This window comes from Streptomyces sp. NPDC050549 (genome assembly GCF_040655035.1).
In the GTDB taxonomy this organism is placed as follows: domain Bacteria; phylum Actinomycetota; class Actinomycetes; order Streptomycetales; family Streptomycetaceae; genus Streptomyces.
The window spans coordinates 1-57671 of the sequence record NZ_JBFAJD010000047.1 but is presented as its reverse complement, the minus strand read 5'-3'; the positions used below and the strand labels follow the sequence as shown (position 1 = coordinate 57671).

General features: G+C 70.7%; 50 protein-coding genes and 5 pseudogenes (1 of these 55 running past the window's edge). 39 read left to right on the top strand and 16 right to left on the bottom strand.

Annotated features, from left to right (window positions below; genetic code table 11):
- A protein-coding gene (locus tag AB0I51_RS41625; RefSeq protein ID WP_362983588.1) for an ABC transporter ATP-binding protein crosses the window boundary here: on the top strand, positions 1-1507 show its 3' portion. Its footprint begins 308 nt before the window's first position; only the last 1507 of its 1815 coding nucleotides appear in the window; the start codon falls outside the window, past its left edge; the stop codon is at positions 1505-1507.
- 24 nt (positions 1508-1531) lie between these two features.
- On the opposite strand, the gene AB0I51_RS41620 is transcribed toward AB0I51_RS41625, so the two are convergent.
- Complete coding sequence (locus AB0I51_RS41620) at positions 1532-1948, bottom strand: plastocyanin/azurin family copper-binding protein (protein WP_362983587.1); 417 nt, start codon at positions 1946-1948, stop codon at positions 1532-1534.
- Positions 1949-2079: 131 nt separating this feature from the next.
- Complete coding sequence (locus AB0I51_RS41615; protein ID WP_362983586.1) at positions 2080-2814, bottom strand: TetR/AcrR family transcriptional regulator C-terminal domain-containing protein; 735 nt, start codon at positions 2812-2814, stop codon at positions 2080-2082.
- Between the two features lie 170 nt (positions 2815-2984).
- Between AB0I51_RS41615 and AB0I51_RS41610 the strand changes: the two are divergent.
- The 3 genes and pseudogenes from AB0I51_RS41610 to AB0I51_RS41600 all read left to right on the top strand — a co-directional run.
- Positions 2985-3425: pseudogene (locus AB0I51_RS41610) on the top strand (aminotransferase class I/II-fold pyridoxal phosphate-dependent enzyme); the annotation flags it as partial.
- 113 nt (positions 3426-3538) lie between these two features.
- Positions 3539-3805 (top strand): DegT/DnrJ/EryC1/StrS family aminotransferase, encoded by a 267-nt coding sequence (locus tag AB0I51_RS41605; protein WP_362983585.1) that lies wholly within the window; start codon positions 3539-3541, stop codon positions 3803-3805.
- Positions 3802-4092 (top strand): annotated as a pseudogene (locus tag AB0I51_RS41600) (DegT/DnrJ/EryC1/StrS family aminotransferase); the annotation flags it as partial. The gene AB0I51_RS41605 and the pseudogene AB0I51_RS41600, both read left to right, overlap by 4 nt.
- Before the next feature lie 60 nt (positions 4093-4152).
- Here AB0I51_RS41600 and AB0I51_RS41595 read toward each other — a convergent pair.
- Positions 4153-4401: pseudogene (locus AB0I51_RS41595) on the bottom strand (NAD-dependent epimerase/dehydratase family protein); the annotation flags it as partial.
- A 251-nt stretch (positions 4402-4652) separates the two neighbouring features.
- Between AB0I51_RS41595 and AB0I51_RS41590 the strand changes: the two are divergent.
- From AB0I51_RS41590 to AB0I51_RS41510, 17 genes are all read left to right on the top strand, one after another.
- Positions 4653-6002: an extracellular solute-binding protein gene (locus AB0I51_RS41590; protein ID WP_362983584.1), complete on the top strand. Its 1350-nt coding sequence runs from the start codon at positions 4653-4655 to the stop codon at positions 6000-6002.
- A complete protein-coding gene (locus AB0I51_RS41585; protein ID WP_362983583.1) occupies positions 5999-7000 on the top strand; it encodes a sugar ABC transporter permease in 1002 nt (333 codons plus the stop codon). The genes AB0I51_RS41590 and AB0I51_RS41585 overlap by 4 nt, the downstream gene beginning before the upstream one ends.
- Positions 6997-7860, top strand: coding sequence for a carbohydrate ABC transporter permease (locus tag AB0I51_RS41580; RefSeq protein WP_362983582.1), 864 nt, complete (start codon positions 6997-6999; stop codon positions 7858-7860). Before AB0I51_RS41585 ends, AB0I51_RS41580 begins: the two co-directional genes overlap by 4 nt.
- 32 nt (positions 7861-7892) lie before the next feature.
- Complete coding sequence (locus tag AB0I51_RS41575) at positions 7893-9422, top strand: glycosyl hydrolase family 28 protein (RefSeq protein ID WP_362983581.1); 1530 nt, start codon at positions 7893-7895, stop codon at positions 9420-9422.
- A 203-nt stretch (positions 9423-9625) separates the two neighbouring features.
- The gene (locus AB0I51_RS41570) at positions 9626-12871 is read left to right on the top strand and encodes an alginate lyase family protein (RefSeq protein WP_362983603.1); all 3246 of its coding nucleotides are present in this window, start codon (positions 9626-9628) and stop codon (positions 12869-12871) included.
- Positions 12872-12898: 27 nt separating this feature from the next.
- Positions 12899-14149, top strand: a complete 1251-nt coding sequence (locus tag AB0I51_RS41565) for an alginate lyase family protein (protein WP_362983580.1) — start codon at positions 12899-12901, stop codon at positions 14147-14149.
- Between the two features lie 116 nt (positions 14150-14265).
- The gene (locus AB0I51_RS41560; RefSeq protein WP_362983579.1) at positions 14266-14379 is read left to right on the top strand and encodes a putative leader peptide; all 114 of its coding nucleotides are present in this window, start codon (positions 14266-14268) and stop codon (positions 14377-14379) included.
- 66 nt (positions 14380-14445) lie between these two features.
- Complete coding sequence (locus AB0I51_RS41555) at positions 14446-15330, top strand: glutathione S-transferase C-terminal domain-containing protein (RefSeq protein WP_362983578.1); 885 nt, start codon at positions 14446-14448, stop codon at positions 15328-15330.
- 118 nt (positions 15331-15448) lie between these two features.
- Complete coding sequence (locus tag AB0I51_RS41550; RefSeq protein ID WP_362983577.1) at positions 15449-15598, top strand: hypothetical protein; 150 nt, start codon at positions 15449-15451, stop codon at positions 15596-15598.
- Positions 15599-15735: 137 nt separating this feature from the next.
- A complete protein-coding gene (locus AB0I51_RS41545) occupies positions 15736-16719 on the top strand; it encodes an amino acid ABC transporter permease (protein ID WP_362983576.1) in 984 nt (327 codons plus the stop codon).
- Positions 16716-17552, top strand: coding sequence for an amino acid ABC transporter ATP-binding protein (locus AB0I51_RS41540; protein WP_362983575.1), 837 nt, complete (start codon positions 16716-16718; stop codon positions 17550-17552). The genes AB0I51_RS41545 and AB0I51_RS41540 overlap by 4 nt, the downstream gene beginning before the upstream one ends.
- A 58-nt stretch (positions 17553-17610) precedes the next feature.
- Positions 17611-18639, top strand: a complete 1029-nt coding sequence (locus tag AB0I51_RS41535; RefSeq protein ID WP_362983574.1) for an ABC transporter substrate-binding protein — start codon at positions 17611-17613, stop codon at positions 18637-18639.
- Between the two features lie 80 nt (positions 18640-18719).
- Positions 18720-19457 carry a GNAT family N-acetyltransferase gene (locus tag AB0I51_RS41530; protein WP_362983573.1) on the top strand — a complete coding sequence of 246 codons (738 nt, stop codon included), beginning with the start codon at positions 18720-18722 and terminating at the stop codon, positions 19455-19457.
- Positions 19458-19474: 17 nt separating this feature from the next.
- A complete protein-coding gene (locus tag AB0I51_RS41525; RefSeq protein WP_362983572.1) occupies positions 19475-19594 on the top strand; it encodes a putative leader peptide in 120 nt (39 codons plus the stop codon).
- A 76-nt stretch (positions 19595-19670) separates the two neighbouring features.
- Entirely contained in the window at positions 19671-20927 is a 1257-nt protein-coding gene (locus AB0I51_RS41520; protein WP_362983571.1) for an LLM class flavin-dependent oxidoreductase, read from the top strand.
- Positions 20928-20946: 19 nt separating this feature from the next.
- On the top strand, positions 20947-22320 hold the full coding sequence (locus tag AB0I51_RS41515) for an NtaA/DmoA family FMN-dependent monooxygenase (RefSeq protein ID WP_362983570.1): 1374 nt from the start codon (positions 20947-20949) through the stop codon (positions 22318-22320).
- On the top strand, positions 22317-23345 hold the full coding sequence (locus AB0I51_RS41510; RefSeq protein ID WP_362983569.1) for an MsnO8 family LLM class oxidoreductase: 1029 nt from the start codon (positions 22317-22319) through the stop codon (positions 23343-23345). The genes AB0I51_RS41515 and AB0I51_RS41510 overlap by 4 nt, the downstream gene beginning before the upstream one ends.
- On the opposite strand, the gene AB0I51_RS41505 is transcribed toward AB0I51_RS41510, so the two are convergent.
- A complete protein-coding gene (locus AB0I51_RS41505) occupies positions 23324-23698 on the bottom strand; it encodes a hypothetical protein (RefSeq protein WP_362983568.1) in 375 nt (124 codons plus the stop codon). The genes AB0I51_RS41510 and AB0I51_RS41505 overlap by 22 nt on opposite strands.
- Before the next feature lie 37 nt (positions 23699-23735).
- On the opposite strand from AB0I51_RS41505, the gene AB0I51_RS41500 reads away from it, so the two are divergent.
- Complete coding sequence (locus AB0I51_RS41500; RefSeq protein ID WP_362983602.1) at positions 23736-24197, top strand: GNAT family N-acetyltransferase; 462 nt, start codon at positions 23736-23738, stop codon at positions 24195-24197.
- Here AB0I51_RS41500 and AB0I51_RS41495 read toward each other — a convergent pair.
- On the bottom strand, positions 24194-24733 hold the full coding sequence (locus AB0I51_RS41495; RefSeq protein ID WP_362983567.1) for a phosphotransferase: 540 nt from the start codon (positions 24731-24733) through the stop codon (positions 24194-24196). The genes AB0I51_RS41500 and AB0I51_RS41495 overlap by 4 nt on opposite strands.
- Positions 24734-25144: an ABC transporter permease subunit gene (locus tag AB0I51_RS41490; RefSeq protein WP_362983601.1), complete on the bottom strand. Its 411-nt coding sequence runs from the start codon at positions 25142-25144 to the stop codon at positions 24734-24736.
- Here AB0I51_RS41490 and AB0I51_RS41485 point away from each other — a divergent pair.
- On the top strand, positions 25089-25577 hold the full coding sequence (locus tag AB0I51_RS41485; protein ID WP_362983566.1) for a rhodanese-like domain-containing protein: 489 nt from the start codon (positions 25089-25091) through the stop codon (positions 25575-25577). The genes AB0I51_RS41490 and AB0I51_RS41485 overlap by 56 nt on opposite strands.
- Positions 25578-25693: 116 nt before the next feature.
- On the opposite strand, the gene AB0I51_RS41480 is transcribed toward AB0I51_RS41485, so the two are convergent.
- Positions 25694-26791, bottom strand: a complete 1098-nt coding sequence (locus AB0I51_RS41480) for a M12 family metallopeptidase (protein WP_362983565.1) — start codon at positions 26789-26791, stop codon at positions 25694-25696.
- Positions 26792-26888: 97 nt separating this feature from the next.
- On the opposite strand from AB0I51_RS41480, the gene AB0I51_RS41475 reads away from it, so the two are divergent.
- On the top strand, positions 26889-28766 hold the full coding sequence (locus tag AB0I51_RS41475; RefSeq protein ID WP_362983564.1) for a LuxR C-terminal-related transcriptional regulator: 1878 nt from the start codon (positions 26889-26891) through the stop codon (positions 28764-28766).
- Between the two features lie 24 nt (positions 28767-28790).
- On the opposite strand, the gene AB0I51_RS41470 is transcribed toward AB0I51_RS41475, so the two are convergent.
- Complete coding sequence (locus AB0I51_RS41470) at positions 28791-31394, bottom strand: CHAT domain-containing tetratricopeptide repeat protein (protein ID WP_362983563.1); 2604 nt, start codon at positions 31392-31394, stop codon at positions 28791-28793.
- A gap of 109 nt (positions 31395-31503) precedes the next feature.
- On the opposite strand from AB0I51_RS41470, the gene AB0I51_RS41465 reads away from it, so the two are divergent.
- Genes AB0I51_RS41465 through AB0I51_RS41455 form a run of 3 tightly spaced genes read left to right on the top strand, consistent with a single transcriptional unit; the run spans position 31504 to position 34123 of the window.
- Entirely contained in the window at positions 31504-32940 is a 1437-nt protein-coding gene (locus tag AB0I51_RS41465) for a S8/S53 family peptidase (protein ID WP_362983562.1), read from the top strand.
- A complete protein-coding gene (locus tag AB0I51_RS41460) occupies positions 32937-33575 on the top strand; it encodes a sigma-70 family RNA polymerase sigma factor (protein WP_362983561.1) in 639 nt (212 codons plus the stop codon). Before AB0I51_RS41465 ends, AB0I51_RS41460 begins: the two co-directional genes overlap by 4 nt.
- Positions 33572-34123, top strand: coding sequence for a hypothetical protein (locus tag AB0I51_RS41455; protein WP_362983560.1), 552 nt, complete (start codon positions 33572-33574; stop codon positions 34121-34123). The genes AB0I51_RS41460 and AB0I51_RS41455 overlap by 4 nt, the downstream gene beginning before the upstream one ends.
- A 54-nt stretch (positions 34124-34177) precedes the next feature.
- Here the strand turns inward: AB0I51_RS41455 and AB0I51_RS41450 are convergent, their stop codons facing one another.
- Positions 34178-35404: a cytochrome P450 gene (locus tag AB0I51_RS41450; RefSeq protein ID WP_362983559.1), complete on the bottom strand. Its 1227-nt coding sequence runs from the start codon at positions 35402-35404 to the stop codon at positions 34178-34180.
- 57 nt (positions 35405-35461) lie between these two features.
- On the bottom strand, positions 35462-36274 hold the full coding sequence (locus tag AB0I51_RS41445) for an N-formylglutamate amidohydrolase (RefSeq protein ID WP_362983558.1): 813 nt from the start codon (positions 36272-36274) through the stop codon (positions 35462-35464).
- 58 nt (positions 36275-36332) lie between these two features.
- Here AB0I51_RS41445 and AB0I51_RS41440 point away from each other — a divergent pair.
- Positions 36333-36503, top strand: a pseudogene (locus AB0I51_RS41440) (DUF5713 family protein); the annotation flags it as partial.
- A 99-nt stretch (positions 36504-36602) separates the two neighbouring features.
- Here the strand turns inward: AB0I51_RS41440 and AB0I51_RS41435 are convergent.
- Positions 36603-38822 carry an NADP-dependent isocitrate dehydrogenase gene (locus tag AB0I51_RS41435; protein ID WP_362983557.1) on the bottom strand — a complete coding sequence of 740 codons (2220 nt, stop codon included), beginning with the start codon at positions 38820-38822 and terminating at the stop codon, positions 36603-36605.
- A gap of 210 nt (positions 38823-39032) precedes the next feature.
- Here AB0I51_RS41435 and AB0I51_RS41430 point away from each other — a divergent pair, with 210 nt between their 5' ends.
- Complete coding sequence (locus tag AB0I51_RS41430; protein ID WP_362983556.1) at positions 39033-40604, top strand: M1 family metallopeptidase; 1572 nt, start codon at positions 39033-39035, stop codon at positions 40602-40604.
- 18 nt (positions 40605-40622) lie between these two features.
- On the opposite strand, the gene AB0I51_RS41425 is transcribed toward AB0I51_RS41430, so the two are convergent.
- Positions 40623-41720: a mechanosensitive ion channel family protein gene (locus tag AB0I51_RS41425; protein WP_362983555.1), complete on the bottom strand. Its 1098-nt coding sequence runs from the start codon at positions 41718-41720 to the stop codon at positions 40623-40625.
- Positions 41721-42107: 387 nt separating this feature from the next.
- Between AB0I51_RS41425 and AB0I51_RS41420 the strand changes: the two genes are divergently transcribed.
- The 5 genes and pseudogenes from AB0I51_RS41420 (at position 42108) to AB0I51_RS41400 (ending at position 47161) form a co-directional block, all read left to right on the top strand.
- Positions 42108-43547 (top strand): FGGY family carbohydrate kinase, encoded by a 1440-nt coding sequence (locus tag AB0I51_RS41420; RefSeq protein WP_362983554.1) that lies wholly within the window; start codon positions 42108-42110, stop codon positions 43545-43547.
- Entirely contained in the window at positions 43544-44947 is a 1404-nt protein-coding gene (locus tag AB0I51_RS41415) for an FAD-dependent oxidoreductase (RefSeq protein ID WP_362983553.1), read from the top strand. The genes AB0I51_RS41420 and AB0I51_RS41415 overlap by 4 nt, the downstream gene beginning before the upstream one ends.
- Positions 44944-45891 (top strand): annotated as a pseudogene (locus tag AB0I51_RS41410) (FAD-dependent oxidoreductase); the annotation flags it as partial. The gene AB0I51_RS41415 and the pseudogene AB0I51_RS41410, both read left to right, overlap by 4 nt.
- Positions 45892-45992: 101 nt before the next feature.
- Positions 45993-46922 carry a low temperature requirement protein A gene (locus tag AB0I51_RS41405; RefSeq protein ID WP_362983552.1) on the top strand — a complete coding sequence of 310 codons (930 nt, stop codon included), beginning with the start codon at positions 45993-45995 and terminating at the stop codon, positions 46920-46922.
- On the top strand, positions 46856-47161 hold the full coding sequence (locus tag AB0I51_RS41400; RefSeq protein WP_362983551.1) for a hypothetical protein: 306 nt from the start codon (positions 46856-46858) through the stop codon (positions 47159-47161). The genes AB0I51_RS41405 and AB0I51_RS41400 overlap by 67 nt, the downstream gene beginning before the upstream one ends.
- A gap of 248 nt (positions 47162-47409) precedes the next feature.
- Here the strand turns inward: AB0I51_RS41400 and AB0I51_RS41395 are convergent, their stop codons facing one another.
- Positions 47410-48342, bottom strand: a complete 933-nt coding sequence (locus AB0I51_RS41395) for a lysylphosphatidylglycerol synthase transmembrane domain-containing protein (protein ID WP_362983550.1) — start codon at positions 48340-48342, stop codon at positions 47410-47412.
- 138 nt (positions 48343-48480) lie between these two features.
- Here AB0I51_RS41395 and AB0I51_RS41390 point away from each other — a divergent pair, with 138 nt between their 5' ends.
- Complete coding sequence (locus AB0I51_RS41390; protein ID WP_362983600.1) at positions 48481-50355, top strand: ABC transporter ATP-binding protein; 1875 nt, start codon at positions 48481-48483, stop codon at positions 50353-50355.
- 7 nt (positions 50356-50362) lie between these two features.
- Here the strand turns inward: AB0I51_RS41390 and AB0I51_RS41385 are convergent, their stop codons facing one another.
- Positions 50363-51814: a cytosine permease gene (locus AB0I51_RS41385; protein WP_362983549.1), complete on the bottom strand. Its 1452-nt coding sequence runs from the start codon at positions 51812-51814 to the stop codon at positions 50363-50365.
- Positions 51815-52557: 743 nt separating this feature from the next.
- Between AB0I51_RS41385 and AB0I51_RS41380 the strand changes: the two genes are divergently transcribed.
- Both AB0I51_RS41380 and AB0I51_RS41375 read left to right on the top strand, forming a co-directional pair.
- Entirely contained in the window at positions 52558-52710 is a 153-nt protein-coding gene (locus AB0I51_RS41380; RefSeq protein ID WP_362983548.1) for a hypothetical protein, read from the top strand.
- A gap of 72 nt (positions 52711-52782) precedes the next feature.
- On the top strand, positions 52783-53457 hold the full coding sequence (locus tag AB0I51_RS41375) for a hypothetical protein (protein WP_362983547.1): 675 nt from the start codon (positions 52783-52785) through the stop codon (positions 53455-53457).
- Here the strand turns inward: AB0I51_RS41375 and AB0I51_RS41370 are convergent.
- The gene (locus AB0I51_RS41370; protein WP_362983546.1) at positions 53417-53806 is read right to left on the bottom strand and encodes a metalloregulator ArsR/SmtB family transcription factor; all 390 of its coding nucleotides are present in this window, start codon (positions 53804-53806) and stop codon (positions 53417-53419) included. The two genes, AB0I51_RS41375 and AB0I51_RS41370, sit on opposite strands and share 41 nt — an antisense overlap.
- 134 nt (positions 53807-53940) lie before the next feature.
- On the opposite strand from AB0I51_RS41370, the gene AB0I51_RS41365 reads away from it, so the two are divergent.
- Together AB0I51_RS41365 and AB0I51_RS41360 are read left to right on the top strand one after the other, a co-directional pair.
- Entirely contained in the window at positions 53941-55920 is a 1980-nt protein-coding gene (locus tag AB0I51_RS41365; RefSeq protein ID WP_362983545.1) for a heavy metal translocating P-type ATPase, read from the top strand.
- 44 nt (positions 55921-55964) lie between these two features.
- Positions 55965-56318 carry a (2Fe-2S) ferredoxin domain-containing protein gene (locus AB0I51_RS41360; RefSeq protein WP_362983599.1) on the top strand — a complete coding sequence of 118 codons (354 nt, stop codon included), beginning with the start codon at positions 55965-55967 and terminating at the stop codon, positions 56316-56318.
- A gap of 82 nt (positions 56319-56400) precedes the next feature.
- Here the strand turns inward: AB0I51_RS41360 and AB0I51_RS41355 are convergent, their stop codons facing one another.
- Positions 56401-57171 (bottom strand): MFS transporter, encoded by a 771-nt coding sequence (locus AB0I51_RS41355; protein WP_362983544.1) that lies wholly within the window; start codon positions 57169-57171, stop codon positions 56401-56403.
- Between the last annotated feature and the right edge of the window lie 500 nt (positions 57172-57671).

The window sequence follows — 57671 nt, the reverse complement described above, 5'->3', positions numbered from 1 at the left end:
CGCGCTCGGCATCGAGCACCTGTATGTGATCGGCATGGACGAACTGTTCGCCAAGGACGCCGCGTTCTTCCACGAGAACTTCGCCGGGTCCCTGACCAAGCGGGTGCTGAGCTTCGCCTCCCGCTTCGAGGAGTTCGTCGACACGATGACCTTCCAGGTCGTCGGCAGCCTGGTGCCGCTGCTGTTCGGCTCGGTCGTGCTGTGGCGCTACCAACCGCTGCTCGTCGTGGGGCTGTTGGTGATGATCGCGCTCACCGCCCTGGTCGTGGCGCCCCTCATCCGGCGCCGCCAGGCACTCGTCGACCAGCGCGAGGAGGCGATCGCCCGGGTCTCCGGCCATGTCGCCGACAGCCTGATGAACATGGACACGGTCCGCGCGTTCGCAGCCGAGGAACGCGAGGCCGCCGAACACCGCTCCCGTGTCGCCCAGTCGCGCCGGCTGACCCTGCGCTCCTGGGACTACGGCAACCTGCGCATCGACACCCTCGTCGCGCCGCTCTCCGTGTTCACCAACGCGCTTGGCCTGCTGCTCGCGGTGGCGCTCGGCGGGGGCGAGCACGGCGTCGAGGCGGTCGTGGTCGCCTTCACGTACTACTCCAACGCGACCCGGATCATGTTCGAGTTCAACCAGATCTACCGGCGCCTGGAGAGTTCGATGACCGAGGCCGCCCAGTTCACCGAACTGCTGCTGGCCTCGCCCACCGTGCTCGACCCGGACACGCCGGAACCGCTGCTCTCCCGTGCCGCCGACGTCCGCTTCGAGAACGTGACCTTCGCCCACGCGGGCGCGGACACCCTCTTCGACGGGCTCGACCTGACGGTGCCCAGCGGCACCAAGATCGGGCTCGTGGGCCGGTCCGGCGGCGGCAAGACCACGCTCAGCCGACTGCTGCTGCGCATGACGGACATCGACTCCGGCCGCATCCTGATCGGCGGTCAGGACATCAGCAGGCTGCGCCAGGCCGACCTGCGCAGCCTGATCGCCTACGTCCCGCAGGACCCGGCGATGTTCCACCGCACCCTGCGCGAGAACATCGCGTTCGCCCGGCCCGACGCCACCGACGCGGAGGTCCGCCGGGCGGCCGGGGCGGCGCACGTCACCGAGTTCGCCGACGCGCTGCCGGAAGGCTTCGACACGATGGTGGGGGAGCGCGGCATCAAGCTCTCCGGCGGACAGCGCCAGCGCGTCGCCCTGGCCCGCGCGATCCTGCGCGACGCGCCGATCCTGTTGCTCGACGAGGCCACCAGCGCCCTCGACTCCGAGAGTGAGGTCCTCGTCCAGGAGGCGCTGTGGCGGCTCATGCAGGGGCGGACCGCACTCGTGGTCGCACACCGGCTGAGCACGGTCGCCGGCATGGACCGGCTCGTCGTCCTCGACCGCGGCCGGATCGTCGAGCAGGGCACGCACCAGGAACTGTTGGCGGCCGAGGGCACCTACGCGAAGCTGTGGCAGCACCAGTCGGGCGGCTTCCTCGACGAGAGCGCCGAGCAGGCCGACCTGTACTGAACCGGCTCGGCGGGCAGGGCCGGTTCAGTGGACCTGGATGTGCTGATCCATGCCCAGCCCCTTGTGACCGTCGACGGGGCAGTACAGCTCGTAGGTGCCCTTCTTGAGGGTCACCGTCAGCGCCGCCTGCTGGCCACCGCCGAGGTTCTTGGTCTTGACGTCGGACACGCCCGGGCCGTCGATCTCCAGGGCGTGTGTGACCTTGCCGGCGTTGTCCGCGGTGAAGGTGTACGTGCCGGGAGCGAAGGAGCTCTGGGACAGCTTCAGAGCGTATTCGCTCTCGGTGACCGTCACCTGGGTGCCGGACGCGGTCTTCGTGGTGCTCGCGCTCGCTGAGCCGCCGGACTGACTGCTGCCCCCACTGGAGCAGCCGGCCAGGACAAGTGCGGCGGAGAACGCCAGAGCCGTCGTAGTGAGTGCAACTCGTGCCGAGATCGCCATGTGGCTCATCTCCTTCGGACCTCTCGGGAGTCGTCGGGCTTGTCCGCGTCTGTCGCGAGAGGTCCTCTATGAGGGATACGGATGTGTGGCGCGGCCTGTTCAGGGCGCAGGCCGCGGCTGTGTGCTCCTCGCTACGTCCCGGCGAACCGGTCGAGAAGAGCCTCCAGTCCAACCTTCAGGCCCTCCGGTCCACCCCGCTCGGCGAGTCCGGCGGCGGTCTCCCGCAGCCGGGGCAGTTCCTGCGGTGGCATGCGGTGCAGGCCGAGACGGAACGAGGGATCCTGCTCCTCCGGGCTGTCGACCATGGCCTGCAGCTCCATCGACACATAGCCGAGCACCCACGCGGTGAAGGCGCGGAAGACGCCTGCGGACCGGGTCTCGCCGAAGCCGGCGTCCCGCAGCAGGGCGATCACCCGCTCGTGCTGCCGCAGCACGGCCAGTGGCCGCCGGGCCAGCGGAACGGCCAGCATGCGGGTGGCGAGCAGCGGCACCACCTGGGGATGGGTCATGCACACGTCGTACGTCGCCAGCGCGATCCGGTGCAGCTCGGCGCGCCATTTCGGCGCCTCGGCACCGGTGGCGAGGCGCTCCTGCAGCTCCAGGTGGAGCGCTTCGACCAAACCGTCCAGCAGGGCGTCCTTGCTCGCCGCATACCGGTACAGCGCCATCGCCTCGACACCGAGCTCGGCACCCAGCCGCCGCATGCTCAGCGCCGACAGGCCTTCCCGGTCGACCAGTTCCAGGGCGCTGGCCAGTACCCGTTCCCGGCTCAGCCGGCCGTACCGGCCGCGGTCGCCGGCCCGGCGCGCCGGACCCGCCCCGGCCGGGTCGTCCCTGTTCTGTGCGCCCGCCCGCTCCTTGGGCATGCCTCGCCTCCACCTGGTGGGCCGTACCGCTACCACTCGTGTTGACTCTATGCACCTACGGGAGCAAGGTGTACGTATATGGCGTAAATATACGCCATTCGGACGTTCGGCAGTGTGGACTGCCCCGCACGTCGTCACGCCCCCAGCAGCGCGGAACCGGGGAGCGAGTCATGACAGTCCACCGGATGAGGCCCCGGCAGGAACCGGTCGGTCACACCCGGCTCGGCGTCGACGGAATGTCCCTGGCCGCCGCGGACGCCGGAGAGCCGGACGTGCCCTTCGCCAAGACCCGGATCAGCCCGGAGGCCCGACGGGCGGCGCAGCATGTGCTCGCCTCCGGCTGGGTGACCACGGGCCCGGAGACGGAACTCTTCGAGCACGAGTTCGCGGCGTACGTCGGCGCCGGGCACGCGGTCGCGGTGAGTTCGTGCACGGCGGCCCTGGAACTCGCGCTGCGCGCACTGCGACTGCCGCCCGGCGGGGCGGTCCTCGTCCCGGACGTGACGTTCTGCGGCGCTGCCCAGGCGGTGCTGCACGCCGGGCTGCGGCCCGTCCTGGTCGACGTCGATCCGCGCACCGCCATGGTCTCCCCGGCCACCGTCGCCCGGGCGGCGCGGGCCTGCGGCTGCCCGCACGCGCTGATGGTCCTCCACTACGCCGGCGCCCCGGCGCCCCGGCGCCCGTCGTCGAACTCGCGGCCGCCGCGCGGCTGCCCCTGGAGTACGTGGTCGAGGACGCCGCCCATGCCCTCGGCGCCTCGGTGGGCGACCGGCCCGTCGGAAGCCTGTCGAGGGCGACCTGCTTCAGCTTCTACGCCACCAAGAACCTGCCCGTCGGCGAGGGCGGCATGGTCACCACCGACGACGCCCTGCTGGCCGCCCGGATCCGCCGCACGAGACTCCACGGCATGTCCACGGACGCCTGGCGCCGCAACCTGCCGGGCGGCCACTGGCGCTACACCGTCGAGGACGCCGGCCCAAGGCCAACATGACCGATGTGCAGGCCGCGATCGGCCGGGCCCAGCTGAGTCACCTCGACGACTGGCAGCGGCGGCGGCGCGCGCTGGCGGAGCGGTACGACACGGCACTCGCGACCGTCCCCGGACTGGAACCGCCGGACGCCGCCACCGTCGGACGGCACGCACGGCACCTGTACGTCGTACGGGTGCTGAAGGAGTACGGGACCGGCCGGGACGAGCTGATCGACCGGCTGGGGGAACGCGGCATCGGTACCTCCGTGCACTTCGTCCCCCTGCACCGGATGCCGTACTTCCGGCGGGTCGCGGTCATTCCGCCGGACGGGCTCCCGGGAGCCGACGCGCTCTTCCCCCAACTGCTGCAGGACGGCGTCGACGGGATGGCGGTCGAAGACGGCCGAGAGGGCGGGTCGGTCACGGACGTCCAGTTCGTAGACGGCACCGGCGAAGCGGCCGGCGATCCGTTCGACCCGGGCGAAGGCCTGCGGCGTGCTGGTTGAGTAGTCGTCGACCACGATCAACTCATAGCCGTGGTCGAGCAGTTCGACACAGGCATGACTCCCGATGAAACCGGCTCCGCCGGTGACGAGGATGGTCGACGGCGGGCTCATCGGTCCGGCTCCTCACTGCCAGACATCGTACGTTTACGACGTATACAAGACACTTTGAACCCATTCGCGACGGGAGTCAAGCGGCGACAGCCCTCTGACAACCGGTTTCTGGCGAAGGACGTTACGTTGCCGTGTCCGTGAGCTTGCCCAGTCTTTTCGAAAGTTCGCCCAAGGTCTTGACGCCGTTTCCGAGCCGGATGAAGCTCTGCCCCAACGCGTGACAACCGGTTTCTATTGGAGGTGGTGCGGTCATGCACCCACGTGCTGGCGCCCCCCTGAGCCGCCGACGATTTCTCGCCCTCGCGGCAACCGGTGCCGCGGCCGGCGCGGCGGCTCTGAACGGCTGCGCCCTCCAGGTCTCGACCGGGGTGGGCGGAGCGGGCGAGACCATCACGGTGATGGCGAAGGCCGACGACCTGGGCCCCGACCTGGTCAAGCAGGCCCAGAAGGACACCGGCATCGCCATCAAGCGGGTGGACTACGACATCACCAAGCTGATCGCGATGCTCACCAGCGGCAACCCGCCGGACCTGGTGCGCGGGGTCGGCGCAGTGGACGCCGCGTTCTACGCCGCGCGGGACGTGATGCAGGAACTGGACTCCTATTTCGCCACCAGCACCGTCCTGCGGCCCGGCGACCTCGACCCCGTCAACGACCTCTGGCGCTACGACGGCAGGGTCCAGGGCAAGGGCCCCCGCTACGGCATGGCCAAGGACTTCTCCCAGGACTCGATGTTCTGGTACAGCACCGCGGCCTTCGACAAGAAGGGCGTCGCCTACCCGGCGGCGGACACGCCCATCACCTTCGACGAGTGGCTGGACCACGCCCAACACCTCGTGCAGCGTTCGAAGGGTCAGACAACCGTCTTCGGCGGCAGCTACAACGGCCTGGTCAAGCTCACGCTCATGGCGACCATGACCGCCTCCGCCGGCGGCAGCCTCTTCGCCGACGACTTCTCCAAGGTCGACTTCACCAGCCCCGAGGCCCGCAAGGCGCTCGCCTGGTACCTCGACTACTGCCGGCTCAAGGTCGGACCCAGCGCCGTCCTCCCCGACCCCAACGGCTGGGACGGACCCACCTACCAGGCCGGCCGGATGGCCATGTCGAACAACGGCTACTGGATGGGCGGCATGATCGGCACCGACAAGAAACTGGCCGAGGTCTCCCGGCTCGCCCCCGCACCCGTCTTCGCGGGCGGCCCCCGGATCAGCGCCTGCCAGGGCGGCACCGGCATGTGGATGCCCCGCAAGTCCAAGAGCAAGGACGCCGCCTGGCGGATCTTCGAGTGGTACTTCGGCGAGGCACCGGCCAAGGCCCGCGCCTCCAGCGGCTGGGGCATTCCCACCCTGAAGTCCCTGCGACCCCTGATGCCCCATCAGGAGGACTTCCAGAAAAGGACGTTGAGCGCACAGCAGAACGAACTCAAGCACTTCTCGGTGGTCTCCGTGTCCCCGTACATCTCGGGCGACGCCTTCGAGTCCCTCTTCAACCAGGTGGCCACACCCGCGATGAAGGGCGAGATGGCCGTCGACCGCCTCGCCGGACGCCTCAACTCCGTCATCAACGAACAGATCAAACGCGGGAAGGAGCAGGTGGGATGACGGTCGATCAGGCATCCTCGCCGGCCGTCGGACGGCCGCGGCCGACCGCGAAGACCGGCCGTCCCTGGCCCGCCGCGCGCACCGGGCCCTCGATGACGACGCGCAAGCACCGCGCGTTCTACATGTTCGCCTCGCCCTGGATCATCGGTTTCTCGCTGCTGACCATCGCGCCCATGGCGTACGCGCTGTGGCTGAGCTTCACCACCTACGACGGCATCTCCCCGCACTGGCACTACGTCGGCCTCGGCAACTACCGCGAGCTGATGGGCGATCCGGTCACCTGGGACGCCCTGGGCCGCGCCGGACTGTTCGCGCTGCTCTCCGTGCCGCTGTCGATCGTCGCCGGACTCGCGCTCGCCGTCCTCGTCAACCGCCCCATGAAGGGACGCGGCCTCTTCCGCACCCTGCTCTATCTCCCCGCCGTAGTACCGCCGGTCGGCGCGGGCATCGCCTTCAAGAACCTCTTCGACCAGAACTCCGGTGCCGCCAACGGCGTCCTGACCTTCTTCGGCTTCGACGCGATCGGCTGGCTGGCCGACCCCTACGCCCGCTACGTCCTCGTCATGACGGTGCTCTGGGCCGCGGGCAACATCATGATCATCTCGCTGGCGGGGCTCCAGGACGTCCCCCGCGAACTCCACGAGGCGGCCCGCATCGACGGGGCGAGCGCCTGGCGCACCTTCCGCAGCATCACCGTGCCGCTGCTGTCGCCGGTGCTGCTCTTCCAGACCGTGACCGGGGTGATCGCCTCGGTGCAGACCATCATGCCGATGCTGCTGGCCCCCATTGCCGGCACGGGCGGCCTCACCACGATCCCGCAGTCCAACTACACCTACATGATCCATGTGTTCTCGGAGTACTTCGCGCTCGGCCGCTACGGATACGCCTCCGCGCTGCTGTGGGTGCTCTTCGTCCTGATCCTCGTCGCGACCGGACTCATCTTCAGGTTCACCTCCGGCGTGGTCTTCTACAACGTCGGCCCGGAGGCGCAGAAGTGACCGCCACCAGCGTGAACCCCAAGTCCCCGGCCCGCGCGCGGACACGCGTCAACCGGCTCGTCCTCCACACCGCGCTCGTCGTCATCACCGGCCTGTTCCTCGGCCCGTTCGGCTGGCTGATCCTCACCGGCCTCAAGGCCCCGGCCGAGCTCGCCGCCGCACCCGTGCACTGGCTGCCGACGCACTTCGAGTGGCACAACTTCGCCGACGCCTACAAGGCCATCGACTTCCTCGGCTACGCTCGCAACTCCCTGATCATCGCGACCATTTACGCGACCCTCGTCACCCTCAGCTCCGCCTGGGCCGGCTTCGGCTTCGCCCGGCTGACCGCGCCCGGCAAGAAGGTCCTGTTCGGCATCCTCATCGGCTCGATGATGCTGCCCCAGATGATCACCCTGCTGCCGACCTACCTGATCTTCGCCAGGTTGGGCATGGTCGACACCTACTGGCCGTGGGTGCTGTGGGGCCTGTCCTCCGCGCCGTATCTCGTCTTCCTCTTCCGCCAGTTCTTCGCGGGCCTGCCCCGTGAGCTGGAGGAGGCGGCCATCGTCGACGGCTGCGGATACGGCGGGATCTTCTGGCGGATCTTCCTCCCGCAGTCCTGGCCGGTGCTCTCGGCGAGCTTCGTCATCGCCTTCACCTGGACCTGGGGCGACTACATAGCGCCCCAACTCCTGCTGTCCACCGACCACTCCACCCTCGCCGTCGCCGTGATGACCACCTATGTCTCGGCGGCCGGCACGCCCGCCACCAACCTCCAGGCCGCGGCCTCCGTGATGTACGTGGTCCCGATCCTTCTGATCTTCCTGGTCGCCCAGCGCGGGTTCGTCGCCGGGATGTCCACGAGCGGCCTCAAGTAAGGCCTGTTGTCCACCCGTTGCAAGGAGTACGTATGAACACGCCCCTTTCCCGTCGTACGGCCCTCCAGGCCGCCGGTGCCACCGCACTGGCCGCCGGTCTGTCCGGGCTGACCGCCACGGCGGCGCACGCCGGCGACGGCCACAACTCCTGCCCCAGGCTGGTGACTTACCCGCGTCCCGCGACCATGCCGACCAACACCGGCTTCCAGGTGCGGGTCCGTACCGCCCCCGACGGCGCGTGGCAGACCCTCGACATCTACCGGCCGCAGTTCGAGGAGATCAACGCCACCACCGGGTCGGGCAAGGTCTACAACTCGTCGATGGCGTACTTCGACTTCAACGGCTCGGTCGAGATCGAGGTGACGTACCTCAAGGGCGGCACCACCAAGGCCCGGGTGAGACCGGACGCGCTGGGCATCAAGCCCGAACTCCTCGGCGACACCATGCGGTTCACCCTCGACGAGCCGAAGGACGTCGTCGTCCAGATCAACGACGAGGTGTTCGACGCCCTGCACCTCATCACCAACCGCGTCGAGCACCACGCCCCGTCCGCCGACGACCCGGACGTCATCTACTTCGGCCCCGGCGTCCACACCGTCACCGGCAACGTCCTCACCGTCCCCAGCGGCAAGACCGTCTACCTCGCGGGCGGCGCCGTCCTGACCGCACAGGTGTACTTCAAGGACGTGGAGAAGTCCCGCCTCACCGGCCACGGAGTGCTCTACAACAATCCAGGCGGCGCCATCCTCTGCGAGGGCAGCAAGAACATCCGGATCGAGGACGTCATCATCCTCAACCCGGCCGGCTACGCGGGCACGTTCGGCGAGAGCGACAACGTCCACATCAAGAAGGCGCGCGCGTTCAGTTCGAAGGGCAACGGCGACGGCTTCGACGTCTTCTCCTCGACCCGGATCACCTTCGACGGCTGCTTCATGCGCAACTCCGACGACTGCATCGCCATCTACTGCCACCGCTGGAACTACTACGGCGACACCCGCGACATCACCGTCAAGAACTGCACCCTGTGGGCCGACGTCGCCCACCCGATCAACGTCGGCACGCACGGCAACACGGACGCGCCCGAGACCATCGAGAACCTCGTCATCGAGAACATCGACATCCTCGACCACCGCGAACCCCAGATGAACTACCAGGGCTGCATCGCCCTCAACCCCGGCGACTCCAACCTGATCAAGAACGTCCGCATCGAGGACGTCCGGATCGAGGACTTCCGCTGGGGCCAGGTCATCTACATGAAGGTCATGTACAACACGAAGTACAACACCTCGGTCGGCCGCGGCATCGACGGCGTCTACGTCAAGAACCTCAGCTACACGGGCACGCACGCCAACCCGTCGCTCTTCCTCGGCTACGACGCCGAACGCGCCATCAACAACGTCACCTTCGAGAACCTGGTGATCAACGGGCTGGTCGTCGCCGACTCGATGAAGAAGCCGAGCTGGTACTACACCACCGACGCCATCCAGTGGTTCTACAACGAGCACGTCACCAACCTGAAGTTCCTCACCACCGCCGAGGCCGAGGCGGCCGCTGCGTCATGACGAACCCTGCATCGCGCTCCGCTGGAAATGGGGGGAGGGGCTGTCGGCCGGCTGCGGTTCCTTCGTGGCTGGGCGCGCAGGTCCCCGCGCCCCTTCAGGGGCCCGCCGAACCACAGTCGATCAGTCCGGGTTCGCTCAACCGCCGGGGTTTCCTCGGCGGCACCGCGGCCCTCCTGCTGGCGTCGGGCGCGAGCGGCCTGCTCGTGCCCGGCCGGGCAGCGGCGGTCCCGGGCGACTCCGAGGTGACCTTCTCCCACCCCGGCCTGCTGCACACCGCCGACGACCTCGCCCGCATGAAGGCGGCGGTCACCGCCAAGCAATCCCCGGTCTACGACGGCTACTTGGCGCTCGCGGCCCACACCCGCTCCTCGTCCTCGTACGCCGTGCAGAACACGGGCCAGATCACCACCTGGGGCCGCGGCCCCGCCAACTACCAGAACCAGGCCGTCGGCGACTCGGCCGCTGCCTACCAGAACGCCCTCATCTGGTCCGTCACCGGGGACACCGCGCACGCCGACAAGGCCCGCGACATCCTCAACGCCTGGTCCGCCTCGCTCACCGCCATCACCGGAGCCGACGGCCCCCTCGGCGCCGGCCTCCAGGCCTTCAAGTTCGTCAACGCGGCCGAACTGCTGCGCCACACCGGCTACGACGGTTGGACCGCCGCCGACATCGCGCGCTGCGAGGAGTCCTTCCTCCGCGTCTGGTATCCGGCCCTGTCCTGCTACACCCTCTATGCCAACGGCAACTGGGACCTGACGTCTCTTCAATCACTGCTGGCCATAGGAGTGTTCTGCGAGGAACCCACCCTCTTCCACGACGCGCTCCGCTTCGCCGCGGCCGGGGCGGGCAACGGCAGGGTCCTCCACCGCATCGTCACCGCCGCAGGCCAGGGCCAGGAGAGCGGCCGGGACCAGGGCCACGAACAGCTCGCCGTCGGCCTGCTCGCGGACGCCGCGCAGGTCGCCTGGAACCAGGGCGTCGACCTCTGGGGCTTCGACGACAACCGCATCCTCGCCAACGTCGAGTACGCCGCCCGCTACAACCTCGGCGGTGACGTCCCCTTCGTCCCCGACCTCGACCGCACCGGCAAGTACATCAAGCTGGCCGTCTCGGCCATCTCGCGCGGCTCCCTGCCGCCCATCTACGAGATGGCGTACGCGCATTACGCCGGTGTGCGCGGCCTGGACACGCCGTACACGAAGAACGCGGTCTTCCGCGGCACCGGCGGCAGCCGGGTCGTCGAGGGCAGCAACGACGACCTGCCGAGCTGGGGCACCTTCGCCTACGCCGGGGCCACAGCATCCGCGCCGACCGTGCCGACCCCACCGGCCGGTGTCACAGCAGTAGGCAATGAGCTTTCGGTGCAGGTGAGCTGGCTTCCCTCGACCTGGGCCGACTCCTACACGGTCCTGCGGGCGAACGACGTGGACGGTCACTACGAGAGGATTGCGTCCGGGGTCGGACAGCCGACGTACACCGACCGGAACGTGCACGCCGGACGGACGTACTACTACACGGTCGGGGCCTCCAACAGCCTGGGGGACAGCGGCAGTTCGGCATGGACAGCCGCCTCCGCCGGTCTCCCGGGGCCCTGGTCGACGCAGGACGTCGGGGACGTGAAGATCCCCGGCTCCGCCGCGTTCGACGGTGAGCGCTTCGTTCTGGAGGCGAGCGGCACCGCCGACACCTACCGTCTCGTCCACCTCCCGCTGCGCGGCGACGGCACGGTCACCGCGCGGATCGTGTGGCCGCTCAGCTCGCAGTACTCCAAGATCGGCGTCACGATCCGGGCCTCGCTCGACGCGGGCGCGGCGCACGCCTCGATGCTGATCCAGGGGCTGCCGCTGCACACCTGGAGCGGGGTGTTCTCCACCCGGCCCGCTACCGGCGCCGAGATCTCCGCTACCGGCAGCACACCCGTGCCGCCCTCGCAGCAGCAGGCGATCACCGTGAACGCGGCCTTCCCGATCTCCAACCTCGGCACACTGCCCGAGTCCGCGACCCCGCTGGGGGCGCCGTACGTCGAGGGCGCGGGCGATGGCTACCGGCTGCGGAAGCCCTACTGGGTGCGGGTGACCCGCAAGGGTGCGCGCTGTACCGGTGCCATCTCACCGGACGGCGTTCACTGGACCGAAGTCGGCGCCACCGAAGTCGAGTTGGGTCGCACCGCGTACGCGGGCCTCGCCCTCACCTCCTGCCTCGGAGTCGACCAGGACTACGCCGAGACCGGCACCGGCGCCTTCGACAACGTCAGCGTGACTTCCGTGAAGGGCACGGTCTGGCAGGTTCCTCGCCCCGCCCGCCCCGCCACCGACCTGCGGGCCGAAACCGGTGCCGACGCCGTCGAGTTGGCCTGGAGCGACCCGGACCTCTCCGCCGAGTACACGGTGCTGCGCGCCACGCGGACCGACGGACCGTACAAGACCCTCGCCGCCGGCGCCGGTCCGGTCGGCTTCGGCACCCGCATCCGGTACGTGGACGCGACCGGGGTGCCGGGAACGACGTACCACTACACGGTCGTGAAGACCAACGCCGGTGGACGCGGGCCGCGTTCGCAGCCGGTGCGGGCCGTGATGCCGCATCCTTCCGTTCCCCAACTCACCTCCGCCAACACCGTTTTCACGAACCAAGGGGCCGACTTTCGGTATCTGCTGCGGGCCTCGCACGGGCCCGTGCGGTTCGGTGCGGACGGCCTGCCCGCCGGTCTTCGCATCGACCGGCGTACCGGTCTGATCTCCGGAACCCCCATGGACACCGGGGAGTTCACGGTCACGACCTCCGCCGCCAACGCCTCAGGGACCGGCACCGGCACCCTCGCCCTCGCGGTCGGCACCGTGCCGCCCGCGCCGTGGACGTACGGCGACCTCGGTGACACCGTGCTCGACGACCGTGCCTTCGGGACGCTGGGCGTGGTGGCGATCACCACGCCGGGCAGCACGTCGTACGACGGCGGGACCTTCACCCTGCGGGGCGCGGGCGTGGATCTGAACGCCAACGGCCAAGGAATGACAGGGCAGTTCGTACGGCAAGCCGTGAGCGGTGACTGCGAAGTCGTCGCCCGGCTCGTCTCCCGGACCGGTGCCACGGCCGACCGGGTCGGGCTGCTCATGGCGAAGTCGCTGTCGCCGTTCGACCAGGCGGCGGGCGCCATCGTCACCGGGGGGACCAGCGCCCAGCTCATGCTCCGCAAGACCGTGGCCGGTGCCTCCGCCTTCACCGGCGGCGCGGCCGTCACCCTCCCCGCCCTGCTGCGGCTGAGGCGCGCCGGGACCGGCTTCAGCGCAGCCCTGTCCACCGATGACGGTGTCACCTGGACCCCCCTCGCCGACGGAGAGGTCCCCGGCTTCGGTGACGCCCCCTACTACGTCGGCCTGGTGGTCTGCTCGCGCAGCCAACCGGTCCGCTGCACCACGGAGTTCGACGAGGTGAGCATCGTGCCCACCTGATCCTCCAGGGATTGGAGATGCACCGCAATGAGCCGCACTTCCCCCCACGAGCACCTCAGCAGAACAGAGTTGAGCCGCCGCGGTCTGCTGAAGACCGCCGGCGGACTCACCGCAGCCGTCGCCCTCGGCGGCTCCACGGTGGCCCCGGCCGCGCACGCGGCCCCGGCCACCTTCACCCACCCCGGCATGCTGCACAACGCCGGAGACATCAACCGGGCCAAGGTCAGGGTCGCGGCGGGAACCGACCCCTGGCTGTCCGGCTGGAACAAGCTGACCGCCAACTCCCACTCGCAGTCCACCTGGACGAACCGGGCGACCGCGACGATCATCCGGGGCGGCGACGGCCAGAACTACAGCCTGCTCTACAACGACATCGCCGCCGCCTACCAGAACGCCCTGCGCTGGAAGGTCGGCGGCACCGAGGCGAACGCCGTCTGCGCCGCGAACATCCTCAACGCCTGGTCGACCACACTGACTTCGGTCACCGGCAACGCCGACCGGTTCCTCGCGGCCGGTCTCTACGGCTGGCAGTTCGCCAACGCCTGCGAACTCATGCGGGACTACGGCGGGTTCAATCTGGCCGCCGCCCAGCAGATGCTGGCGAACGTCTTCTACCCGCTCAACAACAGCTTCCTCACCAACCACAACGACGCCTGCATCACCAACTACTGGGCCAACTGGGACCTGTGCAACATGGCCTCGATCCTGGCCATCGGGATCCTCAACGAGGACAGCGCCAAGTACGACCAGGCCGTCACCTACTTCAAGTCGGGTGCGGGCAATGGCTCGATCGCGCACGCCGTGCCGTACCTGTACACCGACTCGGACGGCTACGCGCTCGGCCAGTGGCAGGAGTCCGGCCGCGACCAGGGCCACACCGTCATGGGCATGGGACAGATGGGCGCCGTGTGCGAGATGGCCTGGAACCAGGGCGACGACCTGTACGCGTACGACAGCCGCCGCTTCATGAAGGCCGCCCAGTACGTCGCCAAGTACAACGCGGGCAGCGACGTGCCCTTCACCACCTACACCTGGGGCACCGGGCAGAGCTGCGCCTCGTCCTCCCAGACGGTGATCTCCTCCGCCTCGCGCGGCCAGATCCGGCCGGTGTGGGCGATGCTCCACTTCCACTACAACCGGCGGATCGGCCTCGACGACAAGTACATCTCGGCCATGTACTACAACCTCGTCGCACCCGAGGGCGGGGGAGGTGACTACGGCACCGACAGCGGCGGCTACGACCAGCTCGGCTTCGGCACCCTGATGTACGCCAAGTAGCGGACCGGCCTGTCCACGGGTCGGGACTCGTGCCCGACCCGTGGACGCCCTCTTGACCCCGGGCGACGGTGGATCGACACTCCAGTAGGGAATCCTAGTGAACAGGTAGGGAAACAATGGGGCGCCTTGAGCCGGTCATCACCAGCCGCGTGGACCGTTCGCCTCTTCTGACCTCCCGCCGTCACATCGATCTGCTGCGGGTGTGCAGCGCGATCGGCCCACTGCGCTGAGCCCCGTCCACCGTTCGACGACGCTTCCGCCGCGCGTACGTCCGCGCGCCCGTCCCGGGGAGTCCCATGTCCGTCACGCCTCTCGCCGCCGTCCCCTCCCCCCGCTCCGCCCCCCTGTTCCGGGGCCGGATCGGGCGCGACGCGCGCAGCGGGCACTATGCCGTGCCGCGTCGCTACCGCCTCCATCTCTCGACTGCCTGCGCCGACGGCCTGCGCATCGCCGTCACCCACAGCCTGCTCGGCCTCGACGAGAGCTGTCCGGCCGTGTTCATGTCCGCCGTGCCCGACTGTCCGAGTGGTGGACACTCCGCGCTGCGTCCGCTCTACGAGGCGAGCGCCCACCGCTACTCCGGGCCGGCCGCCGCGCCCGTGCTCAGCGACGACTGGTCGGGCCGCATCGTCAGCACCCACGCCCCCGACATCACGCGCGACCTGGCCCGGCACTTCGGCGAGGGTGGGCCCCAACTCCACCCGTGCGGCGCCGAGTCGGAGATCGAGGCCGTCGAGCGGCTCTGCGCACAGGGCATCGAGGACGCCGCGCAGCGCGCCGGCGCGGCCGGTGGCGAACAGGCCGAGCGTGACGAGGCCCTGGGCCGGCTGCTGGAGACACTGGGCTCGCTCGACCGCTGGCTGGACGGCCGCGAACACCTGATCCGCGACGAACTCACCGCCGCCGACGTCGAGTTGTGGGTGACGCTGGTGCAGCTCGACACCGTGCACCGCTACCACCTGGACGCCGCCGCCGTGCAGCGCATCGCCGACCACCCCCACCTGTGGACCTACGCCCGCAGGCTGGCCGCCCACCCGGCCTTCGGCACCCATCTGGACCTCGACGGCATCGCCCGCCGCCACCACGCCCGCTGCCAGGGCCTGGAGGCCGCCGGCGCCGCTGTCCAGATCCTGGACTGGGCGGCCCACGCGGCAGACGAAACGGGAGCTTGTCGCAGCTGAGCGCGCTGTCAGGCCGTCCGACTGGTGGACGGTCGTTGACTTTCGAACAAGTGCCTGACTTACTATCGCTTCAGTGATCGCAAGGCCCGGCTGGGCCGGAACGGCAACGGTGACGGACATGTACGCAGCTTCGAGGACGGCGGCACGCCGCTTCCACAGCTGCGTACTGGCGTACGCGAGCCCGCTCGTCGCCGACCGCGCCGTGGATCTGCTCCGCGTGAACAGCGCACTGTGTACCGCACCGGGCTGCGCCCGCTGTCGAGGCTGACGACTTCCTCCAAGAGCTTCTCAGGCTCTTCCCGTTGGTTCTTCCAGCCCCCGGTCCGTGCGTTCCTCGCCGTGAGCGTCTCTTCCGTCACGCCCAGGTGCCGTGGTCCGGGGTTCCCCCTCCCGCCGGAGCCCCTCATGAGTGAACCCCCTGGCACCGCCGTGTCCCTCGCCGAGGCACCGCCGCCCACCGACACACCGTCAAAAGCCCTTACCGCACAGCGAGTTCAGCCGCTGCGGCGACCCGGCCGGTGGATCGTCACGCTGGTCGTGCTGGTGCTGATCGCCCAGTTCGTCCACGGACTGGTCACCAACCCCTTCTACCAGTGGGACCGGTTCGGCTACTGGTTCCTGCGCCCGACGATCCTCGACGGACTCGTCATCACCCTCGAAGTGGCCGCGCTCAGCGCCGTGTTGGGCCTCCTCGGCGGCATCCTGCTCGCCCTGGCCCGGCTGTCGAAGAGCCCCGTGCTGCGCGCCGCCAGCTGGACCTATGTGTGGGCGCTGCGCTCGATCCCGCTCATCGTGGTGCTGATCTTCCTCTACAACTTCAGCGCCCTGTACCAGACGCTCAGCATCGGCGCCCCCTTCGGTCCCGCCTTCTTCTCCTTCGACGAGTCGAAGCTCGCCACCGACATGGTCGTCGCCGTCGTCGGACTCAGCCTCAACGAGGCGGCGTACGCCGCCGAAGTGGTCCGCGGCGGCATCCTCTCCGTCGACCAGGGCCAGCACGAGGCGGCCTCCGCGCTCGGCCTGCCCAAGGGCTACCAGTTCCGCAGAATCGTCTTCCCGCAGGCACTGCGCTCCATCACCCCGAACTACGTCAACCAGCTGATCGGCCTGATCAAGAGCACCTCGCTGGTCTTCTACGTCTCACTGCTCGACCTCTTCGGCTCCGCGCAGACGATGGGCTCCACCTACCCCGGCGACATCGTGCCGCTCCTCCTGGTCGTCACCGTCTGGTACCTGATCCTGACCAGCGTCGTGTCCGTCATCCAGTTCTACGTCGAGCGCCACTACGCCCGGGGCGCCACCCGCTCCCTGCCGCCGACCCCGATCCAGAAACTCCGCGACGGTGTCACCGATCTGCGGGCCCGCATCCGCAGGGAGACCGCCGTATGACCACGAACACCGTCGAAGCGCCGGCGGACGTCACACCCGCTGCCGTAGAGGTGCACGACGTCCACAAGTGGTACGGCGCCCACCGGGTGCTGGACGGCGTCGACCTGACGGTACGGCCCGGCGAGGTCACCGTGATCCTCGGCCCGTCCGGCTCCGGCAAGTCCACCCTGTTGCGGGTCATCAACCACTTGGAGAAGCCCGAGATCGGCTACGTCAGCGTCAACGGCGAACTCATCGGAGTGAAGCAACGGGGCGACCGAAGGGAGACGGGGGTCCCCCCGGCCGAAGGCTGGGGGAGGCTCAAGGAGTTGAGCGAGCGGGCCATCCTCGCCCAGCGCAGCCGGATCGGGTTCGTCTTCCAGAACTTCAACCTCTTCCCGCACCTGACCGTCCTCGACAATGTGGCCGCCGCCCCGGTCGCCACCGGCAGACTCGGCAAGCCCGAAGCCCTGGAACTGGCAAGGGAGTTGCTCGGCCGCGTCGGTCTCGCCGAGAAGACCGGCGCCTACCCGAGGCAGCTCTCCGGCGGCCAGCAGCAGCGTGTGGCCATCGCACGGGCCCTCGCCCTGCGCCCCGGCGTCATCCTCTTCGACGAGCCGACCTCCGCCCTCGACCCCGAGCTCGTCGGCGAAGTCCTTTCCGTCATCGAGGACTTGGCGACCAGCGGCACCACCCTCGTCATCGTCACCCACGAGATCGGCTTCGCCCGCGAGGTCGCCGACCGGGTCGTCTTCATCGACGGCGGAAAGATCGTCGAACAGGGCCCGCCCCACGAGGTCCTCGACAAGCCGCAGCACGAGCGCACCAGGGACTTCCTCAGCAAGGTCCTCTGAGCCACCACTGTTTCACCTTCACTTTCAACAGCCCCGAACACCGAGCCTAGGAACAGCCATGTCTACGCCCAGCCTTCGCAGCGGAATCACTCGCGGACTCACCGCGGGAACCGTCCTCGCTTCCCTCGCCGGTGGTCTCGCGGCCTGCGGCGGCGACAGTGACGCGGCCACCACGTCCGGCAACGCCGCCTCCGGCACGGTCACCGTGGGCGCCTTCTCCCTCGGCGCCGCCAAGGAGGCGACGCTCAAGGTCGCCGAAGTGAAGTCGATCAGCGCCGAGTTGCCCAAGGCGACAGCGAAGAGCGGCAAGCTGGAGGTCGGCGTCGGCTTCCTGCCCGCCGGCTCCCCGCCGCTCGGCTACGTCGGCTCGGACCAGAAGACCCTCACCGGTTCCGAGACCGACATCGCCCGCCTGGTCGCCGCCGTCCTCGGCCTCAAGCCCGAGCTGAAGAACTCCACTTGGGAGAACCTCTTCATCGGCCTGGACGGCGGCAAGGTCGACGTCGCCTTCTCCAACGTCACCGACACCGAGGAGCGCAAGGCGAAGTACGAGTTCGCCTCCTACCGCGAGGACAACCTCGGCTTCGCGGTGAAGGCCGACAACTCCTGGAACTTCGACGGCAATTACGAGAACCTCGCCGGCAAGACCGTCGCCGTCGGCGCCGGCACCAACCAGGAGCGGATCCTCCTGGAGTGGAAGAAGAAGCTGGCCGCCGAGGACAAGAAGGCGCTCACCGTCAAGTACTTCCAGGACAACAACAGCACCTACCTCGCGCTGGCCTCCGGGAAGATCGACGCCTATCTCGCCCCCAACCCCTCGGTCGCCTACCAGGTCTCCTCGACCAAGGGCACGGCCAAGGCGGTCCGCAACGCGGGCACCTACTCCGGCGCCGGATCCACCCTCCAGGGCCTGATCGCGGCCACCGCGAAGAAGAATAGCGGCCTCGCCAAGCCCCTCGCGGACGCCATCAACTACCTGATCAAGAACGGCCAGTACGCCAAGTGGCTGGCCGCCTGGAACCTCTCCAACGAGGCCGTCGCCAAGTCCGAGATCAACCCGCCCGGGCTGCCGAAGAGCGACTCCTGACCCACCCTTCCGGCAACGGGACCCCGCCACGCCCCGGCGGGGTCCCCGACCCGTGCGACCAGTACCGGAGCCGTCACCCGATGTCTTCCACCATCAGTCTCGAAACGACCACCTCCCACGTCCTGGACAACCCGGCCTGGGCAGCGCTCACCGGCCCGCACGCCCACCTCGCCGAACGCGTCGGCCGCGCCGCCCGCTACCCCGTCGACGTGGCCGGCTTCCACGCCACCACCGACAACGACGACCCGCGCGCCTGGGCCGACCTGGCCACGCTCATCGGCCCCGGCGGCACCGCCGCCGTGCGCGGAGTGAGCGAGGTCCCCGACGGCTGGGAGATCATCCGTTCCGGACAAGGTGTCCAGCTGGTGGACACCGGCCTGCGGGCCGAGCCCGACCCGGAGGCAGTCCGCCTCGGCACCCACGACGTGCCCGAGATCCTCGACCTGGTCGCCCGCACCGAACCAGGCCCCTACCTGCCTCGCACCGTCGAGATGGGCACCTACCTCGGCATCCGCCACGGAGGCAGGCTCGTCGCCCTGGCCGGCGAACGCCTCCACCCGCCCGGCTGGACCGAGATCAGCGCTGTGTGCACCGACCCCGACCACCGCGGCCGCGGCCTGGCCACCCGGCTGGTCCGCGCGGTCGCCGCCGGCATCAAGGCACGCGGCGACCACCCCTTCCTGCACGCCGCCGCCACCAACACCAACGCCATCCGGCTGTACGAGTCGATCGGCTTCACGCTGCGCGCCCGCACGGTCTTCTCGCTCGTACGGTTCACCGGCACGACTTCCGCCGCCGATCCGGAAGAAACGGCATAGCCGTGCGGTTGCCCCTGATGAAGCCGGAATCCGTGGAGGTGGGGCACATGTGTGGCGCCGCTGTCCTCCACGTGCGACTCACCACCCGACAGCACATAGACCTGCTGCGCGTGGCCGGCGCGCTCTGTCGCCCCTGACCCCGTTGCCCCAGCCGCCGTGCGCCCGTCTCCAAGGGCCGGCGATCTCGTACGGACCTCCAGGAAGGCACCACTCGTGTCATCGACCTCCCCTTCTCCTCTGCATCTCGCCGTCGCCCTCGACGGCACCGGCTGGCACCCCGCCTCCTGGCGCGAGCCGGTGGCCCGGCCCCGCGACCTCTTCACCGCCGCGCACTGGGCCGACCTGGTGGCCGAGGCCGAGCGCGGTCTGCTCGACTTCGTGACCTTCGAGGACGGCCTCGGCCTGCAGTCCTCGCTCCCCCAGTCTCGACTTCGCTCGACCGCGGGGACCCCCATCGGCGAACCGGACGGCCGCACCGACCAGGTCCGCGGCCGCCTCGACGCCGTACTGATCGCGGCCCGGATCGCACCGCTCACCAGCCACATAGGCCTGGTCCCGACGGTGGTGTCCACGCACACGGAGCCGTTCCACATATCCAAGGCGATCGCCACCCTCGACTACGTCAGCACCGGCCGCGCCGGTGTGCGGGTACAGCTCTCCGCCCGGCCGCACGAGGCCGACCACTTCGGACGCCGCACCTTCGAGCCGATCAGCCTGGAGAGTCTGCGGACCGAGGCCGGACAGCAGCGGCTCGCCGAGCACTTCGACGAGGCCGCCGACTACATCGAGGTCGTGCGCCGGCTCTGGGACAGCTGGGAGGACGACGCCGAGATCAGGGACGTCGCCACCGGCCGCTTCGTCGACCGCGACAAGCTCCACTACATCGACTTCGAGGGGCGCCACTTCAGCGTCAAGGGCCCCTCCATCACACCCCGGCCGCCGCAGGGCCAGCCGATCGTCAGCTCCCTGGCCCACCGGACCGTCCCGTACCGGCTGGTGGCCCGTGCCACCGACATCGGCTACGTCACCCCGCACGACACGGACGAAGCGCGGGCGATCGTCGCGGAGATCCGCGCCGAACAGCAGGCCGCCGGACGCGCCGACGAACCGCTGCACATCTTCGGCGACCTCGTGGTCTTCCTCGACGACGACGAGGCCACGGCGGTCGCCCGCCGCGAGCGCCTCGACGCCCTCGCGGGAGAGCCGTACACCAGCGACGCCCGGTTCTTCGCCGGTACGCCCGCCCAACTCGCCGATCTCCTGCAGGAGTTGCAGTCGGCGGGGCTGACCGGCTTCCGGCTGCGGCCCGCCGTCGCCGGACACGACCTGCCGGCGATCACCCAGGGGCTGGTCCCCGAACTCCAGCGCCGGAACGCCTTCCGCCGCGCCTACGAGGCCGACACCCTGCGCGGCCTGCTGGGGCTCGCCCGCCCCGCCAACCGCTACGCCGCCGCCGCGGCCACCGCCTGAGCCCGGAGGACCGTACGACATGAGCAAGCCCCTGAAGCAGATCCACCTGGCCGCCCACTTCCCCGGTGTCAACAACACCACCGTGTGGAGCGACCCCGCGGCCGGCAGCCACATCGAGTTCAGCTCCTTCGCGCACTTCGCACGGACCGCCGAACGCGCCAAGTTCGACTTCCTCTTCCTCGCCGAGGGCCTGCGCCTGCGCGAACAGGGCGGCAAGATCTACGACTTGGATGTGGTCGGCCGCCCCGACACCTTCACGGTCCTCGCCGCGCTCGCCGCCGTCACCGAACACCTCGGCCTCACCGGCACCATCAACTCCACCTTCAACGAGCCCTACGAGGTGGCCCGCCAGTTCGCCAGTCTCGACCATCTCTCCGACGGCCGCGCGGCCTGGAACGTGGTCACCTCCTGGGACGCGTTCACCGGTGAGAACTTCCGCCGTGGCGGCTTCCTGCCGCAGGAGGAGCGCTACTCCCGGGCCAAGGAGTTCCTCGCCACCACTCAGGAACTCTTCGACTCCTGGCACGGCGACGAGATCGTCGCCGACCAGGCCACCGGCACCTTCCTGCGCGACGCCAAGGCCGGAGCCTTCGTTCACCAGGGTCAACACTTCGACATCCACGGCCAGTTCAACGTCCCGCGCTCCCCGCAGGGCCGCCCGGTGATCTTCCAGGCGGGCGACTCCGACGAGGGCCGCGAGTTCGCCGCATCCAGCGCCGACGCCATCTTCAGCCGGTACAGCACTCTTACCGAGGGCCAGGCCTTCTACACCGACGTCAAGTCTCGCCTCGCCAAGTACGGCCGCAGGTCCGACCAGTTGCTGATCCTCCCGGCCGCGACCTTCGTGCTCGGTGACACGGACGCCGAGGCCGAGGATCTCGCGAAGGAAGTGCGCCGCCAGCAGGTCAGCGGTGCCACGGCCATCAAGCACCTGGAGTTCGTCTGGAACCGGGACCTTTCCTCCTACGACCCGGACGGCCCGCTCCCCGACATCGACCCGGACGTCAGCGACAACCACATCTCCAAGGGCCGCGCCCAAGTACGCATGTACCGCGACCCGTTGGCCACCGCCCGCGAGTGGCGTGAGCGGGCCGCCGCCAACAACTGGTCCATCCGCGACCTGGTCATCGAGACCGGCAACCGTCAGGCCTTCATCGGCTCCCCGTCCACCGTCGCGAAGACCATCAACGACTTCGTGCAGGCCGACGCCGGCGACGGCTTCATCCTCGTCCCGCACATCACCCCGACCGGACTCGACCCCTTCGCCGACAAGGTCGTCCCGCTGCTCCAGGAACAGGGCGTCTTCCGTACCGAGTACGAGGGCCCGACCCTCCGCGACCACCTAGGCCTCGCCCACCCCGACGAGGTGCGCGAGGAACGGGCGGCGTCGTGAGGTTCCTCGCGATCACGCTCATCGTCCACCGCCCCGACCCGATCACGGGCATCCAGAAGCCGACCCACGAGCGTTTCCGCGAGGTCCTCGAAAACGCCGTGCTGGCCGAGGAGTTGGGACTTGACGGCTTCGGTGTGGGGGAGCGGCACGAGCGGCCCTTCATCTCTTCCTCGCCGACCGTCGTCCTCAGCCACATCGCCGCGCTCACCCGCAGCATCCGCCTCTTCACGGCGGTCACCCTACTGAGCCTCCTCGACCCGGTCCGGGCCTACGAGGACTATGCGACGCTGGACCATCTCTCCGGCGGACGCCTGGACCTGATCATCGGCAAGGGCAACGGCACGGCCCAGCGCAAGCTGCTCCTGCTGCCCAAGGCCGAGTCCCAGGAGTACGGCGAGCAGATCGACGACGTCCTCGCTCTGCCGGCCGGCACCTACCGCTCTCCGGAGGGCGTCGAGGCGCACGTCGTGCCGGGCGAGGGCGCCGACGTGGAGCTGTGGATCCTGGGCAGCAGCGGGGGCACCGGCGCGGAGGTCGCGGGCCGCAACGGCCGCCGCTTCGCGGCGAATCACCACGTCAGCCCCGTCGGCGTCCTTGAGGCGGCGGACGGTTACCGCGCCGCCTTTCAGCCCTCCGACGTCCTCGACAAGCCGTACGTCAGCGTCTCCGCCGACGTCGTCGTCGCCGATGACGACGAGACCGCCGGCGAACTCGCCACCGGCTACGGCCTGTGGGTGCGCTCCATCCGCACGGCGGAGGGCGCGATCAAGTTCCCGACCCCTGAAGAGGCCCGCGCCCACATCTGGACCGACGAGGACCGTGAGCTGGTCCAGGACCGCGTCGACACCCAGTTGGTCGGCTCACCCGGCCGAGTCGCCGACCAACTGGAACAACTCCAAGAGGCCGTCGGCGCGGACGAGTTGCTCATCACCACGATCACCCACGACCATGCGGACCGCGTGCGCTCGTACGAGCTCCTCGCGCGGGAATGGCGCCGCCGGGGTCACTCCTCCCAGTCGAGCTGATGCTCCGGGGTCCCCACCGAGCGCCCGTACGCGACCGCTTCGGCGCGGCCGGCTTCGTCGCCGCGCCGATAGCGGAACACCTTCCTCGCGAAGACGACCACCCGCTCGTCTCCGACGGTGAAGTCCGCGTACCAGCCATGAGTCGGCTCCAAAGCGGCGGCGAGCGCCTCCGCGATCGGACCCGAGGCGCTGTCGTCGTCGGTCTCCCACTCGACGAACGTCCAGGCGGCGGGCTGTCCGGCCGTGGCACTCGCCGAGTTGTCGACCCGCTCCACCTTCCGGATGCGCAGTCCATCCGGCGCGAACGCAGCACCGGGGCGCAGGCTCTCACCGAGAACGTAACCCGTGATCATGACCCATCTCCTTCTCGACTCCGAACGGCCGTCTGCCATGATCGATGCCATGGCCGTCCGTATCGAACCCGCCGATGTCACCGACCTCCACCAGGTCCTGGAGGACCACGCACGCTACTGGGGAGAGCGTGACCTCCGCGCGCTTCATCTGACCGCGCTGGTGCAGGAGTTCGGGTCCACCTGTCTGGTTGCCCGCGCCGACGACGGCATCCGTGGATACCTCTTCGGGTTCGTCACGCCCGGCCACACCGGATACGTGCACCTGATCGCGACGCGGGACGACGCCCGCGGCACCGGTCTCGGCCGCAGCCTGTACACGGCGTTCATCGAGGCCGCCGGACGGCAGGGCGCGGTCCGCCTCAAGGCCATCACCTCGGTCACCAACGAGGGTTCGATCGCCTTCCACCGAACCCTCGGGTTCGACGCGCGTGTGGTCGACGACTACGACGGGGCGGGGCGACCCCGTGTCGTCTTCACCCGTGAACTGGCGCCCCGCTAGCGCCGCACAGGTCCAGCAGACGCCGTCCGCCCTCCCCGGCGAACCACTCCGCGTGGCCCACGTAGTACTCGTACGCCAGCCGGGTGTTCTCCGCCGATCGAGTCACGCCGTGGAAGTAGCCCAGCTCGGAGAGCGCGAACTAGGCGTGGACCAGGGGGAGTAGCGCGGGGAGCCCCTTCGACTCGGTGGGGCTGAGCGGGCGTAACGGACCGGTAGCCGTCCAGGAGCGCGAGCGCGTCCTCCTCGCGGACCGGGAAGCCGGGCTGGAGCCACTGGACCGTGTTGCGTTCGATGGCGGTGGCCAGGTCGTGCACGGCCGTAGTGCGGTCGCTCATGCCGAAGTCGAGGGCCGTCGCGACCGAACCGTCCTCGTTCCAGGGGAGGTTGGAGGCGTGCCAGTCGTTGTGGGTCCAGAGCGGGGTGAGGCCCGGGAGGTGCGGGGCCAGTTCCTCGTGGAGTGGGAGCAGGATCCGCCGGGTGTCCTCGCGCCACGGGAAGTCCGCCAGCCCCTTTGCCAGTTGGGGGCGCTCCTGCACCTAGCGCTGCAGCTCCGTCACCGCGACCGCCGCGAACACCAGGTCCGTGCGGAACGCGCTCTTCTGTGCCTGCATGTAGATGCCGAGGCCCGCCGCCGCGCCCGCGCACTCGGCGAAGACGGCGTCTACGACGGCGTAGGTGATGCTCACGCGCAGTCCGGCGAAGAAGTACGGCATCGCGCCCGGCACCCGGACCAGCCGGTACGTCCGCCACCGGCCCGCGCCGAGCGAGCGCAGCAGCCGCATCGCCTCGCGGTCCGTCGCCGAGAAGCCCGCCGCGAGGTTGGCGGCCAGCGGGAAGAACGTCGTCAGCGTCACCACCAGCACCTTCGGCTGCAGTCCGAAGCCGAACCAGATGATCAGCAGCGGTGCCACGGCCACGATCGGGATGGGCTGCGAGGCGACGAGCAGCGGGTACAGGCCCCGGCTGGCGGCGGAGGAGAAGCCGAGGAGGACGGCGACCAGCCAGGCCGCCGCGAACGACAGCGCGAAGCCGAGCAGCGTCTCCTGGAGTGTGGGCAGCGTCTGGTCCCACAGGTCCTGGCGGTTCAGCCAGCCCCGCTACAGCCGTCGCGGACACATCCCCGGCAGCCGCAGTCTCCCGGGACGCGGTCCGCTGGACGGCACCGGACGCATACTTCCCGAACCCGAACTCGCCGCCAGGATCGGAGCAGTTCTCGACAGCGACGACTCGCCGGTCGTCCTGTACTGCGGCGGAGGGATCTCGGCCGCGGGCGCCGCACTCGCGCTCACCCTGCTCGGCCGAACGGACATTTCCGTGTACGACGGTTCGCCGGAGGAGTGGTCCGAGGACCCTGCCCGGCCCCCGGAGTCGGGCGGCTGAAAAACAGTGGCGTGGCCGGGGCTCGTATCCCTCCCCCGAAGGTTACGAGCCCCGGCCGCTTCCCCCGGCGCCGGACCGCGTGGTCCGTCCGTCCGTGTGCGGCTGTACACGTGCTGTTACCAGCACATCACCGCGGTGTCCCCCGACCCCCACGTGGAGTACAGGCGCACACGGACGAAGTATCGGCGGCCCTTGACGAGCCTGACCTTGAGCGTTGCGTTGTGCGGGGTGCCCCCGTCGTCCTGACCGGCGAGGAAGCGTGGTTCGCCGTCCCGTTCCTCGAAGACCACCAAGACCGTGTCGCTGTCCCCGAAGGCGCCGACGGCGTACTCGCGCGTCTGGGCCGGCTCGATCGTGAAGTCGGCCTGCTCGCCCGGCCCCAACCGCAGCGGCGCCGAGCGGAACGGCACCAGCTCGGCCGGCCGGGGAGAGCCGGCGGGCGGGTACCAGCGCAGCACGAACTCCTTGTCCGAGGAGGAGAGGCCGCCGTGCGGGTGCAGACCCTTGCGGTATTCCTCCGGCTCCAGGACCAGGCCCGACGCGAACGGGTACTCCATGATCGACTGCGGGTCCCAGACGGAGCCGTTGACCTCGTCGGGGTCCAGCCTGCGCAGGATGTTGAACAGCGTCCTGTCCCGGCTCCAGAAGTTCGGCGGGCCCGCCAACTCGGCGTACACGGCCTCGTCGTCCCAGTGGATCCCGGCTAACGGACTCTGGTGTTCGTGCAGCATGCCCAGGGCGTGCCCGATCTCGTGCAGCGCCGTGCCACGCTGTCCGGGCGCGGTCAGATCCCAGCCGAAGTTCATCGTGCGGTCGCCCAGGCCGACCGTGAGCGCGTCGCGCCCCACCGCCGACCAGGAGCCGTCACCGGCCTGGAACCCGATGCGCAGCTCCGCCTCCGACCGGTCGGTCACCTCGGCGAAGCCGACACCGATGCCGAGCCCCTGCCACTCACGGAAGCACTCGCGTACGACGTCCTGCTGCTCCTTGGCACCGGCCCACGGCACTCGCCGCAGCTCGCCGGTCCCGGGCACCGGGATGACGGAGGTGTCGGCGGCGGCGGAGTTGTCGGCGTCGAAGAAGTAGTAGTGCAGGACCGTGCCGTTGACCCACATGCGGCTTCCGCCGATGAGCGCACCGCGCCGCTCCGCGGCCAGTCCCGGTCCGAACTCCGGGGCCGGCTGCTGCGTGAGGGAGCAGTAGCGAGCGGTCATGCGACCAGAGTGCCGTTGACCGTACCCGGGCGCCTGAGTCGAGGGCTACTCAAGTCACCCTGTATCAGGCGTGAGTAGCCCGACTCATATCTGCGTGATGACTTTCGAACAGGACGCGAAGACCCTTGAACTGCCCTGGCCGTTCACCGGCCGGGAGGACGAACTCGAACTGATCCGCAGGTCGTTGACGGCAGGACGGCACGGCATCGTGGTCACCGGCCCGGCCGGCCGGGGCAAGACCCGGCTGGTCACCGAGGCAGTGCGGGGCGGCGACTGCGCCCGGATCACCGGGACGCCCGAGACCCGCATGCTGCCCTTCGCCGCGTTCGCCCACCTGCTGCCCGAGAGCGTCTCCCTGCACCGAGCGGTCCAACTCCTGTCCGGCACCCGGCTGTTGCTCGTCGACGATGCCCACCTCCTCGACGACTCCTCGGCCGCCCTCGTCCACCAGCTCGCCGTCCACGGCCGGACCCGTCTGATCGTCGTGGTGGCCGACGGCGAACCGGTACCCGGTGCGGTCTCCCGCCTGTGGACGGGCGAACTGCTGCCGCGCCTAGCGCTGGAGCCGCTGCCCCGCGAGGAGATCGCCCGGTTGCTGGCGGCGGGCGCGGGCGGCCCGCTGGAACCCCTCACCGTGAAGCGCCTCCACCACCTCTGCCAAGGCGATCTGCGGCTGCTGCGCGACCTGTTCGGCGCGGTGCGCGAGCGCGGGCTGCTGACCCGGGCCACGGACACCGACGAGTGGACGTGGCGCGGCCCGGTGCCGGTCACTGCGACGGTCCGCGAACGCACCGCGCAGGTCCTCGCCCGCGCCGGCCTCGACGAGCGCGAGAGCCTCGAACGCCTGGCCTTCGCCGAGCCGTTGGCGTCCTCCCTGGACGACTTCGACCTCGACATCCTGGAACGACTGGAGGCCGAGGACCTGATCCGCGTCGACGACCGGGGCGCCGTCCACCTCACCCACCCCCTGCACGGCCCCGCGCTGCGCGCCGCCGCCGGCCGGCTCCGGGCCCGCCGCCTGGCCCGCACCCCCGACCAGTGCGTCCCGGCCCTCGCGGCCGAACGGGCCGCGCTCACCGACCGCATCGACCGGACCGACGTACGGCCGCTGCCGACGCCGGTGGGGGAGTGGCTGGTGGCCGAGGGAGCGCCGGTACCGGCCGGGTACGCGGCCGTCCGCGCCCGGTTCGCGAGGCTGCGCGGCGAACTGCGCGAGGCCGCGGCCTGGGCGCGGGAGGGGCTGCGGGAGACCCCGGCGGACCGCGCCTGCGGGACCGAACTCGCCCTGGCCGCCGCCCAGTCGGGCGATGTGCCGGACACCGGCGAGACCTTGGCCCACCGCCCCGCGAGCGGCTGGCTGGCAGCGGCCAGGGGCGATGTGGAGACGGCCCGTGAGACCGTGGCCGAGGCGCTGACGCCGGACCGGCGCGGGGGTGCCGCCGAGGAGGGCAGGCCCGCCGCGTACGCCCTCTACGACGCCGTACGCCTCGGCGCTCCCGAACAGGTCGCGGGCCGGCTGGCCCGGCTGCCCGGCGACGGACCGGCCGTGCTCGCCCGGCACGCCGAGGCACTGGTCGACGGCGACGGGCCCGCGCTGGACCGGGTGGCGGGGGAGCTGGAGCAGCGCGGGTTCCTGCTGTTCGCGGCCGAGGCGCACGCACAGGCCGTACGGGCGCACCGTGACCCGCGCGCCGCCCGCATGTCCCGCACCCGCGCGGTCGCACTGGCCCGCCGCTGCCAGGGCGCCCGCACCCCGGCACTGTCCGGGCTGGTGCTCGGTGAACTCACCGCCCGCCAGCGGCAGATCGTCACCCTCGCCGCCGCGGGCCTCAGCAACCGGCAGATCGCCGAGCGCCTCACCCTGTCGGTCCGTACCGTCGGCAACCACCTCTACAGCGCCTACGCCCGCCTCGGCGCGAGCGACCGCGGCGCGCTGCCCTGGCTGGTGGAACTGCCGACGGCGCAGTCGGCGTGACCGATGCCCCGGCGGGTCTGCCGGTCACGCCGCTCCGAACGCCGTGAACGCCCACCCCGTCGCCTGGTGCATCGCGTCCCCCGGCAGCGCGGCCCGGGCGTCGCGCAGGGCCTCTGCCAGGGAGAGGCCCGCGCTGAGGCCCTTGTGCAGGGCGAGCATCAGCGGGACCACGGCGGCGTCGCTGACCGGGGCGCTGCTCGCCACCACTCCCGCCGTGCCCAGCGGGAGCAACGCCGTTACCAGGCCGAGGAGTTCGTCCGCGCCCACCGGGGCGAGGCGGGCGGTGTCGCAACTGGAGAGGATGATCCGGTAAGGGCTGCGGGCCAGGCGTTCGAAGTCGTGGACGATGAGCGGGCCGTCGGCCATGCGAAGGGACGAGAACAGGGGGCTGTCCGCGCGGAACGTGCCGTGCGCGGCGATATGGGCCAGCGTCGCGCCGTCCAACTCGGCCAGTACTCGGGGGACTTCGGCATCGTCGTGCTCCAGGACCGTGGGCCTGCCGTAGCGGTCGGCCAGGTCCGGGACTTCCGCGCCGCCGGTCGCCAGGCCGGGCCCGCGCACCAGGACATGCCGTCCGCCGGGCGGTGGCCGGGTGTCCAGGGCACGCAGCCAACTGCCCGCCGACGGCGACACACTGAGCACCCGCTCGCGCAGAGAGGGCAGCAACGTCCAGGGAACGCGGTGGAGTCGGCCCGGCGGGACCACCACCACCGGCCCGGAGCCCAGGTGCCCGGCCGCCTCACCCAGGAGCAGTTCCTCCAGCCGCCGGCCCGCCGCCTCCACCACCGGCAGCCGGGCCTCCGCCCCGGGATGCGCCAGCCGCCGCAGCCCCGCCTGCACATGTTCCGCCTCGGCCATCGCCTCCGAGAGCAGGCCCGCCGCAAACCGCCGGACCCGTCCCTGGCCGCACAGCAGGGCGTGCACCCGCCCGTCGACCACGGCGAGTTCCACCAGCCGCCCCTCACCGAGCCGTGCCAGCAGCCGGGTCGGATCGAAGCGTTCGCCGTCGCCGGGGGCGTTGCCGCGCATGTGGAGGGTGCGGGAGCGGATCTCCCGTTCCAGGCGCCGCTGTTCGCGTTCCAGGGCCGGTACTGGGTGGCCCTCCATCCGAGCCTCCTCCGCGCGGGCGGCGATCTCACGGAAAGCCGTCAGACCGCTGAGCAGGGCGGGGTCGGCGGGTGGCCGGGCGGGCGGGGTGGACAGCGCGGTCGCCCGCCACCGCTCGCTCCACACCAACAGCCGTCGCGGACCACCGGAGTCGAGGCTCGCGCGTTGGGCGAGTGCGGCCAGTTCGGCGCCCTGCGCGGTGGCCCGGGCCCGCAACTCCGAGGCGCCCAGGGTCGTACGGTGGTCGTCCAGGACGTCGAGCCCGCGCCGGCAGGCCTTCAGCACCCCGCGTCCCGACCCGGCGGCCTCGGCACGCAGCGCCTGCGCCGCCCAGCCGGTCATCCGGGCCAGCGGCGGCCCGCCGCGTCTGCTGCGGGCGGCCACCGCCAAGTGCCGTTCCGCGTCCGCCGTCCAGCCCAGCGCCAGCGCGATCCGGCCCGCGAGCAGAGCGGCCTCCGGCGCCGACGGGGAGCCGAACGCGGCCAGCCGGCCGGCCACCGCGGCGGCGTCCGCGACCAGCCGGCCCGACGCCCGCCCGGCCGCCAACCTCGCCTCGATCAGCACCAGTTGGGCATGCGTCTGCCACCAGGTGCGGCGCTGCGCGGCGAACAGCCGTACCGCCACGGCCGCGCGCGCGATCGCCGTGGGCGGATCGTCCGCGAGCCGCGCCGCCCGGGCGGCCACGAGCAGCAGCTCCGCCTTGCGGGTGGACTGCCCGCCGATGCCGTCCAGCAGCCCGACCGCCGTGTCCGCCTGGGCCAGCGCCTCCGCGGCCAGGCCGGCGCTCAGCAGCACCTCGCAGCGGCGGATGGTGAGCATGAACGTCGGGGTGGTCAGCTTGGCGTACATCTCCTCGGCCTCGTCGAGGAGCCGGAGCGCGACCGGGATGTCGCCCGACCGGAACGCGGCCAGGCCCCTGCTCTCCACCGCGTCGGCCTTGTCGTGCTCCTGGCCGGTGGTCTCCCACAATCGCTCGGCCGCCGTGAAGTCGGCGTCCGCCCGGTCCACCGCGCCGAGCGCCAGATGCACCGTCGCGCGCAGGGTCAGCGCCCGCGCCGTCCAGATCACGTCGTCCGTCTGCCGCAGCACGGGGATCGCCCGCCGTACGTCGTCCAGCGCCTCCTTGTGCCGGCCCAGCACCCACCAGACGTAGGCCCGCAGGAACAGAACGCGCGCCCTGGATTGTCTGCTGCCGCGGGCGATGCCCCGCTCGAAGGCCGCCAGGCCCTGCCGCGTGCGGCCCGCGTGCACCAGGGCCACCCCGAGCGTGCCGAGGACGTCCGCCTCCCGGTCCGCCGACTCGGCGCGCGCCGCCAGGTCGCGGGCCCGCCGCAGATGCTTCAGAGCGAGCCGGAGATCGCCGAAGTCCCGCTGCCAGATACCGATCACATGGTGGGCCACGGAGGCCTGGAACGGCGTCGGATCGCCGTCGAGGACCTCGCGCGCACCGGCCAGCGCCTCGCTCGGAGCCGCGAACACCATCGGCAGCAGTTCGAGAACCGGGTCGCCATCCGCTGTCACTCCTCGGATGGTAGTGGCCCCAGGTGCACACCACACGCGTTTGGCGCTGTATCAAGTAACGGCCCGCGGGCTCTGATTGACGACCGCCGCCCCAGTGGGAGGACACGCCATGGCACCACAGCGATTCCACGAGCAGTTCGACCAGATCCAGCGCTCGATGCCCGACATCCCCCTCGCGATGGGGCCCGACGACTCCGCCGAGTTCTTCTACGAGAAGGGCGTCGTGCTAGCCCGCGACGGCGAGGAGGCCCGCCTCGTCGAAGAGACCGTACGCACCCACTTCACCGAGGCCACCGGCCTCACCGCCGACTCCGTCCGCCGGGCCGGACCCGAGACCAACCGGTCCGGGATCACCCGCATCCAGGTCGGCGACCCCACCCACGGCGACCGGCGCGGCGACCGCGCCGTCGCCAACGCGCTGCGCGCCCTGCGCGAGCCGGAGGGCCGCGCGGGCCGCCGACTGGTCAGCCGCAACCACGTCGTGTCGATCGCCGTGAACGCCTGTCCCGGCGACGAACCCGTGCCCGCCCCGCTCACCCAGGGCGCCAACCCCGCGCCCGCGGAAGCCGGTTACGACCCGGACACCGCCGTCGACGTCCTCGTCATCGACACCGGACTCATGCACGACTACCGCTCCTACCCGCTGCTGGCACACGTCCAGGGCGATCCGCAGATCAAGGAGACCGACGCGGCGGGAGTGCTCCAACAGTACGTAGGACACGGCACGTTCATCGCCGGGCTCGTCGCGGCCGTCTCGCCCAACACCGAGGTGACCGTCCGCAACACCCTCAACGACGCGGGCGCCATCCTCGAATCCGACTTCGGCGAGGCCCTGTTCGCCGCCGTCGACCAGAACGGCTGGCCCGACGTCATCAGCCTCTCCGCCGGCACCACCAACGGCCGCACCGACGGCCTCCTCGGCGTCGAGGGCTTCATGCAGGCCCTGCGCGGACAGCGCACCCTGCTCGTCGCCGCGGCCGGCAACAACGCCAGCGCGACCCCCTTCTGGCCCGCCGCCTACGCCGACCTGCCCGACTACCGGGACGTCGTCCTCTCGGTCGGCGCACTGCGCGGCGACGGCGAGCACGGCGCCTGCTTCAGCAACCACGGCGCCTGGGTGAAGGCCTACGCCCCCGGTGAGCGGCTCGTCGGCCCCCTCACCGGCTTCGACGCACCCACGCCGTACACCTACCAGCACAGCACCTACGACGCCTGCCGGTTCGGCTTCACCTACTCCTGCACCTGCCAATACCCCACCCACACCGGGGTGTTGAGCCAACAGGGCGACAACTCGGCCGGAAAGCCCGACCAGGTGATGTTCGAGGGGTTCGCGCACTGGAGCGGGACCTCGTTCGCCACCCCCGTCGCCGCCGCGCTGGTCGCCGCCCACATGACCGCGAACAAGGAGAGCGACGCGCGCGCAGCCCGCACCCAACTCCTCGCGGCCAACACCGAGTACGCCGAAGTACGCGGGGCGCATGTACCGGCGCTGCGCCCGCCCACCTGGCGCCCGGTCCCCGTCGTGCCGCTCTCCGCTCCGGCATGAGGGCCGGAACCCTCCCCTCCACGGCGTACGATGACATGCCGTACACGAGGGGTGGCACCGTGGAACGTGCAGAAGTCGGCGCGCTCGTCCGGTCGGCGGTCGACGGCGACGCGGCGGCCTGGAAGGCGCTCGTGGAGGGGCTCAGCCCACTGGTCTGGTCAGTGGTGCGCGCCCATCGGCTCTCCGACGCCGACGCCGGCGAGGTGTACCAGACCGTGTGGTTCCGCTTCGCCCAGCACCTGGGCCGGATCCGGGAACCCGACAAGGCGGGCTCCTGGCTGGCGAGCACCGCGCGCAACGAGTGCCTCAAGGTGATCAAGGGACTGCGGCGGCTCATGCCCACGGACGATCCCCAACTCCTCGACCGTGTCAGCGAGGAGCGCACCCCCGAGCAGTCGGTCCTCGACTCGGAGGAGGCGGCCTCCGAGGCCGAGCGCATCCGCAGGCTGTGGCAGGAGTTCGCCGCACTGGGCGAACGCTGCAGGCAGTTGCTGCGCGTCCTGATGGCCTCACCGCCACCCAGCTACCAGGAGGTGTCCGCCGGTCTGGGCATCGCCGTGGGCAGTATCGGACCCATGCGCCAGCGCTGTCTGCGCCGCCTGAGGGCCCGACTGGACGCCGGGGAGGCGCTGTGAACGGCATGTACGGCGACGGTCCGGGCGCGTTCGACGCCTTCGGCCAGGACCCCTTCGACGACGACGAGTTCGACGACCGGCAGGGCGAACAGGAAGACGAGGGCTCGGAGTTCGACGAGGCACTCCTGGAGGAGGAGCTGCGCCAGGCGGCCGCCATCCTGGACCCGGTCCCCGCCGAACTGCGCCAAGTCGCCATGGACGCCTACGCGTTGTACGACATGGACGCCCGGCTCGCGGAGCTGACCTTCGACTCCCTTGTCGACGCCATCCCGGTCCGGGGTGTCACGGACATACCCCGCATGCTGACGTTCACGGCGGGCGAGCTCAGCGTCGACGTGGAGGTCACGAGCGAGGGCCTGATGGGTCAGGTGATGCCGCCCCAGCCGGCCGGCATCGAGGTCCTGAACGGCTTGCAGGCACTGCGCCCCGCCACCCTCACGGCCGACTCCATGGGCCGTTTCACCAGCGACGTACCCCCGGCCGGTCCCTTCGCGCTACGGCTGCGGACCGGCGGGGAGGTGGTCGTCACGGAGTGGCTGCGGGCGTGACCGCCGGTGCGCGAGGAAGGAGAGCGGGACACCCCTTCCTCGCGCATCAACGCGCTACCAGGTCACCGGCAGCGTCTGCGGCCCCCGGATCATCGTCTTCCGGCGCCAGACGATCTCCTCGGCGGTAACGGCCAGTCGAAGCCCGGGCAACCGGTCCAGCAGGGTGTCGACGAGGAGTTCGGTCTGCAGCCGGGCCAGCACGGCACCGGTGCAGTAGTGCGGGCCGTTGCCCAGGGCCAGATGCGGGTTGGGATCGCGGTCGACGTCGATGCGGTCCGGGTCCGGGAAGACGGCCGGGTCGCGGTTGGCGGCGAGATAGGAGACGTAGACCGGGTCGCCCGCGCTGATCCGCTGGCCGTGCAACTCGACGTCCTCCAGGGCGATCCGGGCCAGTCCGACGGAGGCGCGGTGCGGGATGTAGCGGAGGAGTTCGTCCAACGCGGCCTCCCGGCACTCCGGTTGACCCCGCAGGCGCTCCAGCAGCTCGGGACGGGTGAGCATCAGGTACAGCATCTGGCCGCAGTTGTGGGTGACCGCCTCCCCGCCGATCTGCAGCGGGCCCGCGAGGCCCACCGCTTCCGGCTCGCTGATGTCGCCCCGGGCCACGGCGGTGCCCAGCAGCGAGTACACATCGGTGCCGTCGCTGTCGGCACGGGCGCGGATGGTGTCGGTGATCCACGTGTACATGCCGTTCTTGGCCCGGTCGGCGGCCTCGGCGCCGCCGGACGTGGAGATGATCTGCCGGGTCCAGGCGTGCACCTGCTCCCGGTTCTCCTCGGGTACGCCCATGACCTCGCTGACCACCGCGAGCGGGAACGGCTCCAGGACCCGCTCGATCAGATCCGCCGGCGGTCCGTCCGCCACGACCCCGTCCACCAGCGAGTCGAGCAGCGCCTGCGCCCGGGGCCGCAGCCGCTTCATCGCGCCGACCGTGAACGCGCCCGCGACCGGCTTGCGCAGCCGGTTGTGGTCCGGCTGGTCGGCGAACGCCAGAGACCCCGGGCGGGGCTTGAAGTGCGGTGCCATGCGCGTCACTTGACGGGTCGTCACCTCCGCGCGGCCGAACCGCGGATCATTGGTGATCATCTTCACGTCGTCGTAGCGGGTGGCCAGCCACGCCCAGCCCTCACCGTGCGGCAGCCGGATCCGGTTCAGCGGTCCCTCGCGCATCAGCTCCGCGAGCACCGGGTCGAAGTCGGTCCCGGTCAGATCGATCGGGGGCCAGTCCCGCACGGGCGGCTGCGGGGCCTGGCTGGTCAGCGTGGTGGTCTCCTCGGTCATGCGTCCACCCTCGTACGCCCTCGCCCGCCTGTCCTGCGGGAGTGCTCCAGCCGGAGGTCAGTCCGAGACGGCGGCGATGAGCGCCGCCAGCGCCGTGGCGAGCCGCGCGACCGCGGTCCCGTCGGGCGACCCCCCGGGCTCCGTCATGTACGTGTCCCGGCGCAGCTCCACCATCAGCGCTCCTACGGCAGGCTCCTTGCCGTAGAACTCCAGCGGGACGTAGGTCCCGATGAAGGGGCTGTTGACGCCGATCTCCCCGCACCCCGCGAACGCCTCGCGCGCCGCCGCCTGCAGTGCGGGCGGGGTGTGGAAGGTGTCTGTGCCCAGGCAGACGGGCGGCCGGGGGCCGGTGCCGTGCAGTTCGTAGGGGAGCGGGGCGGTGGGGTAGGAGTGCAGGTCGACGACGACGGCGCGGCCGGTCGCGGCCAGCCGGTCGGCGACCGCCTCCGTCATCGCCCGGGCGTACGGGCGGAAGTAGCGGTCGATCAGCGGCCCGGGATCGTGCTCGGCGGGCCGCAGCTCGGCGCGGTGCGTGGTGCGGGTGTAGACCGCGCCCATGCCCACGGCGAGCATCTCCTCCCGCTCGTCCGGGAACCGCTCCGGATCGACGACCAGCCGGGACATCCGGTTCACGAACCGCCATGGGGCGAGGGCGCACGCGCGTGCCGCCTCCTCGGCGATCCGGGCCGTGTGGCTGTCGGTGATGTGGTCCAGCTCGCGTGCCAGCGCCGGGTCGTCCAGCACGATGTCCGCGCGGACGTCGGCCGGTATCTCCCGTGCGGAATGCGGGACATGGAGGATCACGGGCGAGCCGGCGGCGCCGGGCAGCAGCTCGAAGGAGGGACCGGAGGACGGCGCGGAGGGGGTCACGGGCGGCTCCCGGAGGCGTTGTCAGTGGCGTGGTGCACGATCAAGGTATCGGCATCGACGATCACGGACCGGGGAGTTCAACGCCCTTCAGGGCGACTTCGAGGCGGCCGACAGCGAGATCGAGACCGTGGCGCGCGAGGAGATGGCCGAGGACTTCTGGTTCGTTGCCAAGGCGTACGGCTTCGCCGATGCGGACGTGGAGGAGCTGATCGCCGTACGGGACTGGTGAGCCTTGGAGGTGTGCTCGCGCCAACGCCGCCGCCCCGGCCGGAGGGGACCCCGGCCGGGGCGGACAGACGAGCGCGAGTGGCCTGGAAGGCTCCGTGCGTCAGCTCAGGGAAGCCAGCGCCTCGTTCCACGTCGTCGACGGGCGCATGACCTTCGCGGCCTTGGCCGGGTCGGGCTGGTAGTAGCCGCCGATGTCGGCCGGCTTGCCCTGGACCGCGAGGAGTTCCTCGATGATCGTCTGCTCGGCGCCCGCGAGGGTGTCGGCGAGACCGGCGAAGGCCTTGGCCAGGTCCGCGTCCTCGGTCTGCGCGGCCAGCTCCTGCGCCCAGTACAGGGAGAGGTAGAAGTGGCTGCCGCGGTTGTCGATGCCGCCGACGCGACGGGTCGGCGACTTGTCCTCGTTGAGGAAGGTCGCCGTGGCGCGGTCGAGGGTGTCGGCGAGGACCTTGGCGCGGGCGTTGCCGGTGAACGTGGCGTACTGCTCCAGGGAGGGGACCAGCGCGAAGAACTCACCGAGCGAGTCCCAGCGCAGGTAGTCCTCCTTGACCAGCTGCTGCACGTGCTTCGGCGCGGAGCCGCCGGCGCCCGTCTCGAAGAGGCCGCCGCCCGCCATCAGCGGGACGACCGACAGCATCTTGGCGCTGGTGCCCAGCTCCAGGATGGGGAAGAGGTCGGTCAGGTAGTCGCGCAGCACGTTGCCGGTCACCGAGATCGTGTCCTCGCCGCGGCGGATGCGCTCCACCGACAGCTTGGTGGCCTCGACCGGGGCGAGGACACGGATGTCCAGACCCTCGGTGTCGTGCTCCGGCAGGTACGCCTCGATCTTCTTGATCAGCTGGGCGTCGTGCGCGCGGGTCTCGTCGAGCCAGAACACCGCCGGGTTCCCGGTGGCACGGGCACGCGTGACGGCCAGCTTCACCCAGTCCTTGATCGGGGCGTCCTTGGTCTGGCAGGCGCGGAAGATGTCACCCTTGGCGACCGCCTGCTCCAGGACGACGTTGCCGGCCTGGTCGACGAGGCGGACCGTACCGGCCGCCTGGACCTCGAAGGTCTTGTCGTGGGAGCCGTACTCCTCGGCCTTCTGTGCCATCAGACCGACGTTGGGCACCGAGCCCATCGTCGAGGGGTCGTAGGCGCCGTGGGCGCGGCAGTCGTCCAGGACGGCCTGGTAGACGCCGGAGTAGGAGGAGTCCGGGAGCACCGCGAGGGTGTCCGCCTCCGCGCCGTCCGGGCCCCACATGTGGCCGGAGGTGCGGATCATGGCCGGCATCGAGGCGTCGACGATGACGTCGGACGGCACGTGCAGGTTGGTGATGCCCTTGTCGGAGTCGACCATCGCGAGCGCGGGGCCCTCGGTGATCTCCGCGTCGAAGGAGGCCTTGATCGCGTCGCCCTCGGGCAGCGCGGCCAGGCCCTTGAGGATGCCGCCCAGACCGTCGTTCGGGGAGAGACCGGCCGCGGCGAGCGTGGCGCCGTACTGCTCGAAGGTCTTCGGGAAGAAGGCGCGGACCACATGGCCGAAGATGATCGGGTCGGAGACCTTCATCATCGTGGCCTTGAGGTGCACCGAGAAGAGGATGCCCTCGGCCTTGGCGCGGGCGATCTGCGCGGTGAGGAACTCGCGCAGCTCGGCGACGTGCAGCACGGAGGCGTCGACGACCTCGTCCTTGAGGACGGGTACCGACTCGCGCAGCACGGTGGTGGTGCCGTCCTCGGCGACCAGCTCGATGCGCAGCGCACCGGCCTCGGTGATCGTCACGGACTTCTCGGTGGAGCGGAAGTCGTTCTCGCCCATGGTCGTGACATTGGTCTTGGAGTCGGCCGACCAGGCGCCCATGCGGTGCGGGTGGGTCTTGGCGTAGTTCTTGACCGAGGCGGGGGCGCGCCGGTCGGAGTTGCCCTCGCGCAGGACCGGGTTGACCGCGGAGCCCTTGATCCTGTCGTAGCGGGACTGGATGTCCCGCTCCTCGTCGGTCTTCGGGTCGTCCGGGTAGTTCGGCAGCGCGTAGCCCTGCTCCTGCAGCTCGGCCACGGCGGCCTTGAGCTGCGGGATGGACGCCGAGATGTTCGGCAGCTTGATGATGTTGGCCTCGGGCGTCTTCGCCAGTTCGCCCAGCTCGTGCAGGGCGTCCGGGATCCGCTGGTCCTCGGTGAGGTACTCCGGGAACACGGCGATGATGCGCCCGGCCAGCGAGATGTCCCGCGTGGTCACGGCGACACCCGCCTGCGAGGCGTACGCCTGGACCACCGGCAGGAAGGAATACGTCGCCAGGGCCGGGGCCTCGTCAGTGTGCGTATAGATGATGGTCGAGTCAGTCACCGGTGCTCCGCTCCACGTCTGCAACATTGCTCGACATCAAGATATCTCGTGATGGGATCCCACTCGACAGCGGTCCGTCCGCACTGCGCGAACATCTGTCCGTCGATCAAGGGCAACCGACCGCCCGGTCCGGAAGTCAGTAAGGGGTGGATCACCTTCACTGACCGACGGCCGGAGCTGACCACCCGGCCGCCCGAGCGAAAGCGGATCATGAGAAATCGCACCAGAGTGACGGCCCCGCTGGCCGCCCTGATCGGTACGGCAACAGCGCTGACCACGGGTTCCCCGGCCTTCGCGGCCGGACGGGGGAACGGCGACGAGACGAACGGACGGGGCCACGGTGAAGAGGGTGCAGAGACCCTCGGCGACCCGGTCTTCCCGAGTCTCGGCAACGACGGCTACCGCGTCCGCTCCTACGACCTCGACCTCGCCTACGACGCGACGACCAGGCTCGTCGACGGCACGGTCACGATAGAACTCCATACGAGCGATTGCCTGACCCGGTTCTCCCTCGACGCCCTCGGCCTCGACATCCACGAGGTCCGCGTCCAGGGCCGTAGGGCAGATTTCGAGCAGGCCGACCAGAAGCTGCGGATCACGCCCGCCGGAACCCTCCCGGCGAAGGCCCGGGTCACCGTCTGCGTGGAGTACTCCGTCGACCCGGGCCGCGCCGCCGCGCCCGCCGGCGGCTGGGTCGTCACTCCCGACGGTTTCGCGGTGTGCGGCCAGCCGAACCTGGCGCACACCGTCTTCCCCTGCAACGACCACCCCAGCGACAAGGCCGACTTCACCTTCCGGATCACCGTCCCGGACGGGCTGCGCGGGGTCGCGAACGGCCAACTGGTGGGCACCGCGCGGCTGGACGGCGACCGGACCGCGTTCAGCTACCGCTCACGCTCGCCGATGGCGACCGAGCTGGTGCAGATCACGGTCGGCGACTACGTCGTCAAGGAGCGCGGCGGCCCGCACGGCCTGCCGCTGCGGGACATCGTGCCGACGGCCCGCGCCGCCGCCCTGGAACCGGCGCTCGCGCTGACGCCGGGCCTGGTGGACTGGCTGGAGCAGCGGCTGGGGGCCTTCCCGTTCGAGACGTACGGACTGCTGCCCTGCAACTCCGACGACCCGAATGCCTTCGACTTCACGGGACTTGAGACCCAGACCCTCACCCTGTACAAGCCGAACTTCCTGCTCCAGGTGGAGAGCAAGATCGGCTCGCACATGATGCACGAGCTGGTCCACTCCTGGTTCGGCAACAGCGTCAGCCCCGCCACCTGGGCCGACCTGTGGCTGAACGAGGGGCACGCCGACTTCTACGGGCTGCTCTACCGCTACGAGCGCGGCTGGGCCGACTCCCTCGGGCTGACCACGATGGAAGCCCGCATGAAGGACACCTACGCGCGCGGCGACCAGTGGCGCCACGACTCGGGCCCGGTGGCGGCCCCCAACGCGGTCAACCTCTTCGACAGCCAGCGCTACCTGGGTGGCGTCCTGGTCCTGTACGCCTTGCGGGAGTTGATCGGCGAGGACGTCTTCCACGCCGTGGAACGTGCGTTCCTCGCCCGGTACCGCGACTCCTCGGCGACGACGGAGGACTACATCGCCGTCGCGTCGCGGGTCTCCGGCCAGGACCTGTCCGGCTTCCTGCGGGACTGGCTCTACGGCACGACGACGCCGCGCATGCCCGGCCATCCGGACTGGACGGTGACGCCGGTGAAGCCGACGCTCACCGTCCCGCACGGCCGGACCGGCGGGCACTACCACGACAACTCGGCGACTCTCTGAGGGACTTGACCGGCCAGGTCAGTCGAGCCGGGCGGAGGAGACTTCGCCCGGCTCGTCCTCAGGGATCCGCTGCTGCGGTATGGCGATGGCGCCCTGCTGCAACGCCACGGTCCGTGTGGGCGCCGGGATCCGGATGCCTTCCGCGCGATACCGCTTGTGCAGGCGCTTGATGAACTCGTGCTTGATGCGGAACTGGTCGCTGAACTCGCCCACGCCCAGGATCACCGTGAAGCCGATCCGGGAGTCGCCGAAGGTGTGGAAACGGATGGCCGGTTCGTGCTCCGGGATCGCGCCGGTGATGCCGGTCATGACCTCGGCGATGACCTCCATGGTCACTTCCTCGACATGCTCCAGGTCGCTGTCGTAGCCGACGCCCACCTGGACCAGGATCGTCAACTGCTGCTCGGGACGCATGAAGTTGGTCATGTTCGTCTTGGCGAGCTGGCCGTTCGGTATGACGACGAGGTTGTTGGAGAGCGCCCTGACCGTCGTCTGACGCCAGTTGATGTCCTCGACGTATCCTTCCTCGCCGCTGCTCAGCCGGATGTAGTCGCCGGGCTGCACGGTCTTCGAGGCGAGGATGTGGATGCCGGCGAAGAGGTTGGCGAGGGTGTCCTGAAGCGCGAGCGCGACGGCGAGACCGCCGACGCCCAGGGCGGTGAGCATCGGCGCTATCGAGATGCCGAGCGTCTGCAGCATCACCAGGAAGCCGATGGCCAGGACCAGTATCCGGGTGATGTTGACGAAGATGGTGGCCGAACCGGCAACGCCGGAGCGGGAGTTGGTGACAGCCCGGACCAGACCGGCTATCACCCGGGCCGCCGAGACCGTCACGGCGAGGATGACCAGCACCCGGAGGGTCTGGTTGACCTGGTGCTGGACCGTGTGCGTCAAGGGCAGCACCGCCCCTGCGACCGCCGCGCCACCGGCGATCGCCGACCACGGCACCACGGTCCGCAGCGCGTCGACGATCACGTCGTCACCGCTCCACCGGGTCCGGTCGGCGTGCTTGCCGAGCCAGCGCAGCAGTACGCGCAGCAGAAAGGCCGCCAACAGGCCCGAGGCCAGGGCGATTCCGGCCAGCATGAAGTCGTCCAGGGTCGGCGTGCGGTTCATCGGTCACCTCCGGGGAACGAAGCTGCGGCGGAGAGGGCCGCCGACGGCCGGATGTGAAGTGTCGTCACGTTGCCACCTGCTCGAATTGCGGGCATTGCCGGTATTGCGCTCACGCCGGCCGGGAGGGACCCGTACACCGGCGCGACCGCTCATCCTGCCGTATCCGGACGGGGAGTTCGTACCCGGTGCGGGGCTGTGAGCATGGGTTTCGGACGACGCCCGTACCACCGTCGAGCGCGGCAAGTCGCACGTTCCGCATCACCACCGGTTTCCCCTCCCTCCCCAACTCCACAGATATATCTGCCAGTTGACTGAAGATCAGAAATGCTTGACGTGGTGTGCGGACCGGCGGCAGGCTGTCGGGCGTTGATCTACGGGAGGGGTGGTATGACGGGTCCGGTACTCGCCGTCGACCAGGGAACATCCGGTACGAAGGCCCTGGTGATCTGCCCCGAACGCGGCGTGATCGGCACCGGGTTCGTCTCGGTGGGAAACCGTCGGCTGCCGGGCGGCCTGGTGGAGGCCGACCCCGAGGAACTGTACGAGTCGGTGATCGTCGCCGGCCGCCGCGCACTCGCCGAGGCCGACGAACCCGTGACCGCCCTGGGCCTCGCCAACCAGGGCGAGACCGTACTCGCCTGGGACCCCGACACCGGCATGCCCCTGACCGACGCGCTGGTGTGGCAGGACCGCCGAGCCGAGAGTGTGTGCGCCGAACTCGCCGAGCACGCGAATGAGTTACGCCGACTGACCGGCCTGCCGCTCGACCCGTACTTCGCCGCGCCCAAGATGGCCTGGATCCGCCGCCACCTCACCCGCGAGGGCATGGTCACCACCAGCGACTCCTGGCTGGTGCACCGCCTCACCGGCACCCATGTCACCGACGCCGCGACGGCCGGCCGTACCCAACTCCTCGACCTGGACAAGACCTCTTGGTCGCCCCGCGCCCTCGACCTCTACGGACTCCTGGACGAACGCCTCCCGGGAGTCGTCGACTGCGCCCAACCCATCGGTACGACCACCGCGTTCGGCGCCGAGATCCCCCTCACCGGACTCGTCGTGGACCAGCAGGCGGCCCTGCTCGCCCAGCGGATCACCGCCCCCGGCGGCGCCAAGTGCACCTACGGAACAGGGGCGTTCCTGCTCGCACACACCGGCGACACACCCCGGCACGGGGACTCGGGCCTGGCGAGCTGCGTGGCGTGGCGGCTGGACGGCCGGACCAGTTACTGCCTCGACGGGCAGGTGTACACGGCGGCGTCCGCCGTACGCTGGCTCACCGACCTCGGCGTCATCACCGGCCCCGCCGACCTCGACCGCCTCGGCGGCACCGTCCCCGACAACGGCGGCGTCACCTTCGTCCCCGCCCTGGCCGGACTCGCCGCCCCCTGGTGGCGCGGCGACCTGCGCGGCTCCCTCACCGGTCTCGGCCTCGACACCACGGCCGGACATCTGGTGCACGCCTTGTGCGAGGGCCTCGCCGCACAGGTCGTCGGACTCGCCGAAGCCGCCGCCACGGACCTCGGCGCACCCCTCGACGTGCTGCGCGTCGACGGCGGCCTCACCCGCTCCGCCCTGCTCATGCAGACCCAGGCGGACCTGCTGCAACGCCCCGTCGAGGTGTCCGTACTGCCCGACGCGACCGCCCTCGGCGCGGGCGCGCTGGCCCGCCTCGGCGCCGAGCCCGGACTGGCCCTCGCCGACGCGCTGCCCGACGGGAAACCCTCCGCCGTCTACGAGCCCCGTATCGGTCCCGACCGGGCGGCCGAACGCCTCGCCGCCTTCCGGGCCGAGGTCACCGCCCTGCTCGACCGCACCCCCGTATGACCGTCACGGCCAACGGCCCGCTCCCGTCGCGGAGTTACGACGTGGCGGTGGTCGGGGCGGGGGTGGTCGGCTGCGCGATCGCCCGCGAACTGACCCGCCACCCGGACCTGCGCGTCGCGATCGTCGAGGCCCAGGACGACGTCGGCCAGGGCACATCCAAGGCCAACACCGCGATCCTGCACACCGGCTTCGACGCGGTACCGGGCTCACTTGAAGCCCGCCTGGTCCGCGAGGGCGCCCGCCGGCTCACCGCCTACGCGGCCGAGTCGGGCATCCCCGTCGAGCAGGTCGGCGCGCTGCTCGTCGCCTGGGACGAGGAACAGCTCGCGGCGCTCCCGCACTTGGCGGAGAAGGCCGTACGCAACGAATACGGCGACGCCCGCCTCATCGAGCCGCCCGAACTCCACGCACGCGAACCACACCTCGGCCCCGGCGCGCTCGGCGCCCTGCACGTGCCCGGCGAGAGCATCATCTGCCCGTGGACGACGACACTGGCGTACGCCACCCAGGCGGTCCGGCACGGAGTCGACCTGCACCTCAACTCCCGTGTGGAGAAGACGAGTCGGCAGGACGGCGACCATGTGCTCAGCACCACCCGGGGCACCCTGCGCGCCCGGTACCTCGTCAACGCCGCCGGACTGCACGCCGACACCCTCGACCGCCGGCTCGGCCACCACGACTTCACCGTGACCCCGCGCCGGGGTCAGCTGATCGTCTTCGACAAGCTCGCCCGCGACCTGCTCCGCCACATCCTCCTGCCCGTCCCCACGGCACTCGGCAAGGGAGTGCTGGTCGCCCCGACCGTCTACGGCAACCTGCTCCTCGGCCCCACCGCCGAAGACCTGGACGACAAGCGGGCGACCGGCTCGACCGCCGAAGGCCTCGCCCTGCTGCGGGAGAAGGGCGCCCGCATCCTGCCCGCGCTGCTCGACGAGGAGATCACCGCCGTCTACGCCGGCCTGCGCGCCGCCACCGAGCACGACGACTACCGCATCACCGCCCACCCCGGGCAGGCGTACCTCACGGTCGGCGGCATCCGCTCCACCGGCCTCACCGCGTCCCTCGCCATCGCCGCGCACGTCACCGTTCTGCTCGCCGAGACGGGCCTCGAACTCGGCCGGGCACAGGACCTGGATCCGGTACGCATGCCCAACCTGGGTGAGGCATTCCCCCGCCCCTGCCAACGGGCCGAACTCGTCGCCGCAGACCCGGAGTACGCCACCCTCGTCTGCCACTGCGAGCGCGTGACGCGCGGCGAGATACGGGACGCGCTCGCCAGCACGATTCCGCCGCGCGGCCTCGACGGGCTGCGTCGGCGTACGAGGGCCCGGGCCGGCCGCTGTCAGGGGTTCTACTGCGGGGCGGCAGTGCGGGAGTTGTTCGAAGGGGGCGGGGCGTGACCGGCCCACTCCGCCACGTCGACGTCCTGATCGTCGGCGCGGGCCCCGCCGGACTCGCCGCCGCCGCGCGGCTCGCCGCTGCCGGAATCGCCCGCGTCGAAGTCCTGGACCGGGAACAGCAGGCCGGGGGAGTACCCCGGCACTGCCACCACGGCGGCTTCGGCACCTGGACGCGTCCCCTCGCCGGGCCCGCGTACGCCCGCCTGGCCCTCGGCGCCGCCGTGCGTGCCGGAGCCGTCGTCCGTACCGGGGTCACCGCCCTCGACTGGGCGGGGCCGCTGGCTCTCGACACCGTTGGCCCGCGAGGGCCGGAGATCGTCCGTGCGGCGGCCGTCGTGCTCGCCACCGGAGCCCGTGAACGCCCCCGCGCCGCTCGCCTGGTGCCGGGCACCCGGCCCGGCGGGGTGTACACCACCGGCGAGTTGCAACAGGCGGTGCATCTGTACCGGCAGCGGATCGGCACCCGGGTGGTCGTGGTCGGTGCCGAGCAGGTCTCCTACGCGGCGGCCGACACCGCGCGGGCCGCCGGGGCCGAAGTCGTCGCGATGGTCACCGAGTTGGGACGCTCGCAGACGACGACCGCCCGCGCCCACCACGCCCGCCTCCGACACCGCGTCCCCCTCCTCGCCGACGCCACCGTCACCGAACTCCTCGGCCACGGACGGCTGTCCGGCGTCCGAGTCCGCCACCGGGACGGCCGTATCGCCCAACTGGCCTGCGACACGGTCGTGTTCACCGGGGACTTCGTGCCCGACCACGAACTCGCGAGGCGTGGCGGGCTCGTGCTGGATCCCGGCACCCGGGGTCCAGCCGTCGACGGGACCCTGCACACCTCGCGGCCCGGCGTGTTCGCCGCCGGCGGTGTGCTGCACCCCGGGGAGAGCGCGGCCACCGCCACCCGCGAGGGCAGCCATGTCGCCGCCGCCGTAGGGGAGTTGCTCGCAGAGCCCCGGAGTTCCCACAGCAGGCGAGCCGACTCGCCGCAGTAGCAGCCCGGTTCGCCGATTCCGTGCCAGCCGGTCCCCGCCCGTGCGCCGATACGGCGATGACCGACGCTACCGCGACAACGACCGTCCCGGCCGTTCAGGTGCGCGCCCGGGCCACCCGGGCGGAGCTCTTCCTCGATCTGGTCCTCGCGTTCGGCGGGGGCCAGATCGCGCACCTGCTCGCCGGACACCACACCTGGGCCGTCCTCGGACAGTGTCTGCTCGTCCTCGTCCCGCTCTGGTGGGCCTGGGTGGACGTCGTCATGGCGATGAACGCCGTCCACGAGACCAATCTGCAACGCGTGTTCCTCCTGATGACCGCACTCGCCGTCCACGGCATGGCGGTCGCCGCGCCACAGGCACTCGCCGACCGGGAACAGGCCCTGCTGTACGCGGGCGGCTACCTCGCCCTGCGCCTGCTCATCGGCGAGGCCATCCGCAGGGAGTGCGCCCTCCACACCATCCACCCCTACCGCGCCGGACTCGCCTTCGCCCTGGTGCTGTTCGCCGCCGCCACCCTCCCCGCCCCCTGGCGCGAGGTGTGCTGGGCATTCGCGGTGATCGCCGAACTCGTGGCGCCCGTGCTGCTCAGCGGCCATCTGCGGCGACTGGCCTTCGGCGTCGACCATCTCCCGGAGCGCTTCGGGACCGTTCATCATCGCCCTCGGCGAGAACATCTTCTCCGTCGGTGCCGGAGTCGCCAAGGGTCCCCTCGACCCGGTCAGCCTGACCGCGCTCGTCCTCGCCCTTCCTCATCGGCTGCGCCCTGTGGTGGCTCTACTTCCACATCGCCGCCTCGGCCGTCGCCCACGCCCTGCGCACCCACCCCACCTCCGCCGTCGTCGTCCGCGACGTCTTCAGCTAGGGCCATCTCGCCCTGGTCGCGGGCCTGTTGCTGGTTTCCGTCGGCGCCGCACGCACCGTGCACGACCCGCTGCGGGCCCCGCACTCCGGCGCCGCCGGACTGCTGCCCGTCGGCGCCGCCCTGATCCTGCTCACGTGCTGCTACACGCGTCGCCGCATGTTCGGCGCCACGTCCGCCACCCGCTTCCACCGCGGGCCGGTCCTCCTGGCCGCCGTCGTCGTCGCGCCCCTGGTGCCGGCCCTCGCCGTGCTGGCCCTCACCACCCTGCTGCTTCTGCTGGTCAACGGCGTCGAGCACTGGCTGATCAGTACCGGCCGGAGCGTGCCGCTGGCGCTGCGTTCACGGTCCTTCGGCGCGACCTGACGCAGTGCGGGGGCGGACCTCGGGCAGTGCCGCCGGCTTCCTCGCGACGCGCGCGAGGGCCGGCCCGCCGTTCCTACGGTCGCCGTATGCAACTTTCCCGTTCGGAAGACGAGGTGGCGTGATGCCGTCCCGCAGCGCCTTACCGGACTTGCTGTCGCTGTCACTCGGCTACTTCGGCCTGGGGACGATCTCGCTGGCGGCCGTGGGCCTGAACGGTCCGATCGGGGACGATCCGGAGTTCTCGTGAATCAGATGACTCTCAGCCGGACCAGCGCGCCGAGCGTCAACGCGCCCGGAATGATGGGGATCCAGACCGTGATGATCCGGTACGCCAGCACCACCGCAGTGGCCACCGCGACCGGGCCGCCCGCCGCGACCAGCGCCACGATCAGCGCGGCCTCCACCGAGCCGATCCCGCCCGGCGTGGGCACCAGCGCGACGGCCACCGTCGCCGCCAGATAGGCGAGCGCCATCTGCGCCGGCGGCACCGGCAGGTCCAACGCCTGCCCCACGGCGACCAGTCCGGCCGCCTGGAGGGCGGGGAACGCCAGCGAACCGCCCCACAGCGCGAGCGCCCGGGCCGGACGGCTGTGCACGGAACGGGCCTCGCTCAGCGCGGTGCGCAGGAACGACAGGACGGCCGTACGCAGCCGCCGCACCAGAACGAGCACGACGACCGCCGCGCACAGCACGGCTCCGATGATCAGCAGCAGCGGGCCAACTGCCCCCGCCGGAAGGAGGGTTCCCAGGCGCAGGGCGTCCGGGAAGGCGATCAGCAGACCGGTGAGCAGAGTCAGCCGCGCTATCGACTCCGCGAGCACGAACAGCGCCAGCGCCGCCGACGAACGGGCCAGGGGCAGCCCGCACACCGTCAGGAACCGCAGGTTCACCGCGCCCGCGCCAAGTCCCGTGGGCAGCAGATGATTTGCGGCGCCCGCCGCGAACTGCGTGGCCAACAGCCGCCGCGCAGGCAGCCGTTCGACCACGGCACCCTGCCGGGTGACCGCGGCGGCGACCCAGGTCAGACAGGTGGCACAGGCCGCCGCCGCCAGCCAGGGCCACTCCGCCGCCCGCAGCTGGCCGAAGCCCGCGACGAGGACCGACCGGTGCTGAACGGCGACGACGGCGACCAGGAGCAGCGGAAGCAGGCACAGGATCTGCCGGACGCGGATGTGTCTCACATCCCTGGAGGTTCTCCGCGCCACGACAACTGCGGGTTGCGGCAGCGGGGACAGTTCCTTACGCCCGTCGTTACACGAGGCTTTGGCGAACGCGTTGACCTCAACGCCGCTTGAGGTCCTACGGTCTACCCCATGAGCATGGAGAGCACCGCATGGACCCAACTGCACAGTGTCATGACCGCCGAACAGGAGCGCCGGCCGCTGGCCCGCGCCACGCTGCGCCGCATCGCCGCGTTCGCGCGACCGCACCGCCGCCCGATAGCCCGCTTCGTCCTGCTCGGGGTGCTGACCGCCCTGCTCGCCGTCGCGACCCCCGTACTGGCCGGGCATGTCGTCGACGCGATCGTGTCGGGCGGTGACGACGGCACCGTCGTACGCCTTGCCCTGCTCATCGCCCTGATCGCGGTCGCCGAGGCTGCCCTCGGGATCCTGGGCAGGCGGCTCTCCGCGGCGCTCGGGGAAGGGCTCATCCTCGATCTGCGGACGGCTGTGTTCGATCATGTGCAGCGCATGCCGGTCGCGTTCTTCACACGTACTCGTACGGGCGCGCTCGTCTCCCGACTCAACAACGACGTCATCGGCGCCCAACGCGCCTTCAGCAACACCCTGTCCGGAGTGGTCAGCAACATCGTCACGCTCCTGCTCACACTGGCCGTCATGCTCACCCTGTCCTGGCAGATCACCCTGCTCGCGCTCGTACTGCTCCCGGTCTTCGTGGTCCCGGCCCGCCGGATGGGCAGCCGGATGGCCCGCATGCAGCGCGAGGCGGCCACGCTCAACGCGGCGATGAGCACCCGTATGACCGAACGCTTCTCCGCCCCCGGCGCCACCCTCGTCAAACTCTTCGGCCGCCCCGAGGAGGAGTCCGTGGAGTTCGCCGAGCGCGCGAGCCGGGTCCGCGACATCGGCGTCCGCACGGCCACCGCCCAGTCGGTGTTCATCACCTCCCTGACCCTCGTCTCAGCCCTGGCCCTCGCCCTCGTCTACGGCCTCGGCGGCTGGTTCGCCCTGCACGGCACCCTGGAGCCCGGCGCGGTCGTCTCCCTCGCGCTGCTCCTGACCCGCCTCTACGCCCCGCTCACCGCGCTCGCCGGAGCCCGCGTGGAGGTGATGAGCGCCCTGGTCAGCTTCGAGCGCGTCTTCGAGGTGCTGGACCTGAAACCGCTGATCGAGGAGAAGCCGGACGCCCGCGAGGTCCCCGAGGGCCCGGTGGCGGTCGAGTTCGACGAGGTCCGCTTCGCCTACCCCTCCGCCGACAAGGTCTCCCTCGCCTCGCTCGAAGAGGTCGCCACCCTCGACACCCGCGGCGGCGCCGAGGTCCTGCACGGCGTCTCCTTCCGCGCCGAACCCGGCGAGACCATCGCCCTCGTCGGCTCCTCCGGCGCCGGCAAGTCGACCATCGCCCAACTCCTGCCCCGCCTCTACGACGTCGACGAAGGCGCCGTCCGCATCGGCGGGGTCGACGTCCGCGACCTCACCGCCGCCTCCCTGCGGGCCACCCTCGGCATGGTCACCCAGGACGGCCACCTCTTCCACGACTCGGTCCGGGCCAACCTGCTGCTGGCCCGGCCGGCCGCCACCGAGGACGAGTTGTGGGACGCGCTGCGCCGCTCCCGCCTCGACGATCTCGTACGGTCCCTGCCCGACGGCCTGGACACGGTCGTCGGCGAACGCGGCTACCGCCTCTCCGGAGGCGAGCGTCAACGCCTCACGATCGCCCGCCTGTTGCTGGCCCGCCAGCGCGTCGTCATCCTCGACGAGGCCACCGCCCACCTGGACAACACCTCGGAGGCCGCCGTGCAGGAGGCCCTGACGGAGGCGCTTCAGGGCCGCACGGCCGTGGTGATCGCCCACCGGCTGTCCACCGTGCGCTCCGCCGACCAGATCCTGGTCGTCGAGGCGGGCCGCGTGGTGGAACGCGGCACGCACGACGAACTCCTGGCCGCCGACGGGCGGTACGCCGAGCTGTACCGCACACAGTTCGCGAAGCAGCAGCCGGAGGCGGTCGCCTGACGGAGCATCAGGGCTCGCGGTGCTCGTGCGCCGCCTGCTCCAACATCTCGGCCTCCGCCTCGGCGACCCGGATCTCGGCCGCCACGTCGATCGAGCGGCTGAGCCACCAGTAGAGCAGCGCGGCGACCGGCAGCCCGACGAACAGGGAGAGGTCGGCGCCGTCCATGGCATGGGCGATGGGACCGACGTAGAGCGTGCCGACCGAGAAGAACGGCACCATCACACCGAAGCCCACGAGGTAGGAGATGATCCCGTGCCAGCCCCAACGGCCGTAGATGCCGTGCGGGTTGAAGATCTCCGCGATGGCGTAGTGACCGCGGCGCACCACGTAGTAGTCCATCAGGTTCACCGCGGTCCACGGGATGAACAGATAGAGCACCAGCAGCAGGAAGTTGTTGAAGTTGGTGAGGAAGTCGGAGGTCGCGGCCAGCGCGCCGACCAGGGACAGCAAGGCGGTCAGTCCGATCGTCAACAGCCGTACGGACACGGTCGGATGGACCCGCTTGAACGAGTCGATCGCGCTGATCAGGGTCAGCGAACCGCCGTACATGTTCAGTGCGGTGACGGAGATCAGGCCGAGGGTGGCGAAGAGGAGCACGATCGCGCCGAAGCCGCTGAACACCTTGCTGCCCGCCGCGTTGATCGAGCGGATCGTGTCGAAGTCCTTGCCCGCCCAGGCGGCGAGCAGCGCGCCCAGCGTCATCAGCCAGACCCCGCCGAGCGCCGAGCCGAAGTAGGTCCAGTAGAAGGTCTTGCGGACGGTCACGTCCGGCGGGAGGTAGCGCGAGTAGTCCGAGACGTAGATCGCCCAGCTGATCTGATAGCCGGCCACCACACCGAACTGCGCGAGGAACGGCGTCCAGGAGAAGCCGCCGAGGTCGAAGGAGCCCGCCGGATAGTGCAGGGTCGCCAGCACACCCACGGTGAAGATCCCGAAGACGACCAGGAAGGTGTACGTCAGGAACTGCTCCGCCTTGTGGATCACGTCGTAGCCGACCAGCGCGATCACGAAGCCGACCACGGTGACCACGGCCACCCACATCTTGGTGTTGCCGTGCACTGTGGTGTGCAGGGCCTCACCGGCCAGGATCGTGTTGAAGACGTTGAAGCCCGCGTACTGCACATAGGCGAACAGCCACACCAACAGGGCGCCCACGTAGCCGAATTGGGGCCGCGACTGGATCATCTGCGGCAGTCCGAGCTGCGGTCCCTGGGCCGAGTGGAAGGCCATGAAGAAGGTGCCGAGCAGGGTGCCGGCGACGATCGCGATCAGCGACCAGATGAGGTTGCCGCCCTCGGTGATGCTGATCAGGCCGACCGCCAGCGTGGCGATCTGTGCGTTCGACATGAACCACAGGGGGCCGAGGTGCCACAGCTTGCCGTGGCGCTCGTTGAGGGGGACGTAGTCGATGGAACGTATCTCCAGCCCCGACACCCGGGGCTCTGAGTCGGTGGTCACGGTGCCTCCCAGGTGCTGATCCAGCCTCTGTGGCCACATTCATCCCCCGCAGTGAACCCGGCAACCGCAACGCATACTGTGAAACCCGCCCTTGACCCGCGACTGCGGGCAGGGAGCCGAGTCCCGGGAGTGTCCGATGCTGCGCACCATGTTCAAGTCCAAGATCTGACGTTTGGTCATCTGTGCAGGTCAGAGGCATCATGAGCCCATCCAGGTCAGCAAAAGGTCAGCATGGAGTCCGGTAGGGTCTCGGCTCGCTGACCCGGGGGCTGTCACGGTCGGATCTGGACAGATGTCCGACTGTGACCCGAAAGGTCCGATACATGGCTCGCCGGCTCGCCCGCGGTATGGGGTCGTTCTTCAAGGGCTGCGACTGCATCTAACCGATTCAGTGCCCTCACCCTTACGCGATCCGCTTTCGGAACGGACGGGGCAGGCAGACCGAAGGGGGCGGCTTTCCCACGCAGGGCGACGCCATTGAACGTCTCACGCAGATTTACAGGGAGAAGAAGCGGACGGCGCCGTCCGCCGCGGAGGCGTGCCGAATTGGAGGCCGGCGGGGTCGGCCGGGGAAACCAGGTCAACATATTCCGCACCCTGAAAAAGATCCTCCGGGACGCCTGTGGCAAGGGAGCGACGGCGGAATATCCGGTGAAAGGTGTGCAGGAGCCGGAGTACGTCCGTCAGGCGGTGGTCATACCGACGCCAAGTTCTCCTCGGCCGACGAACTGCGGGCGTCGGCCGTGGTGGTCGCCAGTTGGATGGACGGTTTCGCGTACGTCCCCGAGTTGCTGGCGGCGCTCCTTCGCGAGGGACTCGCTTCGCGCAGCTCCCACCGCGCCGACCTCGCGGAGTTCGCGGGGAGGGAGGTGGTCGTGGTGGGCGCGGTCCAGTAGGCACAGGAGAGCGCGGCTCTGCTGAACGAAGCCGGAGCGCGGGTACAACTGCTGGTCCGCAGCAGGCGATTGGTGTTCGGCGCGGATCCGACGACTACGCCGCAATGGCAGCCGGACACGGGGCTGGGCTGGTCCTGGGGGCTGTACGGCGTCGTCTACCACGTGGCGGCCTTCCGCTTCCTGCCTGTGGCCATGAGGCTGCGGCTGGTGAAGCGGGTGCTGGGGCCTTTCGGTTCCTGGTGGCTCAAGCCCCGCCTGGAGGGCGTCGTGTCCGTCCACGTTGGGCAGCACATCATCGGGGCCGCGCGGAACGGCGACTGGGTCACCCTCACTACCCGGGACGCCGACGGGCGGATCCACGCCGTCGAGACCGGTTACGTTCTGGCTGCCACTGGCTACCGGGTCCGCCTCGACGCGGTGGACTTCCTCGCCCCCGAACTGACCCGCAAGGCCGGCTTCCCGCACCTCGACGCCGGACTCCAGTCGTCCGTGCCGGGCCTGTACTTCACCGGCATCCAGGCGGCGGCGACCTTCGGGCACTGCTGTGATCCACGTGCGGCACGGAGTTCGCGGCACCGCGACTCGCCGCATCCGTGGCGGCCAGGGGTTGACGGCGGAGGGGCCTGGGGGGACGTCGCTGCGGCAGGACGCCCCGGGCCGTCGGCCCGACCTCCGGCCGTCCCGCGTATGCGTGCCGGCCGCGGACTCAGGGGGTCCCGACGGCCGCGCTCGGGACTTTCGTCGTAGCGTCGCGCAGGCCGAGGCGCAGGTGCTCGACGTGGTAGAGGGCCTGCTCCAGGAGTTCGGCGACGTGGTTGTCGTAGAGCGCGTAGATGACCGAGCGACCCCGGCGCTCTCCGGTGACCAGGCCGAGGTTGCGCAGCAGGCGCAGTTGGTGGGAGCAGGCGGACTGCTCCATGCCGACGGCGTCGGCGAGTTCGGTCGCCGCGCACGGGCCTTCCTGGAGGCGGGTCAGGATCCGCAGCCGGGAGGGCGTGGCCAGGGCTTGAAGCGTAGCGGCGACGTCGGTGGCGCCCACGGCCTCCAGGCGCTCGCGCGCGGTGGCGGTGGTCTTGGCGTCAGCTCCGTGGCCCATGGCCTCCATCCTACGGAGATGCACGAATGAACGTATGAATGAGTCTTCATGTGATCCTGTACGGTGGAGGGGGTGGGGCCGGATCGCCGGCCGACCGTTGCTTCGTCATGCCTCCGTGAAGGACTTCCGCTCCGATGACCTCCACCCTCACCCCGCCGCACGCCGACCGGGCCGCGCCGCCCCGCGACGGCGATACCTCCCGGCGCCGCACCCGTGTCCTCGCCCTGTCCGAGGCGCGTTGGGCGGCTGCTGCCACCGTCCTCTTCCTCCTCGCCCTACCGCTGCAGCTGACCGGCGGACCGGTCTGCGTGTGGGGTCCGCTGTACGCGCTGTCGTACGCCACCGGCGGGTGGGAGCCGGGCTGGGAGGGGCTGAAGGCGCTCAAGGGCAAGACCCTCGACGTCGACCTCCTGATGATCGGCGCGGCGCTCGGTGCGGCGGCGATCGGGCAGGTCATGGATGGGGCGCTGCTGATCGTCATCTTCGCCACGTCCGGTGCGCTGGAGGCGCTGGCCACGGCCCGGACCGCCGACTCCGTGCGCGGCCTGCTGGACCTGGCACCGGCCATGGCCACCCGCCTCGACGCCGACCACGGGGAAGTGGCCGTCGCCGTCGAGGAGTTGGCCGTCGGTGACACGATCCTCGTACGGCCGGGTGAGCGCGTCGGCGCGGACGGCCGGGTGCTGGACGGGGCCAGTGACGTGGACCAGGCGACCATCACCGGCGAGCCGCTGCCCGTCGCCAAGGAGAAGGACGACGAGGTCTTCGCCGGCACTCTCAACGGCACCGGCGCCCTGCGCGTCCGTGTCGAACGCGGCGCCTCCGACTCGGTGATCGCCCGGATCGTACGGATGGTGGAGGAGGCGTCGGAGACCAAGGCGCCCACGCAACTGTTCATCGAGAAGGTCGAACAGCGCTACTCGCTGGGGATGGTGGCGGCGACGCTCGCCGTGTTCCTCGTCCCGCTCGCCTTCGGGGCGAACCTGACCGACTCGCTGCTGCGGGCCATGACGTTCATGATCGTGGCGTCGCCGTGCGCGGTCGTACTGGCGACGATGCCGCCCCTGCTGTCGGCCATCGCCAACGCCGGACGGCACGGCGTGCTGGTCAAGTCTGCCGTGGTCATGGAACGGCTCGGACAGGTGGACGCCGTGGCGCTCGACAAGACCGGCACGCTGACCGAGGGCACCCCGCGGGTCACCGACATCCGGCCGCTGGCCGGATCCGGGCTGGACGAAGGCGAGTTGCTGGTACTGGCCGCTGCGGCGGAGCACCCGAGCGAGCATCCGCTGGCTCGTGCCGTCGTGGATGCGGCACGCGAGCGCGGACTCGCCCTGTCGGTGGCGGAGGATTTCACCTCCGCGCCCGGCGTCGGAGTGACCGCCGCTGTCGACGGGCGCGCCGTCGCGGTCGGTGCCCCGGCCCGGCTGCTCGCGGGGGCGTCGGACGCGGGCTCCGCACGGGCCGCCGCGCTTGCGGGTGCGCTTGAGCAGGACGGCCGGACTGTCGTGCTGGTCACCCTCGCCGGGGGGCCGGTGGGCGTACTCGGCATCGCCGACCGCTTGCGCCCCGATGCCGCTGCCACTGTGTCGTCGCTGACGTCCCTCACCGGAACCGCACCCCTGCTGCTGACCGGCGACAACCCCCTTGCAGCCGCCCGCCTCGCGGCCGAGGCCGGCATCGAGGACGTGCGGGCCGGGCTGCTGCCGCAGGACAAGGTGAGTGCGGTCAGGGAACTGGAGGGCGCGGGGCGCAAGGTGCTGGTCGTCGGGGACGGCGTCAACGACGCACCCGCACTGGCCGCCGCACACACCGGCATCGCCATGGGCGGCGCGGGCTCCGACCTCGCGCTGGAGACCGCCGACGCGGTGATCGTCCGCGACGAACTCGCCGCTGTACCTGCAGTCATCGCTCTCTCTCGGCGCGCCCGCAAGCTCGTCGTCCAGAACCTCGTCATCGCGGGCGTGTTCATCGCTGCCTTGGTCGTCTGGGACCTGGCGGGGCACCTGCCGCTGCCCCTCGGCGTCGCCGGGCACGAGGGCTCCACGGTCATCGTCGGCCTCAACGGACTGCGACTGCTGCGTGAAGCGGCCTGGAAGCGGGGAGTCCAGTGAGCCGGGGCAAGGCCCGCGCCGCCGACCGGGCAGCGTCTTCGTGCATGGTCACCGTGTGCCGGGGCTGCTGCTGCGGCACGGCCAGGATTCCCGGCGTCGACCACGCCGCCCAACTCGCCACGCTGAAGGCCGAGCTGGGCTCCGTCGCCCGGATCCGGGCCGTGAACTGCCTCGACGCGTGCGAGCGGGCCAACGTCATCGTCGTACAGCCCTCACCGTCCGGACGCGCCGCGGGCGGGCAGCCGGTCTGGCTCGGGCTGGTCAACGACCCGGACGCGACGGCCGACATAGCCGCGTGGGTACGTGCCGGAGGGCCGGGCCTCGCTGAACCACCCGACATCCTCGACCTGTACGCCTTCGGCCCGTCCCGGCGGGTGCGGCGCGGCATCGAGGACTGAACGAGCGCCAGGCGTTCCGCCCATCACCGCCCGTTCAGCGGCGAGCGTGCAGTCCGTCGTGGAGCGGGTCGTGGCTGTGCCGTCAGCCGTTCGCGACCCGCGCGGTCCCGACGACGTGAGGGTGCGGCGCGTCGAGGCTGGTGTGGTCGTGCTCGACTGTCACCGGTTCCCGGGCCGACCACAGGCGCACCGCGAGCAGGCCCGCGGCAAGGGCGACCGCCCCGAGCACGACCACGGCCGCCTGGAGCCCCGCCTCCGCTCCCAGCCACCCGGCCAGCGGATACGTCAGCGGCCAGCAACTGTGGGACAGCGAGAACTGGGCGGCGAACACCGACGTCCGTTCCTCCGGAGGGGCCGAGCGACGGATCAGCCGGCCGGTCGGCGCGAGCACCATCGAGCAGGCGGCGCCGAAGGCGGCCCACACCACGAGCCGCCCGGGCCACCGCCAACTTCCGCTCCCGGCAGCCGTGATGGCGCCCAGCCCGACGAAGACCACGGTGAGCAGCAGAGCGCCGCGCAGCATGACCACACGGTCCGGGACCCGGTCCAGTACGCGGGGCAGCAGCAGCGCGACCACCATCGAGCCCGCGCCGTATGCGCCGAGCGCGAGGGACACGTCGGCGGCACTCTGGCCGAGCCGGTCGCGGACGTAGACCACGCTGTTGACCGTGACCATCGCGCTCGCGGCGGCGACGGCGAGGTTGAGGGCCAGCAGGGCGCGCAACTGCGGGGTGGGAGGAAGAGGCAGGTGCCGACGGTCGCCTTGGCGTACATGCTGCCCCTTCGCGGCGGGGTGGCCGCCCCGAAACTGCTTGAGGCTCGGGCATGCCGACTGGCCGATGAGCGGGTCCACGAGGGCAGCCCAATTATATGCCGCAACCGGTCGCCGACGTGCGTTTCCTACGCTCCGGAAGCCCAGTTGGACTCGGCGGGACCGGCTTCGTAGACGTATACGATGCTCAGCCTGACGTTCGGGTGCGCAGGCCGCCTGGCGTAGTCGGAACGAGCCGGCGATGAGTTCCGCTCGCGCCACCTCCGGAACCGGGCACGGTCCCTTCCTGCGGTTTCCCTTCTCCCGGGAGCCCGGCAGGCGGACGGATCCCTCGGAGAGAGTTGTTTCGGCGGTGTATCAGCGCGGCCGGCCGGGACTCCTCCCTCCCGACGGCCGACAAGCCGCCGCGTGAGCAGGACGGTGCGGGCCGATCCCGGGCCGTCCGCACGTCTCGTCTTTGGGGGAATCCGTGACCAACGAACCAACCGTCCAGGATCTGCCGTTCCTGTCCCAGGCGAACGCCCTGGGGCAGGGGTTCGACGTCTACGGCGTCTACGGCGCCGAGAGCCTGCTGCGGCCGA

Bases quoted from the DNA above. Each gene is read 5' to 3' on its own strand.
- AB0I51_RS41620 (WP_362983587.1), bottom strand. From the start codon at position 1,948: ATGGCGATCTCGGCACGAGTTGCACTCACTACGACGGCTCTGGCGTTC.
- AB0I51_RS41615 (WP_362983586.1), bottom strand. From the start codon at position 2,814: ATGCCCAAGGAGCGGGCGGGCGCACAGAACAGGGACGACCCGGCCGGG.
- AB0I51_RS41590 (WP_362983584.1), top strand. From the start codon at position 4,653: ATGCACCCACGTGCTGGCGCCCCCCTGAGCCGCCGACGATTTCTCGCC.
- AB0I51_RS41585 (WP_362983583.1), top strand. From the start codon at position 5,999: ATGACGGTCGATCAGGCATCCTCGCCGGCCGTCGGACGGCCGCGGCCG.
- AB0I51_RS41575 (WP_362983581.1), top strand. From the start codon at position 7,893: ATGAACACGCCCCTTTCCCGTCGTACGGCCCTCCAGGCCGCCGGTGCC.
- AB0I51_RS41565 (WP_362983580.1), top strand. From the start codon at position 12,899: ATGAGCCGCACTTCCCCCCACGAGCACCTCAGCAGAACAGAGTTGAGC.
- AB0I51_RS41560 (WP_362983579.1), top strand. From the start codon at position 14,266: ATGGGGCGCCTTGAGCCGGTCATCACCAGCCGCGTGGACCGTTCGCCT.
- AB0I51_RS41555 (WP_362983578.1), top strand. From the start codon at position 14,446: ATGTCCGTCACGCCTCTCGCCGCCGTCCCCTCCCCCCGCTCCGCCCCC.
- AB0I51_RS41550 (WP_362983577.1), top strand. From the start codon at position 15,449: ATGTACGCAGCTTCGAGGACGGCGGCACGCCGCTTCCACAGCTGCGTA.
- AB0I51_RS41545 (WP_362983576.1), top strand. From the start codon at position 15,736: ATGAGTGAACCCCCTGGCACCGCCGTGTCCCTCGCCGAGGCACCGCCG.
- AB0I51_RS41540 (WP_362983575.1), top strand. From the start codon at position 16,716: ATGACCACGAACACCGTCGAAGCGCCGGCGGACGTCACACCCGCTGCC.
- AB0I51_RS41535 (WP_362983574.1), top strand. From the start codon at position 17,611: ATGTCTACGCCCAGCCTTCGCAGCGGAATCACTCGCGGACTCACCGCG.
- AB0I51_RS41530 (WP_362983573.1), top strand. From the start codon at position 18,720: ATGTCTTCCACCATCAGTCTCGAAACGACCACCTCCCACGTCCTGGAC.
- AB0I51_RS41525 (WP_362983572.1), top strand. From the start codon at position 19,475: ATGAAGCCGGAATCCGTGGAGGTGGGGCACATGTGTGGCGCCGCTGTC.
- AB0I51_RS41515 (WP_362983570.1), top strand. From the start codon at position 20,947: ATGAGCAAGCCCCTGAAGCAGATCCACCTGGCCGCCCACTTCCCCGGT.
- AB0I51_RS41505 (WP_362983568.1), bottom strand. From the start codon at position 23,698: ATGATCACGGGTTACGTTCTCGGTGAGAGCCTGCGCCCCGGTGCTGCG.
- AB0I51_RS41500 (WP_362983602.1), top strand. From the start codon at position 23,736: ATGATCGATGCCATGGCCGTCCGTATCGAACCCGCCGATGTCACCGAC.
- AB0I51_RS41485 (WP_362983566.1), top strand. From the start codon at position 25,089: ATGATCAGCAGCGGTGCCACGGCCACGATCGGGATGGGCTGCGAGGCG.
- AB0I51_RS41480 (WP_362983565.1), bottom strand. From the start codon at position 26,791: ATGACCGCTCGCTACTGCTCCCTCACGCAGCAGCCGGCCCCGGAGTTC.
- AB0I51_RS41475 (WP_362983564.1), top strand. From the start codon at position 26,889: ATGACTTTCGAACAGGACGCGAAGACCCTTGAACTGCCCTGGCCGTTC.
- AB0I51_RS41465 (WP_362983562.1), top strand. From the start codon at position 31,504: ATGGCACCACAGCGATTCCACGAGCAGTTCGACCAGATCCAGCGCTCG.
- AB0I51_RS41460 (WP_362983561.1), top strand. From the start codon at position 32,937: ATGAGGGCCGGAACCCTCCCCTCCACGGCGTACGATGACATGCCGTAC.
- AB0I51_RS41450 (WP_362983559.1), bottom strand. From the start codon at position 35,404: ATGACCGAGGAGACCACCACGCTGACCAGCCAGGCCCCGCAGCCGCCC.
- AB0I51_RS41430 (WP_362983556.1), top strand. From the start codon at position 39,033: ATGAGAAATCGCACCAGAGTGACGGCCCCGCTGGCCGCCCTGATCGGT.
- AB0I51_RS41425 (WP_362983555.1), bottom strand. From the start codon at position 41,720: ATGAACCGCACGCCGACCCTGGACGACTTCATGCTGGCCGGAATCGCC.
- AB0I51_RS41420 (WP_362983554.1), top strand. From the start codon at position 42,108: ATGACGGGTCCGGTACTCGCCGTCGACCAGGGAACATCCGGTACGAAG.
- AB0I51_RS41415 (WP_362983553.1), top strand. From the start codon at position 43,544: ATGACCGTCACGGCCAACGGCCCGCTCCCGTCGCGGAGTTACGACGTG.
- AB0I51_RS41405 (WP_362983552.1), top strand. From the start codon at position 45,993: ATGACCGACGCTACCGCGACAACGACCGTCCCGGCCGTTCAGGTGCGC.
- AB0I51_RS41390 (WP_362983600.1), top strand. From the start codon at position 48,481: ATGGAGAGCACCGCATGGACCCAACTGCACAGTGTCATGACCGCCGAA.
- AB0I51_RS41370 (WP_362983546.1), bottom strand. From the start codon at position 53,806: ATGGGCCACGGAGCTGACGCCAAGACCACCGCCACCGCGCGCGAGCGC.
- AB0I51_RS41365 (WP_362983545.1), top strand. From the start codon at position 53,941: ATGACCTCCACCCTCACCCCGCCGCACGCCGACCGGGCCGCGCCGCCC.
- AB0I51_RS41360 (WP_362983599.1), top strand. From the start codon at position 55,965: ATGGTCACCGTGTGCCGGGGCTGCTGCTGCGGCACGGCCAGGATTCCC.